The sequence below is a fragment of the Clostridium grantii DSM 8605 genome (assembly GCF_900129965.1).
Classification (GTDB): domain Bacteria; phylum Bacillota; class Clostridia; order Clostridiales; family Clostridiaceae; genus Clostridium_AF; species Clostridium_AF grantii.
In genome coordinates, this window is sequence record NZ_FQXM01000025.1 from 1 (window position 1) to 53895 (window position 53895).

The 53895-nt window shown below is 29.5% G+C and carries 48 protein-coding genes and 2 tRNA genes; 42 read left to right on the forward strand and 8 right to left on the reverse strand.

The genetic code is table 11. The features are described from left to right. From BUB83_RS16815 to BUB83_RS16850, 8 genes are all read left to right on the forward strand, one after another. Window positions 1-879 (forward strand): beta-barrel domain-containing protein (locus BUB83_RS16815; protein ID WP_143160582.1); only part of this gene is annotated, 879 nt, incomplete at its 5' end. Between the two features lie 135 nt (window positions 880-1014). Next, window positions 1015-4446 (forward strand): S8 family peptidase, encoded by a 3432-nt coding sequence (locus BUB83_RS16820; RefSeq protein WP_159434110.1) that lies wholly within the window; start codon window positions 1015-1017, stop codon window positions 4444-4446. A gap of 124 nt (window positions 4447-4570) precedes the next feature. Further along, window positions 4571-5236, forward strand: coding sequence for a TVP38/TMEM64 family protein (locus BUB83_RS16825; RefSeq protein ID WP_073339904.1), 666 nt, complete (start codon window positions 4571-4573; stop codon window positions 5234-5236). 91 nt (window positions 5237-5327) lie between these two features. Next, on the forward strand, window positions 5328-6695 hold the full coding sequence (locus BUB83_RS16830) for a peptidoglycan-binding protein (protein WP_073339906.1): 1368 nt from the start codon (window positions 5328-5330) through the stop codon (window positions 6693-6695). A gap of 195 nt (window positions 6696-6890) precedes the next feature. Then, window positions 6891-8210, forward strand: a complete 1320-nt coding sequence (gene xylA / locus BUB83_RS16835; protein ID WP_073339909.1) for a xylose isomerase — start codon at window positions 6891-6893, stop codon at window positions 8208-8210. An 85-nt stretch (window positions 8211-8295) separates the two neighbouring features. Continuing rightward, on the forward strand, window positions 8296-9501 hold the full coding sequence (locus tag BUB83_RS16840; RefSeq protein ID WP_073339911.1) for an ROK family transcriptional regulator: 1206 nt from the start codon (window positions 8296-8298) through the stop codon (window positions 9499-9501). 18 nt (window positions 9502-9519) lie between these two features. Next, window positions 9520-11034 (forward strand): xylulokinase, encoded by a 1515-nt coding sequence (gene xylB / locus BUB83_RS16845; RefSeq protein ID WP_073339914.1) that lies wholly within the window; start codon window positions 9520-9522, stop codon window positions 11032-11034. Window positions 11035-11389: 355 nt separating this feature from the next. Next, on the forward strand, window positions 11390-12406 hold the full coding sequence (locus tag BUB83_RS16850; protein WP_073339916.1) for an EamA family transporter: 1017 nt from the start codon (window positions 11390-11392) through the stop codon (window positions 12404-12406). 70 nt (window positions 12407-12476) lie between these two features. On the opposite strand, the gene BUB83_RS16855 is transcribed toward BUB83_RS16850, so the two are convergent. Then, entirely contained in the window at window positions 12477-14267 is a 1791-nt protein-coding gene (locus BUB83_RS16855) for a SpoIID/LytB domain-containing protein (RefSeq protein WP_073339919.1), read from the reverse strand. 145 nt (window positions 14268-14412) lie between these two features. Here BUB83_RS16855 and BUB83_RS16860 point away from each other — a divergent pair, with 145 nt between their 5' ends. Genes BUB83_RS16860 through BUB83_RS16875 form a run of 4 tightly spaced genes read left to right on the forward strand, consistent with a single transcriptional unit; the run spans window position 14413 to window position 18903 of the window. Next, window positions 14413-14916: a GNAT family N-acetyltransferase gene (locus tag BUB83_RS16860; RefSeq protein WP_073339921.1), complete on the forward strand. Its 504-nt coding sequence runs from the start codon at window positions 14413-14415 to the stop codon at window positions 14914-14916. 34 nt (window positions 14917-14950) lie between these two features. Continuing rightward, complete coding sequence (locus BUB83_RS16865) at window positions 14951-15814, forward strand: aldose 1-epimerase family protein (RefSeq protein ID WP_073339923.1); 864 nt, start codon at window positions 14951-14953, stop codon at window positions 15812-15814. A 52-nt stretch (window positions 15815-15866) separates the two neighbouring features. Then, window positions 15867-16862: an NADH:flavin oxidoreductase gene (locus BUB83_RS16870; RefSeq protein WP_073339926.1), complete on the forward strand. Its 996-nt coding sequence runs from the start codon at window positions 15867-15869 to the stop codon at window positions 16860-16862. 13 nt (window positions 16863-16875) lie between these two features. Then, window positions 16876-18903 carry a penicillin-binding transpeptidase domain-containing protein gene (locus BUB83_RS16875; RefSeq protein WP_073339929.1) on the forward strand — a complete coding sequence of 676 codons (2028 nt, stop codon included), beginning with the start codon at window positions 16876-16878 and terminating at the stop codon, window positions 18901-18903. An 84-nt stretch (window positions 18904-18987) separates the two neighbouring features. Here the strand turns inward: BUB83_RS16875 and BUB83_RS16880 are convergent, their stop codons facing one another. Together BUB83_RS16880 and BUB83_RS16885 are read right to left on the reverse strand one after the other, a co-directional pair. Next, window positions 18988-19878, reverse strand: coding sequence for a radical SAM protein (locus BUB83_RS16880; protein ID WP_073340012.1), 891 nt, complete (start codon window positions 19876-19878; stop codon window positions 18988-18990). Between the two features lie 51 nt (window positions 19879-19929). Further along, entirely contained in the window at window positions 19930-21000 is a 1071-nt protein-coding gene (locus BUB83_RS16885) for a YkvI family membrane protein (protein ID WP_073339932.1), read from the reverse strand. Between the two features lie 135 nt (window positions 21001-21135). Here BUB83_RS16885 and BUB83_RS16890 point away from each other — a divergent pair, with 135 nt between their 5' ends. From BUB83_RS16890 to BUB83_RS16910, 5 genes are all read left to right on the forward strand, one after another. After that, complete coding sequence (locus BUB83_RS16890; protein ID WP_073339934.1) at window positions 21136-22197, forward strand: hypothetical protein; 1062 nt, start codon at window positions 21136-21138, stop codon at window positions 22195-22197. Between the two features lie 109 nt (window positions 22198-22306). After that, window positions 22307-23248 (forward strand): tRNA modification radical SAM protein MnmL/YtqA, encoded by a 942-nt coding sequence (gene mnmL, locus BUB83_RS16895; protein ID WP_073339937.1) that lies wholly within the window; start codon window positions 22307-22309, stop codon window positions 23246-23248. An 86-nt stretch (window positions 23249-23334) separates the two neighbouring features. Further along, the gene (locus BUB83_RS16900; RefSeq protein WP_073339939.1) at window positions 23335-24444 is read left to right on the forward strand and encodes an ABC transporter ATP-binding protein; all 1110 of its coding nucleotides are present in this window, start codon (window positions 23335-23337) and stop codon (window positions 24442-24444) included. Between the two features lie 11 nt (window positions 24445-24455). Continuing rightward, the gene (locus BUB83_RS16905; RefSeq protein ID WP_073339942.1) at window positions 24456-25397 is read left to right on the forward strand and encodes a PucR family transcriptional regulator; all 942 of its coding nucleotides are present in this window, start codon (window positions 24456-24458) and stop codon (window positions 25395-25397) included. A 137-nt stretch (window positions 25398-25534) separates the two neighbouring features. Beyond that, the gene (locus BUB83_RS16910) at window positions 25535-26548 is read left to right on the forward strand and encodes a LacI family DNA-binding transcriptional regulator (RefSeq protein WP_073339944.1); all 1014 of its coding nucleotides are present in this window, start codon (window positions 25535-25537) and stop codon (window positions 26546-26548) included. A 14-nt stretch (window positions 26549-26562) separates the two neighbouring features. Here the strand turns inward: BUB83_RS16910 and BUB83_RS16915 are convergent, their stop codons facing one another. From BUB83_RS16915 to BUB83_RS16930, 4 genes are all read right to left on the reverse strand, one after another. Continuing rightward, the gene (locus BUB83_RS16915) at window positions 26563-27219 is read right to left on the reverse strand and encodes an HAD family hydrolase (protein ID WP_073339946.1); all 657 of its coding nucleotides are present in this window, start codon (window positions 27217-27219) and stop codon (window positions 26563-26565) included. Window positions 27220-27299: 80 nt separating this feature from the next. Beyond that, window positions 27300-27824, reverse strand: coding sequence for a phosphatase PAP2 family protein (locus BUB83_RS16920; protein ID WP_073339948.1), 525 nt, complete (start codon window positions 27822-27824; stop codon window positions 27300-27302). A gap of 184 nt (window positions 27825-28008) precedes the next feature. After that, window positions 28009-28084: transfer RNA gene (locus BUB83_RS16925), tRNA-Pro, on the reverse strand. 66 nt (window positions 28085-28150) lie between these two features. Further along, window positions 28151-28462: a hypothetical protein gene (locus BUB83_RS16930; protein WP_073339951.1), complete on the reverse strand. Its 312-nt coding sequence runs from the start codon at window positions 28460-28462 to the stop codon at window positions 28151-28153. 192 nt (window positions 28463-28654) lie between these two features. Between BUB83_RS16930 and BUB83_RS16935 the strand changes: the two genes are divergently transcribed. The 4 genes from BUB83_RS16935 to BUB83_RS16950 all read left to right on the forward strand — a co-directional run bounded on the left by BUB83_RS16935 (window position 28655) and on the right by BUB83_RS16950 (window position 31961). Beyond that, the gene (locus BUB83_RS16935; protein WP_073339953.1) at window positions 28655-29536 is read left to right on the forward strand and encodes a metal ABC transporter solute-binding protein, Zn/Mn family; all 882 of its coding nucleotides are present in this window, start codon (window positions 28655-28657) and stop codon (window positions 29534-29536) included. Window positions 29537-29571: 35 nt separating this feature from the next. Continuing rightward, a complete protein-coding gene (locus BUB83_RS16940; RefSeq protein WP_073339956.1) occupies window positions 29572-30339 on the forward strand; it encodes a metal ABC transporter ATP-binding protein in 768 nt (255 codons plus the stop codon). Beyond that, entirely contained in the window at window positions 30336-31193 is an 858-nt protein-coding gene (locus tag BUB83_RS16945) for a metal ABC transporter permease (RefSeq protein ID WP_073339958.1), read from the forward strand. The genes BUB83_RS16940 and BUB83_RS16945 overlap by 4 nt, the downstream gene beginning before the upstream one ends. A 105-nt stretch (window positions 31194-31298) precedes the next feature. Beyond that, entirely contained in the window at window positions 31299-31961 is a 663-nt protein-coding gene (locus BUB83_RS16950) for a rhomboid family intramembrane serine protease (RefSeq protein ID WP_073339960.1), read from the forward strand. A gap of 67 nt (window positions 31962-32028) precedes the next feature. On the opposite strand, the gene murC is transcribed toward BUB83_RS16950, so the two are convergent. Next, the gene (gene murC / locus BUB83_RS16955; RefSeq protein ID WP_073339962.1) at window positions 32029-33411 is read right to left on the reverse strand and encodes a UDP-N-acetylmuramate--L-alanine ligase; all 1383 of its coding nucleotides are present in this window, start codon (window positions 33409-33411) and stop codon (window positions 32029-32031) included. A gap of 247 nt (window positions 33412-33658) precedes the next feature. Here murC and purR point away from each other — a divergent pair, with 247 nt between their 5' ends. The 21 genes from purR to BUB83_RS17060 all read left to right on the forward strand — a co-directional run bounded on the left by purR (window position 33659) and on the right by BUB83_RS17060 (window position 53890). Continuing rightward, entirely contained in the window at window positions 33659-34474 is an 816-nt protein-coding gene (gene purR / locus BUB83_RS16960; RefSeq protein ID WP_073339965.1) for a pur operon repressor, read from the forward strand. 84 nt (window positions 34475-34558) lie between these two features. Beyond that, complete coding sequence (spoVG, locus tag BUB83_RS22870; RefSeq protein ID WP_073339967.1) at window positions 34559-35629, forward strand: septation regulator SpoVG; 1071 nt, start codon at window positions 34559-34561, stop codon at window positions 35627-35629. Between the two features lie 144 nt (window positions 35630-35773). Beyond that, complete coding sequence (spoVG, locus tag BUB83_RS16970) at window positions 35774-36079, forward strand: septation regulator SpoVG (RefSeq protein WP_073339970.1); 306 nt, start codon at window positions 35774-35776, stop codon at window positions 36077-36079. 212 nt (window positions 36080-36291) lie between these two features. Next, window positions 36292-37662 (forward strand): bifunctional UDP-N-acetylglucosamine diphosphorylase/glucosamine-1-phosphate N-acetyltransferase GlmU, encoded by a 1371-nt coding sequence (glmU, locus tag BUB83_RS16975; protein ID WP_073339971.1) that lies wholly within the window; start codon window positions 36292-36294, stop codon window positions 37660-37662. A 24-nt stretch (window positions 37663-37686) separates the two neighbouring features. After that, window positions 37687-38643: a ribose-phosphate diphosphokinase gene (locus BUB83_RS16980; protein WP_073339974.1), complete on the forward strand. Its 957-nt coding sequence runs from the start codon at window positions 37687-37689 to the stop codon at window positions 38641-38643. 160 nt (window positions 38644-38803) lie between these two features. Beyond that, a complete protein-coding gene (locus BUB83_RS16985) occupies window positions 38804-39490 on the forward strand; it encodes a response regulator transcription factor (protein WP_084133646.1) in 687 nt (228 codons plus the stop codon). Further along, complete coding sequence (locus BUB83_RS16990; protein ID WP_073339977.1) at window positions 39490-40899, forward strand: sensor histidine kinase; 1410 nt, start codon at window positions 39490-39492, stop codon at window positions 40897-40899. Before BUB83_RS16985 ends, BUB83_RS16990 begins: the two co-directional genes overlap by 1 nt. Window positions 40900-40934: 35 nt before the next feature. Next, a complete protein-coding gene (locus BUB83_RS16995; RefSeq protein ID WP_242950702.1) occupies window positions 40935-42113 on the forward strand; it encodes a S1C family serine protease in 1179 nt (392 codons plus the stop codon). Between the two features lie 94 nt (window positions 42114-42207). Beyond that, window positions 42208-42780: an aminoacyl-tRNA hydrolase gene (pth, locus tag BUB83_RS17000; RefSeq protein WP_073339979.1), complete on the forward strand. Its 573-nt coding sequence runs from the start codon at window positions 42208-42210 to the stop codon at window positions 42778-42780. Window positions 42781-42798: 18 nt separating this feature from the next. Continuing rightward, window positions 42799-46305, forward strand: a complete 3507-nt coding sequence (gene mfd, locus BUB83_RS17005; RefSeq protein WP_073339982.1) for a transcription-repair coupling factor — start codon at window positions 42799-42801, stop codon at window positions 46303-46305. Window positions 46306-46367: 62 nt separating this feature from the next. Beyond that, on the forward strand, window positions 46368-47381 hold the full coding sequence (locus BUB83_RS17010; RefSeq protein ID WP_073339984.1) for a peptidylprolyl isomerase: 1014 nt from the start codon (window positions 46368-46370) through the stop codon (window positions 47379-47381). 234 nt (window positions 47382-47615) lie between these two features. After that, window positions 47616-48170, forward strand: a complete 555-nt coding sequence (spoVT, locus tag BUB83_RS17015) for a stage V sporulation protein T (RefSeq protein WP_073339987.1) — start codon at window positions 47616-47618, stop codon at window positions 48168-48170. A 90-nt stretch (window positions 48171-48260) separates the two neighbouring features. Continuing rightward, on the forward strand, window positions 48261-49802 hold the full coding sequence (locus BUB83_RS17020) for a putative polysaccharide biosynthesis protein (RefSeq protein WP_073339989.1): 1542 nt from the start codon (window positions 48261-48263) through the stop codon (window positions 49800-49802). Between the two features lie 15 nt (window positions 49803-49817). After that, window positions 49818-51269 (forward strand): bifunctional methyltransferase/pyrophosphohydrolase YabN, encoded by a 1452-nt coding sequence (gene yabN, locus BUB83_RS17025; RefSeq protein ID WP_073339992.1) that lies wholly within the window; start codon window positions 49818-49820, stop codon window positions 51267-51269. Between the two features lie 97 nt (window positions 51270-51366). Beyond that, window positions 51367-51642 carry an HU family DNA-binding protein gene (locus BUB83_RS17030; RefSeq protein WP_073339995.1) on the forward strand — a complete coding sequence of 92 codons (276 nt, stop codon included), beginning with the start codon at window positions 51367-51369 and terminating at the stop codon, window positions 51640-51642. A gap of 58 nt (window positions 51643-51700) precedes the next feature. Further along, window positions 51701-51961 carry an RNA-binding S4 domain-containing protein gene (locus tag BUB83_RS17035; RefSeq protein WP_073339998.1) on the forward strand — a complete coding sequence of 87 codons (261 nt, stop codon included), beginning with the start codon at window positions 51701-51703 and terminating at the stop codon, window positions 51959-51961. An 87-nt stretch (window positions 51962-52048) separates the two neighbouring features. Next, window positions 52049-52339 carry a sporulation protein YabP gene (yabP, locus tag BUB83_RS17040; RefSeq protein ID WP_073340000.1) on the forward strand — a complete coding sequence of 97 codons (291 nt, stop codon included), beginning with the start codon at window positions 52049-52051 and terminating at the stop codon, window positions 52337-52339. A gap of 7 nt (window positions 52340-52346) precedes the next feature. Beyond that, entirely contained in the window at window positions 52347-52751 is a 405-nt protein-coding gene (gene yabQ, locus BUB83_RS17045) for a spore cortex biosynthesis protein YabQ (RefSeq protein ID WP_073340002.1), read from the forward strand. 55 nt (window positions 52752-52806) lie between these two features. After that, a complete protein-coding gene (locus BUB83_RS17050) occupies window positions 52807-53079 on the forward strand; it encodes an FtsB family cell division protein (RefSeq protein ID WP_073340005.1) in 273 nt (90 codons plus the stop codon). 57 nt (window positions 53080-53136) lie between these two features. Then, on the forward strand, window positions 53137-53541 hold the full coding sequence (locus BUB83_RS17055) for a S1 domain-containing RNA-binding protein (protein ID WP_073340007.1): 405 nt from the start codon (window positions 53137-53139) through the stop codon (window positions 53539-53541). A gap of 260 nt (window positions 53542-53801) precedes the next feature. Beyond that, window positions 53802-53890: transfer RNA gene (locus BUB83_RS17060), tRNA-Leu, on the forward strand. Window positions 53891-53895 lie beyond the last annotated feature (5 nt).

Below are 53895 nucleotides of genomic sequence, written 5' to 3' on the forward strand. Positions count from 1 at the left end.
AATAATTTAATAGTACAAGCACAAGATAATTATGATACTCTGAAAAAAACTTACGATGAATACCAAAGTTCATTAAAGGTAGAAGCAGAAGAAAATGCTGAAAGTTCAGCTACCACCACTAGTACAAGTGCCACATCTGAAGCTCCAACTGAGAAACAGTTAGAAACAGCCTTAAAAGCTATAGATTCAGCAAAATCAGATTTAGCTAATTATAAAAATGGCTTTATTCTAAGCATAAAAACCTCTTTAGCTGAAAGTAAAACTGCTTTAAATTCTGTAAATAATAATATAAATACATTAGATAATACAAATTCATTATCTGAGGATAAAACAAAGATTGGTTATATGGTTCAAATAAATGATCAAATAAATAGCTGTGAAGATAGTTTGAAACAACTAAAGGATAATTTGGATAGTACAAATCAAAAAATAGAAAGTTGTACTATAAAAGCAGAATGTACTGGAACTATAAATACTTTATCAGAAGTAAATAAAGGAGATATATTGCAAGCAGCAACACAGGTAGCAACAATTCTACCTAATGAATCAAACCATAAAGTTATGTTATATATTTCAAATAAAGATATTGCTAATATAAAATTAAATCAAGAAATAAAATATAATTTCTTAGCTTTACCTTATAAAGAATACGGATATGTAACAGGAAAGATTGTAAAAATCAGTGCTGATACCACTATGGATAACGAATCAGGAAATAGCTACTATATAGCAGAAGGTTTAGTGGATAAAAATATTCTAGAAAACCATAAAAATGAAAAATCCGAATTAAAAACTGGAATGTTATGTAATGCTGAGGTGATAACTAGAGATGAAAAGCTATTGTATTATTTGCTTGAAAAAATAAATCTTAAAGACTGATAAATAATTATAAAAAAAACTCCTTTTGATAATAACTTGTACAACAAGATATTACAAAAGGAGTTTTTCTATTAAAACATAGTTACTTGAAACCAATCATATTATGTAATAATAATAAGCTTTAGGAGTAGTGTTTTGAAAAAGTTAGATGGATTATTAGATTTGCTACAAAATGTCCCAGGTGAAATTCTTAATAAGATTGCAGAGTTCTCCAATAATGATGAAATAATTAAAGGCAACATAGAGCTGATTTCTTTGAGTGGTAGCGATGCTGATATTGTAAAAATTAAAATTGAAGCATTAGGTGGAAATTTTGAGGATTTAGGGTATGGATTTGGAATAATTACTTTAGATTTTAAAGACTTAGATAAAGTTTCTTCTATTGAAGAAATACAATATCTTGAGCTACCTAAAACATTATATACTTCAAATTTTGAAAGTAATAGAGAAATTTGCGCAGTGGCAGTTTGGGACTTGTATCAGGTAACGGGAAAGGGAGTTTTAGTAGGCTTTATAGATTCTGGAATAGATTATACTCATCCAGCTTTTATGAACAAAGAGGGTGGAACTAGGATTGATTATATTTATGATCTTTCTCAAGGAAAGAAAGTTTGGGATAAAGTTGATATAGATAAAGCTTTATTATCCAAAGATCCTTATTCAATTGTTCCTGAAATAGATGCAAATGGGCACGGAACTCATATTGCAGGTATAGCTTGTGCAGGTGGGAATATAGAAAAAACTTATTATGGCGCTGCTTATGAGGCTAGTATTGCCATGGTTAAAATGACTGGAGTGGGGAAAGCTGATTTTGGTAAAAGTACTCAACTTATGAGAGGAATAAAGTTTCTAATAGATAAAAGTAAGCTTTTAAATAAACCACTGGTAATAAGTTTAAGTTTTAGTACCAATGACGGAGCTCATAATAGAAGCAGCTTACTAGAAAAATATATTAGTACGGTGTGTAGTTTAGAAAGAATAAATTTTGTGGTGGCTGCAGGAAATGAAGGGGACAGGGCTCATCATGTAGGAGGAACTTTAAGAGAAAGTCAAAATATTTCCTTTGTAATGGCACAGGATGAAAGAACTCTTATCTTACAATTTTATAAGAATTTTTTAGATGATATAAGTATTGAGATTAAATCTCCAATGGGACTTTTAACTGGAAAAATACAAATTAACAGAACTTATATTGAAGGAAATTTAGGTCAGGATAATTATTTTATTTATAATAGTGGGCCTAAACCTTTTGATATTAATGGAGAAATTTTAATAAGTTTTGTTTCTGGAGAGGGTTATCTAACACCTGGTAATTGGGAAATAAATATTTATAATGAAGGCACTACTTCAGGCACTTTTGATATCTGGATGCCAGTGGCAGAGGGGTTAAATATAAATACAAAGTTTTTAAAACCTGATGCTTATAATACCTTAGGAATACCAGCTACTGTGGTGAATGTGATTTCAGTAGGAAGTTATAATTATAATTCAGATTCTTTGTCTAGCTTTTCAGGTAGAGGAAAATTACTAGGAGAAAAACCAGATATTATGGCTCCAGGAGAAAATATTATAGCCCCTATTCCAGGTGGGTTTTATGATGCTTTATCAGGAACATCTATGGCAGCACCTCATGTAGCAGGTGGGGTAGCATTACTTGTGGAATGGGGAATTGTTAAAGGTAATGATGCTTTTATGTACGGGGATAGATTGAAATACTATTTATTAAAAGGGGCAGCTCGGAATAGAAAAGATGTAAAATATCCAGGTCCATTATGGGGATATGGAGAATTATGCGTAAAAGGGGGTTTAGATTTGGCTAACTTAAATCGAAATAATAGAGAAAGCTTACCACCAAGTAGTAAGGATTTTAATAAATACTTTTTTGATGAAAAGTATGGAAATTTTATTATTGAATATGAGGGAGATATAGCTAAAGTATTTGAAGGAATAGATTTTGGCGCTGTATTTGAACTAGATGAAAGATATGCAGTAGCTTTTGTAGACAATAGTAAAAGTTATGATTTTTTTATTAGTACCACAGAAATAGTTTATATAGAAGAACCATCTATTTTTACACTTTCACAACTGTCTCCTATAGATGTTGCCAATATTTCTAGTTTTCATAATAATCCAAATTTTACGTTGAGAGGACAAGGAGTAATAGTTGGAATAATTGATACTGGTATTGATTATTTAAATGATGAATTTATTTATGAAGATGATACTACAAGAATTATAAATATTTGGGACCAAAGTATAGAAGGAGAGGGGTCAGCTAGTGTATTTGGTGTAGGAAAAGAATATACTAGGGAAGAAATTAATGAAGCAATAAAAGTTAAACAAAATGGTGGAGATCCATACACGGTGGTTAGAAGCAGAGATACTAATGGCCATGGTACTGCTATGGCAGGAATTGTAGGTGCTAGAGGTAAAAATCCAGAGGTGGTAGGAGCAGCTCCAGATAGTGAATTTCTTATAGTTAAAATGAGAGGAGCAAAAAAATCAATTTTAAAAGAAGAAGGGGTAGGAGAATTAGAAATACCTACTTATTGTAGTGCGGAATTGGTATTAGGTATAAAATACTTATATAACAAAGCTAGAGAATTAAGAAAACCTTTAGTTATATTATTGCCAGTTGAGACTAATAAAGGGGCTCATGATGGAAGTTCTATCATTGAAAGATATATAGATGAAATATCTAAAGTTAGGGGCTTGGCAGTAGTAACTGGAGCAGGTAATGAAGGAGCAGGAGATATACATGCTTCAGGTAGAATTGCAAGAACAGGAGAACAACAAGTCATAGAACTTAAAGTTGATCCATTTCAAAATAACTTGAAATTTCAAATATGGTGCAAACAACCAGATAAAGTTTCTCTTGGAATTGTATCACCTTCAGGAGAAGTTATAGATAGAATACCCGCTAAGCTTAATGAAAAAGAAATAATTAAATTAGTATATGAAGGAAGCGTAATTACTGTGGATTATTCATTACCTGAAGAAATAACAGGGGATGAAAAAATAACCATAAGAATACAAAATATAAGAGCGGGTATATGGAATTTTAAATTGTATGGAGATTATATTGTAAATGGAAGATATGATGCCTGGTTGCCTCAACGGGTTCTATTAAAAGAAGGAACTAGGTTTATCAATCCATCTCAAAATGTAACACTAACTGTGCCTTCTACCAGTGAAAAAGTTATTACGGCCGCTTATTATAATCAAAACGCCAATACGCAGGTGTCAGATTCGGGAAGAGGATTTACAAGAGAGGGATTAGTAAAACCGGATATTGCAGCCGGTGGGGTAAATGTTAAAACAATATCTAATGATGGAGGAACCACCACAATAACAGGAAGCAGTGCAGCGGCAGCAGTAACAGCAGGTGCTTGTGCTCAACTATTAGAATGGGGAATAGTGAAAGGAAATGATCCAACTATGTATTCCACAAAGATAAAAACCTATCTTATAAGAGGAGCGCAGCAAAGACCGGGGGATGTTTATCCTAATAGAACTTGGGGATATGGGATGCTCGATATGAAAGGGGTATTTCAGGAGATAAGATAGCGTGATATTAATTATTAAACAATAATAATTTGACATAAAAAATCAAATAACATACAATTATCTTGTAAGACTTTACTATAAGCTTACAAGATTTTTTTATAAACTAATCTAAGGAAGTGATTAAATGAAAAACAAATATACGAAAAGTATAATGATATTAATTATAATAATAATTGTTATTTTGTTATTAAAATTTTTAGGAGTCTTTAATTATTTAAATTTAGAAAATGTAAATGAAATAAACAAATGGATAAATAGTTTTGGATTCTTTGGTCCTTTAGTATATATATTAATTTATATAGCAGTTTGCTTATTTTTCTTGCCAGGAGTGCCTATTACTATTATTGGAGCCTTAGCTTTTGGACCTATTTGGGGAACGGTTTGGGTATCTATTGGGTCTACTTTAGGAGCGGCATTATCATTTTTGGTAGGGAGATTTGTTGCTAGGGATATGGTGAGTAAGTGGGTAAATTCAAATCCACAATTAAAGAAAATAGATGAAGGTGTTGATAAACAAGGGTGGAGAATGCTTATGATTACTAGATTAGTACCTATTTTCCCTTTTAATCTTCAAAATTATGTTTATGGTCTTACTAAAATAAATTTTTTCACTTATGTATTGGTTTCATGGATATGTATGATACCGGGGACAATTGCTTATACCTTCGCAGCAGGAGCGATTATTAATGGGGGCAATATAAAAAACACTTTTATTTATCTAGGAATAGCAGCTGTAGCTTTTGTAGGATTATCTTTTTTACCTAAAGTATTTAAAAACAATAGAATATAGAATTGAACCAACAACTTATAGGATTTTCTTTCACCTTTAAAATAAACACTTCATATTATAAAGAGTGAAATAATATTCTAAGGAGTTTTATATGGCAAAGGGAAGACTTCAGATAAAGGCTTTAAAAGGTGAATCTTATGTTCCTATAGAAGGAGCAAAAATCACAATAATTCAGGACAAAGTGGATAGTGGTAAAATCGAAAAAACTACTATCAGTAACTCATCAGGCGCAACAGAAGAATTAGAATTAAACACTCCCCCTTTAGAGAATTCTCAGAATCCTAGCGATTTATTGCCTTACGGATTTTGTGATATTAGGGTAGAAGCAAGTAATTTTGTTCCATTAATTATAAAGGGATGTCAGTTATATCCTGATACTTTAGCAGTACAAGAATGTAAATTAATAGCATCAACTGCAAGAAATAATGGCACTAGAGAAGTAAAAGAAACGGAAATAGTAAATATTCAACCAAATACATTGGTAGGTAAGTATCCTCCTAAGATTCCGGAAGATCCAAACAAAATACTTCCACCACCAACTGGCGGAGTTGTGTTACCAGAACCAGTGGTTCCGGGGCTTATAGTTGTACATGCTGGAAGTCCAGAAGATCCATCAGCACCAAATTATACAATTCCATTCAAAGATTATATAAAAAATGTAGCATCATGCGAAATATTTGCTACTTGGCCTGAAACAACAATTAGAGCAAATGTTTATTGTATTTTATCTTTTACATTAAATAGAATTTATACAGAATGGTATAGGGGAAAAGGAAAAGTTTATGATATTACCAGTTCCACTGCCTATGACCATGCTTTTTCTTATGGAAGAAATATTTATTCAAACATTAGTCGAATTGTGGATGATATATTCTCAACTTATTTACAAAGACCAGGAAGAAAACAACCGTTACTTACTCAGTATTGTGATGGGCAAAAGGTTCAATGCCCTGGTTGGCTAACACAATGGGGTAGCAAATATTTGGGAGATGAAGGAAAAGTTCCATACGAAATACTAACTAATTTTTACGGACCAAATCTTGAATTTAAGACAGCTAAAAAAGTGGAAGGAATTCCAATGTCTTACCCGGGATATATTTTAAAGCTTGGCTCAAGTGGAGAACCTGTTAGAACAATACAGAAATATTTAAACAGAATAGCTGTAGATTATCCAGCCATCCCAAAACAAATAGTAGATGGGGTGTATGGACAAAAAACAAAAGATGCAGTAAATACATTTCAAGGGATATTTTATTTGCCAACCACTGGGGTGGTAAACTATCCAACCTGGTATTCTATATCTGATATTTATGTGGCAGTTACTAAAATTGCTGAATTGCAAAGTAGAAGTTCTAGGCAAATTGTACAAACTAGAAAAGTTATTAGTAAGGGTGTTTTTGTTCCTCCAACACCTTATATAGATTTTTTTACACCATCAATATACTATCCCAAAAACTAGAAAACTAGCAAGAAATTCTTGCTAGTTTTTTCTTTAAAAACTTTTTAAAATAATTTTAAAAACTACTTGAATAAGAAAAAACTTTGTGATAATATTAAATCAAGAAAACAATTACATATTACTTGGAAAAATTGCACACCAACTTTTTTCTTTAAGGTAATGTAGTTTATTATGATAATAAAGGAGTGTTAAATAATGAGAGAATATTTTCCTAATGTAGCTAAAGTTAAATTTGAAGGTAGAGATTCAAAAAATTTATTTGCTTTTAAGTATTATAATCCAGATGAAGTAGTTGGCGACAAAACTATGAAAGAACATTTGAGATATACATTATCATATTGGCATACATTAACAGGTGGAGGATCAGATCCTTTTGGTTCAGCTACAATGTTGAGACCTTGGGATGATGCTGAAACATCTATAGAAATGGCAAAACAAAGATTAGAAGCTTCTTTTGAATTGATGGATAAATTAGATATTGAATACTTTGCATTCCATGATAGAGATATTGCACCAGAAGGTAAAACTTTAGCAGAATCTAATGCTATCTTAGATGAGATTATTGATTATTGTGAAGAATTAATGAAAAAATATGATAAAAAACTTTTATGGGGAACAGCTAATTTATTCTCTAACCCAAGATTTGTACATGGAGCATCTACATCATGTAACGCAGATATTTTTGCTTTCTCAGCAGCTCAAATTAAGAAAGCTATGGAAATAACTAAAAGATTAGGTGGAAAAAACTATGTATTCTGGGGTGGTAGAGAAGGTTATGAAACTCTATTAAATACAGATATGAAATTAGAGCAAGATAATTTAGCAAGACTTTTAAAAATGTCTGTGGATTATGCAAAAGAAATTGGTTTTGAAGGACAATTTTTAATTGAGCCAAAACCAAAAGAGCCTACAAAGCATCAATATGATTTTGATGTTGCAACAGTTATGGGATTCTTGAAAAATTATGGTTTAGATAAAGACTTTAAAGTAAATATAGAAGCAAACCATGCTACTTTAGCACAACATACTTTCCAACATGAAGTGCACTTAGCAAGAATTAATGGTATTTTAGGTAGCCTTGACGTAAATCAAGGAGATCCAATGTTGGGATGGGATACTGACCAATTCCCTACAAATATTTACGATGCAGTTCTTGTTATGTATGAAGTATTAAAGAATGGTGGTATTCAGCCAGGTGGATTGAACTTTGATGCCAAAGTTAGAAGAGCTTCTTTTGAACCAGAAGATTTATTCTTAGCTTACATCGCTGGAATGGATACATTTGCAAAAGGATTACAAATTGCTCAAAAACTTCTTGATGGTGAGGAACTTGAAACTTTTGTTAAAGAAAGATATTCAAGCTACACTGAAGGAATTGGAGCTCAAATAGTTGAAGGTAGTGTTGGTTTTAAAGAATTAGAAGCTTATGCTTTAGGAAATACTGAAATAGTTAATAAATCTGGAAGACAAGAAATGTTAGAAGGACTAGTTAATCAATATATTTACAATAGCTAAAGTGTTTCTAGCATAGAAAAGCAATCTATAATATAATGTAGGGATGGGATACTTCCCTACATTATATTAGATTAGTGGTGATAAGATGGAAATTTTAGATCAAAGTAAAATAAAAACTAATAATAAAAAAAGAGTAATAAAGCTACTTTCCGAAGAAAGAAGTTTAACTAAAAATAAAGTTGCTAAAATTCTAGATATAAGTATTCCAACAGTAACAACAATTGTGAACGAATTGATGTTGGAGGGAATATGTCAAGAGGGTGGAACAGCTACCTCTACTGGAGGTAGAAAGCCAGTTATAATCGAGTTTCTACCAGATTCTAGATATTCAATCGGTGTAGAACTTAGAAAGAAATATATAAAAGTCATTCTTACTAACTTAGATAGTAAGATTATTTCGTACATAAAAAGTGATTTAAATGTAATTGATGGGGATATTGTGATAAACAGTATTCAAGAAAATATTGATAAAATACTTTGCGAATCGGGCATCGACAAAGAAAAAGTGTTGGGTATGGGAATATCTCTTCCGGGAACAATAAATGAAAAAGATTTAAAACTTGAAGTTGCTGCAAATTTTCGTTTGAAGAACCTTGAATTTAAACAACTACAAGAGTATTTTAATATACCGGTATATTTAGAAAATGAGGCAAATGCAGGAGCACTAGGAGAATTTATATTAGGAGCTGCAAGAGATTTGAAAAATTTCATATATATATCTGTAACAGAAGGTATTGGTGGTGGACTTATAATTGATAAAAAGATTTATAAGGGTAAAGACCATCGTGCCGGAGAGATAGGACATATGACTATAAATAAACATGGAAGACAGTGTAATTGTGGTAAAAAAGGTTGCTGGGAAACATATGCATCAACTAGGGCATTATTAAACACGTTTAATGATGCTTTAAGTGAAATTAATAAAGATGAAATAATTGAATATAAAATTAGCTTAAAAGAAATTATAAATAAATATAATGATAAAGATGATATAGCAATAAAAATTATTCATGAATATATTGAAGATTTAGCATTAGGAATGCAAAATCTCATGTATATATTCAATCCAGATAATATTGTCATTGGTGGAGATATAAGTGTGTACGAAGAAAGTTTGTTAAAAAGAATTAAGAAAAAGGTTTATGAGAATAATGAATTTTATTCAGAAGAAGATGTGAGAATTCAATTTTCTAAATTAAAAGATGACTCTAATGTTGTAGGAGCGTCAATACTACCAATTAATGAAAGTTTTGGGTTTGGAAAAATATCTTCAGAAATAAATCTTAATTAAAATTGTGAGGTGTATTATATGAATTTTTTAGGAGTTGATTTAGGAACTTCTTCAGTTAAAATCGTAATTATGGACAAACAGGGAAACATTGTAGATAGCATTTCAAAAGAATATCCTGTATATTTTCCCAAAAACGGATGGGCTGAGCAAGAACCAACTGATTGGTGGAATGCAACTTTAAATGGAATAAAAGAATTAGTAGCTAAATCAGAAGTAGATGGAGAATCTATTAAAGGGATAGGATTTAGTGGTCAAATGCATGGATTAGTAATGTTAGATGAAGAAGGTAACTCTTTAAGACCAGCATTATTATGGTGTGACCAAAGAACTCAAGAAGAGTGTGATTATTTAAATAATGAAATAGGAAGAGAAAAAATCTCAAAGTATACAGGAAATATGGCTTTAACAGGATTTACAGCTCCAAAGGTTTTATGGGTTAAGAAGCATGAGAGAGAATTGTTTGATAAAGCAGCTCATATGTTATTACCAAAAGACTACATAAGCTATAAATTGACTGGTGAATTTGCTACAGATGTTTCTGATGCATCAGGTACTTTAATGTTCGATGTTGAGAACAGAACTTGGTCAAAAGAAATGATTGAGATACTTGGTATTGATGAAAAAGTTTTGCCTAAAATTTATGAATCTTGGGAAGTGACAGGCAAATTAACTAAAGAAGTAGCTGACTACACTGGGCTATCTGTGGATACCGTAGTAGTAGGCGGAGCAGGAGATCAAGCAGCAGGAGCAGTAGGTACTGGAACTGTTGATACTGGAATTGTATCAGTTGCTTTAGGAACTTCAGGGGTTGTATTTGCAAGTAGTGATAATTATTCTGTAGATGATAATAATAGATTGCATTCCTTCTGTCATGCCAATGGTAAATTTCATCAAATGGGAGTTATGTTATCAGCAGCTGCAAGTTTAAAGTGGTGGGTTGATAATGTAAATAAAGATGTTGATTTTGAAGGTTATGATGATTTATTCTTAAAATTAATTGATGAAGCTGATAAAGCTGAAATTGGTGGAAAAGGATTATTGTTCTTACCATATTTAATGGGAGAAAGAACTCCTCATAGTGATCCAGATGCTAGAGGAACTTTTATAGGAATGGGAATGACTCATGAAAGAGGACATATGACTAGAGCAATACTTGAAGGAGTGTGCTATGGTTTGAGAGATTCTCTTGAAATTCTAAGAGACTTAAATGTTCCAATAGAAGCTGTAAGAGTAAGTGGTGGTGGAGCTAAAAGCAAGCTTTGGAAACAAATTCTTGCAGATGTGTTTAATGTTAAGGTTCAAACTATTAATTCAAAAGAAGGCCCAGCATACGGTGGAGCAATACTTGCTGCAGTAGGATGTGGATTATATAATTCTGTTGATGAAGCTTGCGAAGCTTTAATAAAAGTTACTGAAACAGTGGAGCCTATTCAAGAAAATGTTGAGAAGTATAATGAATACTATAATGTTTATAAAGATATGTATGGTATTTTAAAAGATAGCTTTAAGAAAATTAGTATGTTGGATAAATAATTGTTATTTAAAGATATAGGATTCCCCCCAGGAAATCTAGAATCTATTTATAAATATTAATAATAAGCCATATCATAATGAAATTCATTGTGATATGGCTTGTTTTGTTATTTTTAGCTTTATTATAACGGTGTAAAATGTGATTTGAATTGTAGTAATAGGGATATTTTGTTACAAAATTATATTAGAATATATTGACAATGAAAACAAGTTATGTTATCTTATAATAGTGTTCAAATAATGAACGAAGTTGTTATAGGTTAATAGAGTTTACTAATATGGATTTAATAGAATTAACTAATAACTAAAAAGTAACTTTGAAATTATTATGTAAGAAAATGAGGAGAGTGTAGGAATGTTTAGTAAAAAGGGTAATTTTATAGGGTTAATGTCGGGGTTGACTTGGGCAGTATATACGGTAATATTATACACAGTATTAAATTTATATGTAAATGCAAAAGGAGATTTGTTAAGTTTAAAAGGGATTATGTTAATTTTAATTACAACTGTTTTGATTTCTTTAGTAGATTTGTTTTTTAATGTTGTATTTGAAATATTTGTGCTAAGTAAGAAAAATCTTATACATGAGTTTAAAAGTGTATTTTTTTCTAAGAATGGATTTAGAATAATTCCAGCAGCTATATTAGCAGGTCCATTTGGACTAATACCTTATGCAATCGTTAGTACTATTTCAGCACCGGTAGCAGGAGCATTTTCAGCATTATATCCTGTGGTAGGAGCTGTGGCATCCTATTTAGTTTTTAAAGAAAGATTGTCAAAACCAAAGATTATTGGAGGTATAATTGCTATTTTAGGTGTTATGGTAACATATCAATTACAAACAGTTAGTTTAGTTGTATATATAATAGCATTGATACCAGCTTTTGGGTGGGGATTAGAAGCTATTTTTGGTTATAAGTTAATAAAGGATGAGATAAATCCAATTGTAACAATTACCTTAAGACATATTTATTCATTTTTTATCTTAGGTATATGTTTAATAGTATTTTTGGTTTTCAGTGGAGAGTACTCATATATAATTAAATTTTATAGCGGAATTCAATTTTCGGAAGTGGCGTCAATTATGAATGTTGCATTCATATGGCCAGTTTTTGTATTAGGATCTTTCATAGGTGGAGCATCATATATTTTATGGTATGTTTCAATGAAGTATATAAGCGTAGCGCCTGCAATGATTTTAAATATTACTTACGTATTATGGATACCACTAATATTACTATTGCCACCTTTTTCACAACAAATTTCAACTAATGTTTTATTAGGGTGTATTATAGTTTTTCTTGGTACAAGTTTGGTTATAGTTGGAGATAATATAAAAGTTAGAACCAGTAAGGAAGTTATGGAAGGATAGATATATTTAGAAGACCTGATAGAGTTTGTGAACAGATATCTATCGGGTCTTCTATTTGCCTTAGATAAAATCAATATAGCTTTTCAAGTTCAGTATCTTTATAATAAATGCTCAAAATATGGTTATACTTATAACCGTTTTGGCTAAGATACATAGCACCATATTGGCTCATACCCACACCATGCCCAAATCCTCCACCGTAAACGGTGAAATTATTCTCTTTTTTTTCAACTGAAAAGAAAGAAGAGGGTAGAGTACTCCAAAGTTCTAGTTGTGAGCTATCTCTTCTTTCTATATTTATTGTAGAAGAAATTATATCAGCTCCATTGTTAAAGCACCTACGAATATTATTATCTTTTCTTATGTTTATAGTAACTTCTTTAAATATAAAAGAAATCTCTATAACATTACCGCCTTCACTTCTTTCTAAAACTATAATATCTTTTAACTCGCTTAATTCTGTAGGAAAATCATTTTTTTCTTTTCCGTTAGCAAAGATTTTCATATATTCTCTTGAATTTTCAAAATTATAAACAAGGCTTTTCTTAAAGATTTCTACCAATTCGCTTTGAGAAAAATTTATTTTCCATCTGAAGTAGGGGGAAAGACTATCATAGGATTGCAATTCTTCATTTTTATAGAAGTTCAACCAATCTTCTTCACTCATAGGTTTTAGTATTTTTGATTCCATAAAATTATTAGTAGTTAAATATGGGATGTTAGTAGGGTCGCTATCTAGTCTAAACCAAATATTATTAAAGTCTGCACCATAACCAGAAGAGGTGGAATAATATTTTGCATCAATAGGTTTGTTATTAAAAAGTAAAACTTGGCCCTCTGTTTCATTAACAGCTTGGGTTGTTAAATCTTTTAAGGGGGTATTATTATACACTTGGCACTTGGTGCTATCATCTACGTGAAAACCTAAATATGCATATCTGTTATTTAACATATCTGAAATTGCATAAGTTCGTGCAGCTACTGCTTGACATTTTAAGGAATCTAAACCTCCAGTAGTAGGCATCTCAGAAGGAACAACTCTTTTAAGATATTCTTCTGTTGCTAGTTCATTGATTAAGATAATACCCTTTGGTGTTGGATAAAGTTCTAGCGTATCAGTATAGTCTGCATTGAATTTTGGCCAACCTCTAGTTATTTCGTTAATGGTAAATTTAGTACCTATTAAATACGTTCTTTTATCAAATTGGTAGGGTTCTTTATCTGTGGTTATGAGGATGGATTCGGTATTGTATGTTACGGTCAACAAGGAATCTTTGGGCAAGTCTAGTTCTTTATTTTCTAGATAATTTATTAATTTTGTATCTTCAAGGCATTTGATAGTTAGATTTTCATGATAGATGGACTTAAAAGAATTATCAGAAATAGCCACTCTCATTTTTGAATAATTCATAGGATAAATCAAAAAGGTTTGAAGAAATCCATTTTTATTATAAAAGGTTTCAATATTTTCTTTACCTACAATCAAGTCTTTTGATGTGCATAAAGAAATTTCATTATTTTCATCTATTTTATAAAAATATGAAGATGTGTCTAAGGCTACAGAGCCTTCGTGTTCCAACTCGTAGGAATTTTCTTTTTTTACCATTATTCTTTCTTTGATTGGAATTTGTATTTCTAAGTTGTAGGTTTTAAAAAAGTTATAAGTACAATTTATAACTTGGTATTTTTCTAGAGAATTGCTAGTACTTCTTATATGTATAGACTTTCCGGTGTTTAAAATTTCATATTTGCCATTTGTAGTTTTTACATAAATGCCATTTTCTATGGTTTTTGGGTAAAATAAATACAATAAGATAAAAAATAAAATAATAAAAATACTTGGGTAGATAAATTTTTTCATAGAATTTCTCCTTCCATACTAATATAATTATAGTATATTGAATATTTTATACCATTAGAATTTTAAATTTTTTAAAATTTAAAATTGACGTTAGAGAATATGGTATATTATATTAGTATAAATTAGATTAGTAAAAGGAGTACAGATGGAAGAAGATAATGAAATATGGAAAATTTATAAAGAAAGTTTTCCGGAAAATCAACGTAGAAATGTACAAAACCAAAAAAGAATACAGAAAAATCCTTTATATAAGTTGCAACCGATATATCTTAAAGATAAAATAATTGCGTTTATTGCCCTTTGGGAATTTCAAAATTTTATTTTTGTGGAGCATTTTGCTGTAAAAAAAGAGTTTAGAGGAAAAGGATATGGAACAAAAATACTTAAAGAAACTATACAAAAATATTCTAAAAAAATAATTTTGGAAACAGAAAAACCAGATACTTTTTTAGCAGAAAAAAGAATTAAATTTTATGAAAATTTAAAATTCAATATTAATAAGTATGAATACTATCAACCAGCATATAATGAGAATACTGAAAGTGTGGAATTATACATAATGTCATATCCCAGTGAAATAAATCAGGTGGAATTTGAAGAAATTAGGGAAAAATTGTACAATGCAGTGTATGAGTATAAAACTCAGTAAACTATAAATAATGATAATAAGGAGTGTTACAATCATGATAGAAACAATAAAGAATGAATTTTTAAGTGTATCAGTTAAAAACCATGGAGCTGAACTTTGCAGTCTAAAATCCTTAAAAAATAATAAAGAATATTTATGGCAAGCAGATCCACAATATTGGGGAAAACACTCACCTATATTATTTCCTATAATAGGATTTTTAAAAGATAATGAATATATTTACCAAGGTAATAAGTATGAAATCTCAAAACATGGATTTGCAAGGGATTATGAATTTCAATTGGTAGAAAAACATGATAATATGCTTAAATATATTTTTAATAGTGATGAAAATACATTGAAAAAATATCCATTTAATTTTGAATTATACATAATTTATACCTTAAATGATGAGAAATTAGATATTTCTTATGAGGTGAAAAATAAAGATAACAAACAAATGTATTTTTCAATAGGCGCACATCCCGCTTTTAATTGCAATATTTATGAAGGAGATAAATATTTAGAATTCGAAGAAAAAGAAACTTTAGATAGTTATATTACAAATTTAAAAAATGGACTTATGGAAAAAGGCAAAAATCCAATTTTAGAAAATGAAAAAGAACTATTATTAACTTATGATTTATTTAAAGAAGATGCCCTTATTTTTGATAATATAAAATCAAATTCAATTTCTATAAGAGATGATAAAACAGGTGAAAAAGTAAAAGTTTCAATAAAAGGTTTTCCATATTTGGGAATTTGGACACCAGAAGCACCTTTTATTTGCATAGAACCCTGGTATGGATTACCTGATACTGTAGATTCAAATAAACAATTGAAGGATAAAATAGGAATAGAAAAATTAGAGGGTAACAAAACATTTAAAGCTAATTATCAAGTAGAAATTATTTGTTAAATGAGATTAATAAAATTACATTATTAAGTTTAAATAAAAGGAGTGCTTTCCAATGACGTATTTATTACAACCATTAACGACAGGAAATTTAACTTTGAAGAATCGTTTGATTATGCCGCCTATGGCTACTTCAAAAGCAGAAGTGGATGGAAAGGTAAGTAAAGAAATATTAGATTATTATGAAGAAAAATCAAAAGGTGGATATATATCTTTAATAATAATTGAACATAGTTTTATTATTCAAAGAGGTAAAGCAAATCATAATCAGCTTTCTGTAGCAGATAAAAGCATGTTAGAAGGGTTGAAACTTATTGCTGAAGTTATTCACAAAAATGGTTCAAAGGCTGTTATGCAAATAAATCATGCAGGAAGTGCTACTAATGAAGAAATCACAGGACTATATTCAGTGGGGCCTTCTGGGGTAGTTAATCCAAGAAGAGACATTCTTCCAAAGGAACTTACAGAGGAAGAAATACATCAGATAGTGTTAGAGTTTACTGATGCGGCTTTGTTGGTAAAAGAAGCAGGTTTTGATGGAGTGGAAATTCATTCTGCTCATGGATATTTGTTGAATCAATTTTTCTCGCCTTTAACTAATAAAAGAGAAGATCAGTATGGTGGAATAATTCAAAATAGAATTAAAATACATCTAGAAGTTATAAAATCTATTCGAAAAGCTGTTGGTAAAGATTTTACGGTTTTGTTGCGTTTAGGAGCAGCAGATTATTTAGAAGGTGGAACTACAATTGAAGATAGTAAAGTAGCGGCAATAGAATTTGAAAAAGCTGGAGTTGATATTCTAGATATTTCTGGTGGGTTCAATGGGTTCATGATTCTAGAAAACAATGAACAAGGATACTTTCAAGAACTTTCAAATGAAATTAAGAAGATTGTAAATATTCCAGTTATATTAACAGGTGGTATTACTGAACCAGAAGCGGCAGAAAAGTTATTGATGGATGAAAAGGCAGATTTGATAGGTGTTGGAAGAGCTATATATAAAGATTCGACTTGGGCTGAGAAAACTATTAAAAGTTTGAATTCTTAAACGGGGGTGTAAAATGAGAAAAATAGTTTCTGTTTTTATAGTGGCAAGCATACTAATAATATCATTAACTTCATGCTCGAAGGTTAAAAGCCCTATTGACGAAGTGAATGATTTTAATGAAATGTGGGCAAGAGCTGATTACAGTGGAATGTATAGCAAATTAGCTTTAGAGGATAAAAGTAAAATTACAGAAGAGCACTTCAATAAAGCCTATAAAGATTTTTATGAAGCAATAGAAGTGAAAAATGTAGCTATAGTAAATTTGGCTAATGATGAAGAATTAGAAGAAAAAATCAAAAAACAAGATAATATTACAATACCTATTAGTATACAAATTGAAACAACTTACGGACAGAAGAATTATAATAGAGATATAGTTTTAGTTAAAGAAAAGATTGAGGATAAGGAAATTTGGAATATTAAATGGGATTATCAAATGGTTTATGAGGGAATGGAACAAGGAGATACAGTTAAGCTATCTAATATTCTTCCTAAAAGAGGAAAAATATTAGATAGAAATGATAATACATTAGCTTTAAATGGTGAAATAATTCAAGTTGGAATAGTGCCAGGAAGGCTTGGAGATATGAAAGAAGAAGTAATAAGTGATTTGGCTAAAACTTTTAATATTTCAGAAGAGTATATTAATGGAAGGCTCAATCTTTCCTGGGTAAAAGATGATTCATTTGTAGATTTAATTAAAATTTCGGTCAGTGAGCAGCATTTAATTGATGAAATATATAATAAAAATAAAGGGGCAACTTATAAAGTATTAAATGATAGAGTTTATCCTTATGGAGAATTAGTAGCACATTTAACAGGTTATTTAGGATATATTAACGAAGAAGAATTAAAAATTCTTGAGCCTTTAGGATATACAGCTAACACTAAAGTTGGAAGAAATGGTTTGGAAAAAATATATGAAGAAAAATTAAGAGGAATACCAGGAAAAGTAATATCTATAATTGATAAAGATGGTAAGGATAAAGAAATTTTATTAGAAGAAAAAGTTAAAGATGGTGAAGATATTAAAGTAAGTATTGATATAAATAAGCAAGCAGAATTATTTACTCAATTAGGAGAAGAAGAAGGTACGGCTGCTTGTATGAATTATCAAACAGGTGAAGTTGTTGCTTTGGTAAGTAAGCCTTCTTACGATCCTAATCAGTTTATTTTAGGTATGAATACTGAAGAATACAATGAGTTAACAAATGATGAGAGGGAACCTTTGTTGAATAGATTCTCTAAAGTTTATGCACCAGGATCCAGCTTTAAGCCTATTACTTTAGCTATAGCTCTTAATGAAAAGGCGATAGATGCAACTTTTGCTATTGACGTTAAAGGCAAGGAATGGCAGAAAGATTCTTCTTGGGGAAATTATTTTGTAACTAGAGTTTCAGACTTAGGTACTATTGTAGATATAGAGAAAGCGATGATATATTCAGATAATATTTATTTTGCTCAAGTTGCTTTGGAAATTGGAAGTGAAATATTTTTACAAAAATCCAAGGAGTTTGGAATTGGGGAAGATTTGAGTTTAGCATATGGAATAGCAAAATCTCAACTGGCCACAAATGATACTATTTCAAAAGAAGAATTACTTGCAGATTCAGGATATGGACAAGGTCAAGTACAAATAAGTATATTGAATCTAACTAAAGCATATTCTACTTTTGCAAATAATGGGAATATAGTTGAACCAAGGTTAATTATGGATGGAAGCGAAATTAAAACTACCAATATTATTTCTGAGGAAGTTGCAAATCAAGTATTTGATTTGATGAAAAAAGTTGTTGAAGATAGTAGAGGAACGGCTCATGATGCTATGATAAGTGGAAAAGTTATAGCAGGAAAAACAGGAACAGCTGAAATTGGAGTTGAGACAGAAGAAAGTAATAAAAAAGAATTGGGTTGGTTTGCAGCCATTGATAAAAGTGATGAAACACCTTATATAACAGCTATGATGATTGAAAATGTAGAGGGTAGAGGTGGCAGTCATTTCGTAGTTCCTAAGGTGAGAGAATTTATTAAAAAATATTAAATTCAGATTATTTTTAGGGGAAAATATGATTATAAAAAATAAGAACTAAGTAGATTTAGATAATTCTACTTAGTTTTTTTATATTTAAAAATTATTTAAATTAAAATCAGGAATAAAACTTTCAGATGAGGTGCCTTCATCTTGTATAAAAACATTGTTTATATTGTTATCTAAGCAATGTTCGATTAGTGCATCGTAATGCTTGGGATTAAGTGGTTTATTAATTTCAGGGAAGTCACTACTATTAAAAGTGGGGGTATATTGATTCATAAGGCTTATATATACATTGTTACCATAAGTTTCATGAATATAATCAATAATTTTCTTTGAGTCAAATAATAACCCTGGAAGCATTAGGTGCCGTATTATAACACCATTTTGAAGTAGTCCTTTTTCATCCAAGTACAAGGAACCTACATTGGCATACATTTCTTTTATTGAATTTTTTGCAGTATTCAAATAATCATTTGAGTTAGAATATTTTATGGAGTATTTGTTATTAAAGTATTTAAAATCGGCTAGATAAATTTGAATATAATCTTTTAAGGCTTTTATGGTTTCTATATTTTCATAGCTATTGGTATTATAGACAATAGGAATATGTAATCCGGATTTTCTTGCTAATTTTATTGCCTCAACTATCTGTGGCACATAATGAGTAGGAGTTACTAAGTTTATATTATGTGCTTTCTTGGCTTGTTGAGATAGCATTATCTCAGTAAGGTCATTAATTGAAATCTCTTTTCCGTAACCATTGGTACTTATTTTACCATTTTGGCAATAAACACATTTCATATTACAATTAGAGAAAAATATAGTTCCAGACCCATTAGTTCCCGATATACAGGGTTCTTCCCAATGATGAAGAGAAACATGAGCAATCTTAATTTTCACGCCGCTATTGCAATAACCAGTTTGATTTTCAAGTCTATTTACACCACAATTCCGGGCACATAATTTACAATTCATTAGCATTTCATTGTAAGTTGTCTTGGGCATTATCTTCACCTCTTTTGAAAATTTTATCTATATATTCTTCTTAGGTTTTTTTATTTCATTTTTATAATAGAATACACCACATTGTAACATAAAAACAATACTTACAACTCCAAAGGCAGGGTAAATATATGTGATTAAGTTTACAAAGCCAAATTGAGAAATTGGGACTGCTAAGAGTAAAACAATGATAATAGATTTTTCATATGAAATGTTTAAAACATGAGAAAGAGTTTTTCCTAAACTATAAACATCTGAAACTTCAGTGGAAAACATTTCTAACCACATTATCATTAATAATAATATTTGTATGAAGGCTCCAAATCTATTAGCTATGTACAATAAAGGAATATCATATTTAAAAATATAAGGAACATTTAAAAGCAGCATGAAATTTAACATAAAAGCTATTACAGTTAGCACGGTTGCCCCTAAAAATATACCCCATTGTAATGTGCTTTTTTCTTTTAATTCAAAACTTAGAGGGACAAGTACACCACTACAAGATAAAATATTGAAGCCGGCATATAGAAGTGCAGAGCCAATCCAATTTGTTTTGAAATTTGGAATTGATTTTATGAAGGAGGAATTAACCATGTCTTTTGAAAAAAGCATATAAAGTATAAAAATAGTGGTTATTATAATTATTAATGAAGGAACAATAAATGAGTTGATTTCTATAAGCCCTTCGGTGTTCTTCATAAGAGTATAAAGTGATATTAAAAGCATTAGAACGATACCAAACCATTTGGATATGTGAAAATATTGATTAAATAAAGCACCACTTGCGGCCAAAATTATTGAGGCCCCACTTAAAAGAAACAAACCAGTTAATTTGTCTATTAAGAAACCTAAAAAACCTGGGCTAATTAATTTTATAAATTCGTTATATGAGGTTAATTTGTATTTTATACTTACGCTAACCGTAAAAAAACCCATTAGTATGTAAATTAGAAAACAAATTGTCAGACCATAAAAACTTTTATATCCATATCTGGTGAAAAACAAGGTGATTTCTTCTCCAGAGGCTAGTCCGGCACCTACAATGGTGCCTATGAAAACAGCAGCTAATTGAAAAGTGGTTAAAAGACTTTTTTTCATAAAACCCTCCATGAAAATAATATTCTTTATAAATATATAAAATTTTTATTAGAAAATGCATTATAAAATTAATTCTTTAGCACAAAATAATAATTGAAACCATTAAATAGTAAAACTAAAGTGAGGGAATTAGGTATGAGAAGAAGGTTAAGTGTAATTTTTATTATATTTTTATTGTTTTTCATAGCAGCTTGTAATAAGGAAACTGTTGAAAATGTTAAAAAGAAAGATGAATTTAGTATAGATGCAGCTGAAACAGTTGTAGAGGATTATTTAAAAAGTCTTATGTTAGGAGATCTAGAAAAAAGCAATAAACTATTAGAAGATAGTATTAAAACAAATTCTATTTTAGAAAACAACAATTCGGTTTCAATAAATGGATTTAGAATAGAAGAAACCAACGAATCAAATGATAGTGTTTTTTTTACAGTTAAAGTATCTCAACAGGATAAGGAAAGTTGCAATGCTTTATTATGGAATTACCTTATTAAGGTTAGAAAGACCAATATGGAGTATAAAATACAGGAGATAAATAATTCTTTATTTAGAGAAGTTATTAATTTTAAAGATTCATTAAGGATTAGGTTTCAGAATAGTGTAGATACTAATTTGCTTTTAGATATGGATGGGATAGGAAATTATACTTATTCAAAAGATGATAAAGGTAAGCTTTCTATGCAATCTATACCGAATAGTGAATTTTCAATAACTGCAATCAGCTACGGAGCACAATTAATTGCAATAACCACTGAGGATAAAAATGCATTTATTGGAATTGTTAGTGTGGATGAAACAATTCAAACACAAGGAGAGAGTACAGATGCATCTGAGGATGAAACAAGTAAAGGGATTAAAATAAAAGAAAAACCCATGGGCAAAACTTTAGTTTCTTGTGATTGGTTAAAAAATAGTATAGTAACAAAAACAGCCTTTTCTTTAGATGAGAAATATTTAGTAGCACAATATTCAACTATTGAAGGAAATATTTGTTTTAGGGTTTATTCTTCTGAATCAGGGGAAATGATTAAAATAAAGATTGAAGAAGAGTTTCCTTTAAATTCAGTGGATATTGAATTTGATGATTTTGAAGAAGGCGCTATTAATTTTTCAGTTAAAGATAAGAATGGGGCAGATCCAAAATATTTAGGTCAATGGGGAATAAATCTAAGAGAAATGATGCTTGAAAAGAAAAATTAAACTATCATAAGCACTTATTGTAAAGAAATTTACTATTATCTGTTTCTCATGCTATAATTGAGGATAATAATAAAAAGATAAATTGAGATTTTATTACAGGTGGTGGAATATGACAAAATTGTGGGAAGATAAAAGATATCATACTTTAAATTACTTTTTAAGAGAAAGATTCAAAGAAAAAGTGTTTAAGATATCTTTGGATGGGGGATTTTCGTGCCCTAATAGAGATGGAACTATAAGCTCAGGGGGATGTTTATTTTGTAGTGAAAGAGGTTCAGGGGATTATGCGGGAGATAGAGAATTTTCTATAACAGAACAATTTACAACTATAAAAGAAATGATGAAAAATAAATGGAAAAATGGAAAGTACATTGCTTATTTTCAAGCTTACACAAATACATATGGAGAAGTAGAAGAGTTACGTAAGAAGTATGATGAAGCAATAAGTCAAGAGGGAGTTGTTGCTTTAGCTATAGCAACTAGGCCGGATTGTTTGAGTAAGGAAGTTTTAGATTTATTAGAAGAGTATAAAAACAAAGTTTATGTATGGATAGAATTGGGATTGCAGACTGTGGATGAAAATACTGCAAAGATTATTAATAGAGGTTATTCATTGAAGGTTTTTGAAGAAGCTTTAAATAATTTAAGAAATAGAGATATTGATGTAGTGGTTCATACTATATTTGGTTTGCCTGGAGAAGATGAAATTAAAATGATGAAAACTATTGAATATCTAGCATGTAAAGATATTCAAGGAATTAAAATTCACTTATTGCATCTTATGAAAGGAACCCCTATGGTAAAGCTTTACGAAAAAGGGCAGCTATCTATTTTGACAAAGGATAACTATATAAGATTAATATGTGAGGCTATTACTAAGTTGCCTCCTAATATAGTAATACATAGATTGACAGGGGATGCCCCAAGAAACTTACTGATAGAACCTAAATGGAGTTTGAAGAAATGGGAGGTATTAAACGCTATAGATAGTAGAATGAAAGAAAAAGGTTTACATCAAGGTTTGTACTTTCCTACAAATAAGAATAATTAGATTTGTTTGTTTTGCGAATAGAATAATTATTGTATACGTTGTACAATAATATTAAGAATAAAACATACATTTAGGAGGAATTATAAATGGCTAGTTTAGAACTTAAACATATTTACAAAGTATATTCAGGAAATGTTACAGCGGTAAAGGATTTTAACCTTGTTATAGAAGATAAAGAATTTATAGTATTCGTTGGTCCATCAGGTTGTGGTAAATCAACAACTTTAAGAATGATTGCAGGATTAGAAGAAATTTCTCAAGGAGAATTATTTATTGGAGATAAAGTTGTAAATGATGTAGCTCCTAAAGATAGAGATATCGCTATGGTATTCCAAAACTACGCTTTATATCCACACATGACAGTATATGATAACATGGCTTTTGGATTGAAATTAAGAAAAACTCCAAAAGATGAAATAGATAGAAAAGTTAGAGAAGCAGCAAGAGTTCTTGATATTGAGCAATTATTAGAAAGAAAACCAAAAGCATTATCTGGTGGTCAAAGACAAAGGGTTGCAATGGGGAGAGCTATTGTAAGAGCGCCTAAAGTATTCTTAATGGACGAACCTTTATCAAACTTAGATGCAAAATTAAGAGTTCAAATGAGAACAGAGATTGCTAAATTACACAAGAAATTACAAACAACATTTATATATGTAACACATGACCAAACAGAAGCTATGACTTTAGGATCTCAAATAGTTGTTATGAAAGACGGAATTATTCAACAAGTTGATAATCCACAACAAATATACGAGCATCCAGCAAATATTTTCGTTGCAGAATTTATAGGAAGTCCTCAAATGAACTTCTGTGATGCAAAATTAGTAGAAACTAATGGTAAATTATGCGCTAGCTTTGGTAAGGTAAGTATTGAATTACCACAAGAAGATTCAGCAATATTAAAAGAAAAAGGATTGCTTGGAAAAGAAATAATCCTAGGTATTAGACCAGAGAACATGGATAATGATGCTGAATTCTTAAGCAAACATCCAGGAACTATAGTTAATGCTAAAGTAGAAGTTACAGAATTAATGGGTGCAGAAACATTTATTTATGCTACAATAGAAGAAAAAGCATTTACTATCAGAGTAAACGGATCTTCAAGTGCAAAAGCTGGAGATACTATAAAAGTAGCATTCAATGAAGAAAAAATACACATATTTGATAAAGAAACTGAATTGACAATAATCTAGGGGGCAGTTATATGAATGATTTCAGAAATTATCTACAAGAAATAAGTTACAGTTCAAAAGTACCTTTCAATATAGTTAATACTAGTGGTACGGTATTATATAACTGTGGGTTAGATTTTGATAAATCTGAAAGCATTGACTTTCCAGTCATTATTGATAATTCAAGAGTAATTGTTACAATAAATAAAAAAAATGAGTCTTGCATAAATCTGCTTAGATATATACTTGAAAGAGAGTATGAACAAATAGGTTTAAAACGTGAGAACTTATTAAAAGATATAATAGAGGGTAAAGAGGTTGCTATGGATAAAATTCATAGCAACTTTCCTCAATTAAATGAAGGATATATATTATTTTATATTTCAGTTGAAGGTAGTAGATATGAGGCAGTAAATATAATAAATCAATTATATGATAACAATGTTTTTGTAAGTCTTTATGGGGATAGTATTATCATTGTAGGAACTTTTCAAGATGTAGAAGATCATGCTATAAGCATAAAGGATTCTATTGTTTCAGATTTGTATTGTAATTGTTATGTAAGTTATGGAGAACCATTTTATGATATTGATAGTATAAAAAAAGCCTATGAAGCGGCAAAAGAATCAAAAGTTTTATTGAAAAAGTTTGGAATGAAAGAAGAAATTCTTAATTATGATAATATTTTATTTGAAAAAATGGTTTTTAATCTCAATTCAAATCTGAAAGAGGCACTTTTTGCTACTTTCAGAGAAAATTTTGATAAATTTGATAATGAAATAATTCAAACTATAAATAAATTTTTTGATTGTGATTTGAATATTAGCAATACTGCTAAGAAGTTATATATTCATAGAAATACCCTTATATATAGACTTGATAAAATTAAAAAAGAAACAGGCTTTGATATAAGGAATTTTAAAGAGGCAACTATTTTTATAACTGCTTTTTTAATATGGAAAGAAATGAGCTGATAGGCATACTTGAGATGCCTTTTTTTATTTTAAAGAATTTTTAAATTCATATCATTTTAATGTTTATTTATATGATGTATAATGTGTATAAATGATAAACAGTTTTATTATTATAATTTAGCGAAGAAGGTACTTTTATGAAAATAACTATTAAAGAAGTAGCAGAAGTTGCTGGAGTATCACCCTCCACTGTATCTAGAGTTATATCAAATAGTAACCGTATAAGTGAAGATACAAAAGTAAGAGTTCGGAATATAATGGAGGAGCTTGGATATCATCCAAATGCTATAGCTAGAAGTTTAGTTAGTAAATCAACTAAGACTATTGGAGTAGTCATGCCTCAATCTACAGAAATAGCTATACTAAATCCTTTTTTTCCCCAGGCTTTAAGTGGAGTATCTGCAGCGGCACATAAACAGGATTATTGTATTGTGCTTTCTACAGGAAGTACGGAGGATGAACAACTTAAATCCATAAAAGATATTGTAATGAGTGGTAGGGTAGATGGTGTTATTCTCATGTACTCATCTACAGAAAATAAAATCTTGGATTTTTTAAGAGAAATAAAGATGCCTATTTTACTAATTGGTAAACCATTAGACAATAAAGGGGTACTTTTTGTAGACAATGATAATGTAGCTGCTGCTTATAAAGTTACCCAAGGATTTATTAATAGAGGACATACTAAGATAGCATATATTTCTGGTAAATTTGAATTTGTTGTTTCCTTAGATCGTTTAGATGGGTATAGAAATGCTTTGTGGGATAATAAATTAGAATTTAATAGAGATTACATTGTTAGTGTGGATTATTTGAAAGATGAAGGATATGCTGCTATGAATCAATTATTACAATTAAAAGATAGGCCTACTGCGGTTATTGTTACAGATGATGCTATAGCATTTGGTGTTATAGAAGCATTGAAAGATGCTGATGTTAAAATACCTGAAGAAATTGAAATAATAAGTTTTAATAACGTTCCGCTTAGTAAGTTTACCAATCCTAAATTAAGTTCTGTAGATGTAAATGCTTATCAATTGGGATATAAATCTGGAGAATTGTTAATAAACAATATTAATAACATAGAAGGTGTGGAAAAGTCCTTTATAGTGCAAACAAAAATAATATATAGAGAAAGCTCTAAAAGATAGAGTTTTCTCTACATTTATACAGCTTTCTCATTGATTTCGGTAAATTCAGAAATATAATAATCTGATAAATTTTTTATTTCTTTTTTTTCAAAATCAGAATAAGAATCTTCTACAGCCACAACTGTCATACCGGCAGCTTTTGCCCCTTTAACAGCTGGAAGGATGTCCTCAAATACAAGACAATGCTTTGGTGGAATATTTAATTTTTCCGCTGTTAAAAGATAAATATCAGGGAATCCTTTACCTCTAGAGACTTCTTTTGAAGTTGTGATAGCATCGAAGTATTCATAAATACCATTTGACTTAAGAGCAATTTCAAGTAATGGCTGACTATTACTTGTAGCAAGGGCGATTTTAATTCCTTGTTTTTTTAGAAAATTTAAAAAACTTTTTGCTCCAGGTTTTAGCTTTATATTGAATTTATATTCTTCAAAAGCCATTTCATCCCACTCAGAACAGATTTCTTCTATGCTTTCTTTTAAAACAAAAGTATTTTTAAAATAATGAGCAGTTTCATTTAAGGTGAAATTTTGTATTTTTGTTTTCAAATCAGATGGACAAATAATATTTCTTTTCATGAGGAAATCTTCATCTATTTTACTCCATAACCACATGGAATCTATTAAAGTTCCATCCATATCAAAAATAACAGCTTGTATATCTTTTAGCATTAAATTAGTACCCTCCTAAATTAAAAAATAAGTTTATACACATAAAGAGTATAAACTTAATAACTATAAAATTCAAATATTTAAAAAATCATATTGACTATAAATGGAGTAATTGTTCCTATAAATGCTCCAACTAAAACATCAGAAGGAAAGTGAACGCCTAAATACATTCGTGATATTCCAACCAAGGAAGCTATTATAATGCAAATTAAAGTGAGATGAGTAAATATAATTGCAATAGAAATGCCCATTGTAAAAGCAGCTGTAGTGTGACCAGAAGGGAAGGAATATTCGTCAATACCTATTTTCTTTGTATGAAGATTTTCTATCTGTAAAAATGGTCTAATCCTATTCACAGCATTTTTTATAAAATGAACAATTAATCCGCTTAGCATTAAAGAAATAACCGCTCTATATCCCATGATTTTGATAAGTTTATTAGGATAAATTAAGCTAAATAAAGTGAAAATTAAAACTGCTGCACCGGAACCTAAATAAGTAATAGGAACCATAATTAAATCCATAAATTTACATTTTATTGTGTTGTTTATTAACATTAATATAGAAACATCTTTAGCTTTTAGTGTATCAATAAAAGAACTCATATATTTGCACCCCTTCAAATATATTTTAGCACAATATCTTTAATTCTAATAGCAGGAGAATTAAAAATTAACTTAATTCTAATAAATAAATTTATAGCATATACTTATTTAGTCGAAACAAAAAAAGAACTTTCAATAAACTAAGTTCTTTATGGATTCATATCAAGTTATAATATAAGATAAATGGTCGGGGTGGCAGGGCTCGAACCCGCGGCCTCATGGTCCCAAACCACGCGCGCTACCATCTGCGCTACACCCCGACGACAAGTTTTATTATATAACTATTTAAGGGGATTGTCAATTATTATTTTTCCATATGTCTTATTTCATGATTTTTCTTTGTCTCCTATTCCACGGGTAGGGACTAATGAAATAATTAAACCTATAAAAATAGAAACTAATGCTGGAGCTATAATATTTAAATAAACTATAAATCTAGTTTTATAAAGGACTAAGGCGGTGACGGTAGTTATTAAAACTGTTCCAATAAAAATAAAAATAACAAATTTTGCAAAAGAACTAAAGTACTTTTCGTATATTCTATGACGAGTAGGACCACTTATTAAAGCTCTAAAAGAAAAATATGAAACCAAGATTAAAACTAAATCAGCAATAGCTGAAATAAGAAAATTCTGCATATAGATACCTCCTAAATCTAATTGTTATTTTAATAGTTTAACCACATTTTAAAATATTACCCATTAAACTTTATTGCATTGTAAAATCCTAAACTATGACGTATAATTATGTAAAAAAGAATACAATTATTAAATGATGTCAAAAATTAAATAACTAGTATTATTAATTAAAATTTGAGGTGAATATTATATATGAAGAAAATTAAAACTATTATTTTCATTATTATTGTAATAAGTTTAACAGCTTGCACAAACAATAACAACGAAATAATTAAGGAGTTAAATGACGCCAATATTAAAGTAGCAGTTTCTATTGTACCAGAAGCAGCTTTTGTGAGAGCGGTTGCAGGAGAAGATATTATAGTAACGACAATGATTCCACCAGGACAAAGTGAAGAAAATTTTGCTCCATCACCAAAGTTAATGAAAGAATTAAGTGATGCACAAATATATTTTTCAATAGGAGTTCCCACAGAACAAGCTAATATTTTTAATAAACTTGATGATTTCAATAGTGAACTAAAAATTGTTGAATTAAATAAGGAAGTAGCAGAAGTCTATGAGGAAATAACACTAGAAAGTGGAGGTACTGACCCACACATATGGCTTTCCCCAAAAAGAGTTATAGTGATGATTGAAACAATAAAAGATGAATTGACAATAATAGATCCTGAAAATAAAGATAAATATGAAACTAATGCTAAAGAATATATTAAAGAATTAGAAGAAGTTAACGTTGAAATAGAAAATTCATTGAAAAATTTAGAAAATAAAACTATAATAGTTTATCATCCTGCTTTTGGTTATTTTGCACAGGATTTTGGATTAAAAATGATTGCATTAGAAGAAGAGGGAAAAGAAGCTACTCCTGAAGATTTTAGAAGAGTTATAGATTATGCTAAAGAAAATAATATAAAAGTTATTTTTTATCAAGCAGAAGTTGATAGTAAACAATCAGACACCTTTGCAACTGAAATTGGAGGTAAGTCAATTCAAGTGGAACCTTTATCAGGGGATTATATCGAAAATTTAAAAAAAATGGCTGAACTATTTAGTGAAGTTAGTGATAATTAAAGAATTTAAATAAATGGAAAAAGCAAGGTGAAAAAGTGAAAAAAGTCATAGAAATGAATAATATTAATGTTTATTATAAAAACATTTGTGCATTAGAGAATATAAATTTTACTGTTGAGGAAAAAGAATTTTTGGCTATTTTAGGTCCTAATGGGGGCGGTAAAAGTACATTACTAAAATTGATTTTAGGAATTGCAGAAAAAAGTAGTGGAACCATAAAAATACATGGAGATGATCCTAAAAAAAATAAAAGCAAGGTTGGGTATGTACCACAGTTCACAAAATTTGATAAAAAATTTCCTATTAATGTAGAGGAAGTTGTTCTTATGGGAAGACTAAAATCAAAGATTTCTTTTTTTCATAAGTATACTAAAGAGGATAAAGAAAAAGTTGGAGAAATAATGAAAGAACTTAATATTTTCCATCTCAAAAATAGGCAAATCGGAGAGTTATCGGGAGGACAACTTCAAAAGGTTTTGATTGGGAGAGCTTTATTTATGGATCCTAAAATATTACTTTTAGATGAACCTACAGCAAGTTTAGATGGAGCAGCTAAAACTCAAATCTACGCTTTATTAAAAAAATTAAATGAAAAAATGACAATTATTATTGTGACACATGATTATGGAGTAGTAAATTCTTATGTAAAAAACATACTTTGTTTAAATAAAAAATTATATTATCATGGTGAAAAAGGAATGGATAGTAAATTAGTGGAAGCAGTATATGGATGTCCTGTGGATTTGATTGCTCATGGTGTTCCGCATAGAGTTTTAGGTGAACATAGGGAGGGAATATTTTGATAGAAGCTATTTTTAATTACAATTTTCTTAGAAATGCAGCTCTTGGTATAGTATTGGCTAGCATTATTTGTGGCGTGGTAGGAACAATAATTGTTGAGAAGAATTTAGTAATGATGAGTGGAGGAATATCGCATACGGCCTTTGGTGGTATTGGTATGGGTTATTTTCTTGGAATAGAACCAATAATAGGAGCTTTAATATTTGCAATTGGAGCATCTTTTTCTATTGCTAAAATTCAAAGAGATTTTAAAGGTAATGCTGATGCTTTAATTGGTATGTTCTGGGCTCTTGGCATGGCTATAGGTATATTATTTATATCCTTTACTCCAGGATATCCACCAGATATGACTTCCTATCTTTTTGGAGATATATTAACTATCTCAAATTTAGATTTAAAAATGATGGTGTTTTTAGCCTTAATTATTATAATAACAGTTGGTGCTTTGTTTAATTATTTAAAAGCATACTTATTTGATGATGAGTTTTCAGCTGTTTTGGGGATTAATGTACTAGTTATAGAATATTTTATGTATTTTTTAATTGCTTGTACAATAGTTGTTTTAATAAGAGTTGTGGGTATTATTTTAGTTATTGCTTTATTGACAGTGCCACCTGCTGTTGCAAAGCAGTTTACCTATAATCTTAAAAGTCTTATGATTTGGTCAGTGGTGCTTGGCATAATATTTGGATTCATAGGATTATTTATATCTTATGAATATAATATTGCCTCTGGAGCCTCTATAATAATAGTATCAGTACTTTCATATTTAGTTATAGCTATAATTAAGAAAGTTTACTATAATTTTCACAAAGGTAGGGAAACTCAAGGGGAATTGGAAGGTGCTAAAAATTAATTAAAATATTAATAATTTCTTAAATTTAATATATCTATTAAATTTAAGACAAAAGTTTGATATGATAGGTATAAGAGTTACTACAATATCAAAGGAGAGAAACTGATGAGTTGGTTGAATAAATTAGAGAGAAAATACGGGAAGTACGCTATTAAGAATTTGATTATGTATATAGTTGGATTAAATGCTTTTGTATTCTTGTTAGGAGCTATAAGTCCTTCAGGAGCTTATAGTGTGGAACAAAAACTTGCTTTAATACCTAGCTTAATAATGCAAGGTGAGGTATGGAGAATTATTACGTTTATATTCATACCATTTTCAAATAGTCCAATATGGATGATCTTTGCGCTATATTTCTATTATTTAATAGGGACTACGCTTGAACGACAATGGGGAAGTTTTAAGTTTAACATTTACTATTTATTGGGGATTTTAGGTACAATAATTGCTGGATTTATTACTAATGGAGCTACAAATGAATATTTGAATTTATCTTTATTTTTAGCTTTTGCTTATTTATTTCCTAATTTTGAAGTTAGATTATATTTTATTCTTCCTTTAAAAATAAAATATCTTGCTTATTTTACATGGGCTTTATTTGGATTTGATTTGTTAACTGCATCATTTTCAAATAAATTAGCTATAATAGCTGCAGTAGTTAACTTTTTCATATTCTTTGGAAAAGATATTTATAAGGATTTTAGGATTAAGGGGAAGGTTAGAGCCAACAGAAAAAGATTTAGAAATCAATCAAATAGATTTAGATAATAAATTATATAATAAAACAACCACCTTAGGGTGGTTGTTTTATTATATTTAGTTTTGTTAAGCGATTCTAACTATTCTGTTCTAAAAGCATTTCACCTATAAGATAAACATCTCCAGCACCTACGGTTAACAAAAGGTCGCCTTCTTCTAATGTTTTTTTCAAGTTTTGAAGAATTTCTTCGAAACTATGGAAATTTACACAATCAACACCATTTTGTGAAATTTCTTCAGCTAACATTAATGAGGACACACTTTCATCAAGGGGTTCTCTAGCAGCGTATATATCTGCTAAAATAACTTTATTTGCTAAGGTGAAACATTGAGAAAATTCTTTAAATAAGCTTTTGGTTCTAGAATAAGTATGAGGTTGAAAAACACATACTATTTTATTGTGTGGAAAATTTCTTGAAGCTTCTAAGGTAGCTTTGATTTCTGTGGGGTGGTGGGCATAATCATCAATTACAGTAACTCCTTGTGTACTACCTTTAATTTCGAATCTTCTATGAGTACCATAAAAGCTTTCTATTCCTTCCACAATATATTTATGTTCTATAGCAAGACATAGTGCAGCAGCAATGCTAGCAAGTGAATTAGATATATTGTGGTTGCCAGGAACATTTAATGAAATGTGGAATAATTTTTTCTCATTTTCAGTAACATCAAAAGAAGGACAGCCATTATTTGAGTAAACTATATTTTTAGCTTTTAAATCACCATTTTTAATGCCGAAAGTTTTTGTATTACAAATATATTTATTTTGGAGATTTAAGCAACGGGGATCATCAGCGTTAAGAATTACAAAACCATCATTAGGGATTAATTTTGTAAATTCTAGGAAAGTGTCCTCTATATGATGTATATCTTTATAATAATCTAAATGATCTTCTTCAATATTGAGGATTATGCCTAAGTATGGTGGGAATTTTAAAAAGGAAGCTTTGTATTCGCAAGCTTCAGTGATAAAGTATTCACTTTCACCAACTCTAACATTGCCATCAATAATATCAAGGGAACCACCTACTAGAATTGTTGGGTCCAATTGAGCTTTTAAGATTATATGAGATAGCATAGAAGTTGTAGTTGTTTTACCATGAGTACCGGCTACCCCTATATTATATTTATGACCATTCATTATTTTGCCTAAAAATTCAGCTCTGTCCATCAGTTCAATATTCAATTCTTTTGCTTTTTTAAGCTCAGGATTATCTTCAGCAATGGCGGCGGTATAAACAACTAAATCTGATTTTATAACATTAGAAGCCTCATGACCAATAAATATAGTTGCACCAAGTTTTGATAACTTTTCAGTTGATTTTGAAGAATTTCTATCTGACCCGGAAACTGTATAACCTTTGTTTATTAAAATTTCTGCAATTCCACTCATGCTAACTCCACCTATACCTATAAAGTGGATACTTTTGTGGTTGTCTTTAATAAAATTGAAAGACATTTTATCACTCCTTACTTATTACTTTCTATTTAATAATTATATACAAAAACATATAAAAACAATACATTATTATCAAAATTAAATATAATTTTAGTTAAAATTCTTTATTTATAAAGAATAACCGAAAATATAGGCATAAATTTGAACATTCATATTGATAATGTAAATAAATTAGAATAAAATATGAATAATAGGAACAAATATAAGTAGAATAGTTCGTAAAAATTTGAAGTGATAGGAGAAATACATGCCAAAATTCAGTAGAAATCAAAGAATATCCGTTATAACTAAATATTTAATAGAAAATCCAAATAAGGTGATTAATTTAAATCAATTTATGAATATGTTTAATGCTGCAAAATCAACTGTAAGTGAAGATATCGTTGTTGTAAGGGAAGTTATGCAAAAGATGAGACTAGGTAACATTGAAACAATCTCAGGCGCCTCAGGAGGAATAAAGTATACATATTCAATATCTAAAGAGGAAATTGAAGATTTTTCTGACAAGCTTTCAAATATTCTTGCAGATAAGAAAAGAATTGTACCGGGTGAATTTGTCTACATTAGCGACATATTGTTTGACCCATCTATAGTTCATCAAGCTGCAGTTATATTAGCTACTGCTTTTGTAAAAGAAGATATTGATTATGTTGTGACTGTAGAAACGAAAGGTATTCCTCTTGCATATGAAGTTGCAAAGCTGTTGGGAGTTAATTTGATTATTGTAAGAAGAGGAAATAAGGTTACAGAAGGACCAACAGTTAGTATTAATTATGTTAGTGGTTCCAGTAACAGAATACAAACAATGTCTTTATCTAAAAAATCAATTGAGAAAAATTCTAATTGCGTATTTATTGATGATTTTATGAAGGCGGGAGGAACGGCAATTGGAATAATTGATTTATTAAAAGAATTTGAGAGTCAACTTATTGGTATAGGAGTTTTAATAGATAACGTAAAAACAAATAAAAAGATTTTGCAGAATTATGTGTCTATTGTTGAATTCGAAGGAATAGGTGAAGATGGAAATCCTATAATTTCAAAAACTATAGATAAAAATTAATAAAAAATGTACTGAAATTAAAGGAACTTGAAAAAAAACGAAGAATATATATTATAAGTATGTAATTTGATGGGGTGATATATATTGGAAATAGTTGATGTGAAGATAAGAAGAATGGATGGAATTGATAAAATGAAAGCCGTGGCCTCTGTAAATTTTGAGGATGAATTTGTGGTTCATGATATAAAAGTTATTGAAGGTAAAAACGGCTTATTTGTAGTTATGCCTAGCAAGAAAATTTCCAAGGATAAATTTGTAGATGTTGCGCATCCCTTAAAATCTACAACAAGAATAAAACTTCAGCAAGCTGTAATAGAAGCTTACCACAATTGTTTAAAAGAAGAGGATGACCAATATTTAGAAGAACGTATGGATAGTGAATTTAAATTTGAAAAAGATTTTTGTAGAACAAATAAATTTAGTGAATTGCATAAAGTTATTATGGAAGAAAAAAATGATTTAGAAATAACAGTGGATGAAATGGAAATGTTACATAATAAAGAAGATGATTTTAAAGAAATTCTAGAAGAAAATTATGACGTAAAAGAAATAATTCAAGAAAATGAACAAATCAAGAAAATTGAAGATATATCAATAAATAAAAATTATAAAATATTAATTCAAGATAAATTAAGTGAAGAGAACAGAATTTTACCGGGTAATGATTTATTTATAGATGACTTAATCCTAGACAGAGAATTTAATGATTACATTTGCAACGATTTTTATGATAAGTTTAAAAATTTAACCTTAGATTTTATTTTGGCAGTAGATGATATAAATTGTATTTTAGCATACGAAGTGGCTAGAAGGTTAGGCATAAAACTTATTTTAGTTCAAAAAGGAAAAGAGCAGAACAAAGGACCTATAATTTCAGTTAAGTATTTTTCGGATAAAACTCAAACATTGGAAACCTTAAGTTTGCAAAAGAACAATTCAATAGAGAATAAATGTGGGCTTTTTCTTAATATGGATATAAAAGATAGTGGATTAATAGATGGTGTGAAAAATATTTTACAACAATTTCATTCGGAATTGAAAGAGATAGGAACCATTATAGATTATTCATTCAGCCATAAAGAAATAACTACTTCTATTTATTCTTTGTTTAAATATGGAGGTATTGACTCTAATGAATTGCCCGTAATTTACTAAAAAGTATTAAAATTGAAAAACAATCCACCAAAAATCATATAAACATCTAAAAAACCTAAATTTTCAAAAAATTTATTTAATTTGAGAAGGAAAAACGTAAATTATGTAGAATAGTATATGTAAAGCAGCTTGGAGGTGGAGTTTATGCAAATTACTGATGTTAGAATTAGAAAAATTTCTGCTGAAGGAAAAATGAAGGCCATAGTATCTGTAACTTTTGACAATGAATTCGTTATTCATGATATTAAAGTTATAGAAGGACAAAACGGACTCTTTATTGCAATGCCTAGTAGAAAAACTCCTGCAGGAGAATTTAAAGATATAGCTCATCCGATTAATACGGATACTAGACAAAAAATGCAAGAAGCTATTTTGAATGAGTATGAATCTGCTAAAAACAATGCAGATTATAGAATTGAAGAAATAGCTTATGAAGTTGAAGAACAATAAAAAGTAAGAGGGGGCTTAGGTCCTCCTCTTATTTTTTATTGTTTAGAATTTTCAAAATAATTCAAATAAAATATAATGGCTTGAAAATTATTAGTAGATAAAATATAATAAAATAGGTGTTAAAGGGTGTTTGTGTCTTATTAGTAGCATTAATTATCATTTTAGGTTGTATTATTAGATATATATGCTATATTTTTAAAGAGGTGTTTAAATTGTATAAATGCGCATTGATTTTAGCAGCAGGTAAAGGAACCCGTATGAAATCAAAGTTACCAAAGGTGGCTCATAAAGTTTGCGGGAAAGAAATGGTTAATCATGTAGTGGACAATTTAAGAAAAGCTGGGATTGAAGATGTAAATGTTGTTGTTGGCAATGAAGCGAAGATTGTAAAAGAAATTACAAAGGAAAGAAATGTTTACTATTCTTTACAAGAAGAACAATTAGGAACAGGACACGCAGTCTTATGTGCTAAAGAATTTTTAGAAAATAAAGATGGTGTAGTGGCAATTTTTACAGGAGATGCTCCATTGATAACCAATGAAACAGTCGAAAGTTTAATTGAGTATCATATTAATGGTAAGTATGATGCAACGATTTTAACATCTATTATTGATACTCCATTTGGATATGGAAGAATAGTTAGAAATTCTGAAGGAAAAGTTGAAAAAATAGTTGAGCATAAAGATTGCACTGATGAAGAGTTATCTGTTAAAGAAATTAATTCAGGTATGTATTGTTTTGATATCGCTATTTTGATGGATAAACTTCATAAAATAAAAAACAATAATTCTCAGGGAGAATATTATTTACCGGATGTAATAGAAATAATTAAAAATGAGAATGGCTCGATAGGAGCTGTTGATGTAAGTTTTGATGAAATTATAGGTGTTAATTCTCGAGTTCAATTAGCTGAAGCTGAGATGAAAATGAGAGAAAGAATAAATAAAGAACACATGGACAATGGAGTTACAATTATAGATCCTAATGGAACTTATATTAACGCTGATGTTATTATTGGCGAGGATGTTATTATATATCCAGGAAATGTGATTGAAGGTAAAACCATAATAGAACAAGATATTGTATTATATCCCAATAATAGAATATATCAAAGTGTAATTGAATCTGGTGTAACGATACAAAGTTCTGTTATTCTAGAAAGTAGAATTGGAGAAAACACTACAGTTGGTCCATTTGCTTATATAAGACCAGAATCAAATATAGGTAAAAATGCTAGAATAGGTGATTTTGTAGAAATAAAAAAATCATCTATAGGAAATGGAACAAAGGTTTCTCATTTGACTTATATTGGGGACGCAGAAGTAGGGGAAGACTGTAATTTTGGATGCGGTACAGTTGTAGTTAATTATGATGGAAAGAAAAAACATAAAACAATTATAGGGGATAATGTTTTTGTAGGATGTAACACTAATTTAGTAGCCCCAGTAGAAGTTGAAGAAAATTCATACATTGCAGCAGGATCTACTATAACTAAAAAAGTGCCAAAGGAATCACTAGCTGTTGCAAGAGCTAGGCAGGTTGTAAAAGAAGGTTGGGTTAAACAAAAAGGATTATTAAAATAGGAAGAAGACTTGAGGAGGTCCACAATGATTGTAAATGGTAAAGCATTAAAAATTTTTACTGGTAATTCTAATAGAGAGCTAGCAGATGATATTGCAGAGATTTTGGGAGCAAAATTAGGTGATTCGGAAATAGGGAAGTTTAGTGATGGTGAAATTAGTGTAAATACTAAAGAAACAGTAAGAGGCCACGATGTTTTTGTAATACAATCAACAAATTCACCTGTAAATGATAATCTTATGGAATTACTTATTATGATAGATTCATTTAGAAGAGCATCAGCAGGAAAAATAACTGCAGTTATACCTTATTATGGGTATGCTAGACAAGATAGAAAAGCTAAAGCAAGAGATCCTATTACTGCTAAATTAGTTGCTGATTTAATAACTACAGCAGGGGCAGAAAGAGTACTTACTTTAGATTTGCATGCTGCACAAATTCAAGGATATTTTGATGTTCCAGTAGATAATTTAACAGGTGCACCTATCCTAGCAAATTATTTTATTGAAAAAGGCTTTCATAATAGAGAAGATGTAATAGTAGTTTCTCCAGATTTAGGTAGTGTATCAAGATGTAGAAAATTTGCTGATAGATTAAATTGTGAAATTGCAATTATAGATAAAAGAAGGCCAAAAGCTAATGTTTCTGAAGTAATGAATATTATAGGTGATGTTAAAAATAAAACTGTAATTTTATTAGATGATATGATTGACACTGCTGGAACTATTACAAATGGAGCTAATGCTTTAATGGAACGTGGGGCTAAAGAAATATATGCATGCTGTTCTCATGGTGTTTTATCAGGACCTGCAATAGAAAGAATAGAAAGCTCAGCTATAAAAAAATTAGTAATGCTAAATACAATTGAAATACCAGAAGAAAAAATTATTGATAAATTCGAAATTCTATCAGTAGCACCTCTTTTTGCAGAGGCTATTAGAAGAATTTATGAGGATGAACCAGTTAGTACTTTATTTGTATAATATTAAAACAACGCCAATGGGCGTTGTTTTTGTTTTTTTACTATATTACAAAAATAAATTGTTACGAAAATATAAATTTATCAATTATATGCTTTAAAAAAACTGGAAGTGTGATAAATTATAAATAAGAATATTATTATATCTTTGAGGAGGAATAACTTTGGAAGGTACAATGGGTAAAGTATTAATTGTTGATGATGATAAAAATATATGTGAAGTTATAAAAATGTATTTAGAGAATTCAGGATATACCACTAGAATAAGCAACGATGGTAAAAATGCACAGGAAGTTTTTCAGGATTTTAAACCAGATTTAGTTCTTTTGGATATTATGTTACCTTATTTGGATGGCATTGATGTTTTGAAATGGATAAGAAAAGAAAATGAAACTCCGGTTATTATGCTTACGGCAAAAGGAGAAACTTTTGATAAAGTTCTGGCTTTGGAATTAGGTGCAGATGATTATATTGTGAAACCCTTTGAACCTAAAGAAATGGTAGCAAGGGTTAAAGCTGTTATTAGAAGATATAATGTAGAAAACAATGATAAAGAAGTATTGGAATTTGATGGACTAAAAATAGATATAAATTCCTACAATGTTATTTATAATTCAAAAGAAATTAAAATGCCGCCTAAAGAATTTGAATTGGTATACTTTTTAGCAGGAAATAAAAATAGAGTTTTTACCAGAGAACAATTATTATGTGAAGTTTGGGGTTATGATTATCCAGGAGATTCAAGAACAGTAGATGTTCATATAAAAAGATTAAGAGAAAAATTAGAAGGTGGACCTAACTGGAATATTGAAACAGTTTGGGGTGTGGGATATAAATTTGAGGTGAAATAATGGGTAAAAAGGGGCTATTCTCGAAGATGATGTTGGCCTATATTTTGATTATATCCATAGCGTTTGTTATTCTAGCCTCTTTTCTATCATATTGGTTTGAAGGGTATTATAATCAACAAAGGAAAGCACAATTGGATTCGCAAGCAGAATTTATAGCTAATGCTTCTATTAGTTATATGTATAATCAAATAACAACACAACAAATAACTGATATATTAAAATCTATATCAACCTATTCGCAATCTGATATACTTTTATCTGATACTTACGGATATATGTATGCATCATCAAGTGAAGAATTTCAAGAGTTAATAGGAACGCAGATAGTAACTGATGAATTACCGGAATTGAGATTAGGAAAAAGTTTTGAAAAAAAACAGCAATTTGGGAGTACTAATTCCGAAGAATTACATATTTATGGTGTTCCCATTTTTTTTAAGGATGTATTCAAAGGAACAATAATTATGACTACCCCTTTATCATTTATACAAGAACCATTAACAAGGGTATATGAAATAATTTGGATTTCAGCAATGATAGCTATTATTATATCTATTATAGTTCTTTATTACTTTTCTCAAAGAATTATAATAAAACCTTTATCTAAAATCAACTATGTTGCCGGGAAGATTTCTAATGGTGAAGTTGATAAAAGGGTGGATATAAATTCTAATGATGAAATAGGCGAATTAGCAGATGCTTTTAATACTATGGCAGACTCTTTAGAACGAGTTGAATTAAATAGGCGATCATTTATAGCAAACGTATCCCATGAACTTAGATCACCTATCACATCGGTGAAGGGCTTTATTAGCGGAATATTAGATGGCATAATTCCAAAGTCTAAAGAAAGGTACTATCTGGCAATAGTTTATGAAGAAATAGAAAGATTGACTAGATTAATAAATGATTTATTGGATTTATCAACTATAGAAGAAGGTAAATTTAAATTACACCTTATGGAAAATGATTTAGCAGAAATTATAAAGGCTTCTGTTATAAAATTTGAAACTACCATTAAAGCACGAAAGTTAAAAATGGATGTATGGTTAGAAGGTGATGTAAAAGTTATGGTGGATAGAGATAGGATTTATCAAGTTTTTACAAACCTAATAGATAATGCTATTAAATATTCTAATGATGAAGGATATATTGAAATAAAAACAAAATCTAAAGGGCAAAAGGTATTTGTTTATATTTATAATGATGGAGCTTTAATTCCAGAAGAAGAAATAAAAAACATATGGGAAAGATTTTATAAGTCTGACAAATCAAGGACTGTAAAAGTTAGTACGGGACTTGGATTATCGATTGTGAGGAAAATTATAATAGAGCATGATGAATCTATATGGGTTGAAAATGGTAAAGAAAAAGGAGTTACTTTTTCTTTCACGTTGAAAAAAGTATGATTTTTGCCACATCAATTAAGATGAGAGGTGAGATTTTGGATAATAAGCAAGAAAATGAGTATAAACAAGAAGTAAAAGAGGTATCTTGGAGAGAAGTTGAAGAGGAAAGTATAAGTGGTATTAGTTTTAAAAAAAGAAAAAGTAGAAGGGAAAGGTTTGTAAAAGCTACAATAAAATATATAATTTTTATTGTAGTAGCGGCAATATCTGGATCTATAACTGCCACTTATATAGTTAATAAAAAAATAGTTTCTATGGATAAAGAACCGAATGAATTTGTTTTAAATGAACCATCTTTTACAGAAAAAGATGAAAATTCAATAAACTCTGTCGCGGAGACAGTAGGACCAGCTGTGGTTGCTATTACAAACGGACCAACGGAAAATTCTATTGAATCAAATAGTATAGGGTCTGGAATTGTTTTTAAACAAGAGGGGTATATTGTAACGAATTATCATGTTATTGATGGCTTACAGAATGTTTATGTGAAATTATCTAATGGAATTGATCCTATTTTAGCACAGATAATTGGAAAAGACTCAGTATCTGACTTAGCTGTTTTGAAAATAAATGTAAAGAACTTGCCGGTAGCAGAATTTGGAGACTCAGATAAAGTGAGAGTGGGAGATGTAGCAATAGCTATTGGAAATCCTTTGGGAGAAAAATTTTCAGGGACTGTTACAGCAGGTATTATAAGTGCTATAAATAGAGAGATAAGGTATGAAGATACAATATATAATGTTATGCAAACGGATGCAGCAATAAATCCAGGAAATAGTGGTGGAGCTTTATGCAATATAGAAGGAAAAATAATTGGAATAAACTCATTGAAAGTTAGTTCTAGCTTAAATGCGGAAGGAATGGGTTTTGCAATTGAAATAAATGAAGCAAAGGAAATAATAGAACAATTAATTGAAAATGGAAGAGTTTCAAGAGCTAGAGTTGGCATTAGAGGAAGAACTTCTCAAAGAAATGATTCTTCAGATGTTCAAGGGGTGTATATAGCAGAAATAATTCAAGATAGTGGAGCAAAACAAGCTGGATTACAAATAGGAGATATTATTGTTAAATTCGATAATAATGTTATTACAAAGTTTGAAGAATTGACAAATTTAGTAGAAAATCATAAAGTGGGTGATTCTGTTGTTTGTGAGGTTTGGAGAAATAATAAAAGTATTAAAGTAACAATTCAATTAAAAGATTTTAATGAATAATAAAGTCCATAAAAATGGACTTTATATTTTTGTGGTTTTACGGTATCATTTATATTTAGAGAATAGTTAGAATGGAGATAATGGAGGTAATATTATGTATTTAATAGTTGGATTAGGTAATCCTGGTAAAAAATATGAGCATACTAGACATAATGTAGGATTTGATATGATTGATATATTAGGGAACAAGTATAATATTGATATAAATAGGAGAAAATTTAAAGGAATCTTTGGTAGTGGAACAATAGATAATAAAAAAGTTTATCTATTAAAACCTGAAACTTATATGAATTTAAGTGGTGAAAGTGTAAGGGAAATAATGGGATACTATCAAATACCTATAGAAAATGTTATCATAGTATATGATGATATAAGTTTGGACGTAGGAAAAATAAGAATTAGAAAAAAAGGAAGTGCTGGAGGACATAATGGTATTAAAAGTATCATTTCACAATTATCCACAGAAAATTTTCTGCGCATAAAAATTGGTGTAGGTTCTCCTGATAAAGAAGAGTTAGTTAATCATGTATTAGGTACTTTTTGCAAAGAAGATAGAGAAGAAATAGAGGAAATATTTAAAGTATCTGTACTGGCAATTGAAACAATAATTAAAGAAAATAGTGATGAAGCAATGAATAAATATAATGGGTTTAATATACATAAATAGCTTGGTGAGGTGTGGATTATGAGATTGCAGGGATTGATAGATCCTTTAATAAATAACCCTAAATTTAGTAGCATTATAAAAGATATAGATGAAAAGAGATTCCCCTTTCAGGTTAATGGATTATCAGATTCGGGGAAAGCTTATTTTATATATTCTGTTTTTAATAAAAGCGATAAATCCATATTTATTATAACTAGTTCAGATGTGGAGGCTAAGAATCTATACGAGGATTTATCATTTTACTATCCGTCGGTATATTTTTTGCCTGCTAAACCTGTGGTTTTTTATAATGTATATGCAGTATCGGGTGATTTAAGATGGGAAAGATTAAAAGTAATTAAGGAAATTTTAACAAATGAACGAAAAATAATTATTACTAGCATAGAATCTGCTTTATCTTCATGTATATCTCCAGAGTTATATAAGAAGAATATTGTTAATTTAGCTGTTGGTAAATCTATTAATATAGATAATTTGGTTAAAACACTTATTTCTAGTGGTTATGAACGGGTTAGTATGATTGATTCAAAAGGACAATTTTCCTTAAGAGGAGGAATAATAGACGTTTTTTCACCAGTTGAGACTAATCCTTATCGAATTGAGTTGTTCGACGATGAAATAGATTCTATTAGAAATTTTAACGTTGAATCTCAAAGAAGTATAGATAAAATAAAAAAAATTAATATTTTTCCGGCAAAAGAACTTATTCTTAGTGAAGAACAACTTTTAGAAGGTGAAAAGAAAATTAAGGAAGATTTGAATGATGTTTTATCTAGATTAAAGGATGAAGAGGCATCAGAAAGAATTAATAAATCAATAAATAGAAATCTAGAACTTTTAAAAGAAAATAACACTTTTGATACAATTGATAGCTTTATCCCTTATTTTTATGAGAAAACTTATTCATTGTTTGATTATATGAAACAATCCTTGATAGTTTTAGATGATGAGGTAAGGACTTTAGGTAAAGCGGAGAGCTCTTATTATGAATTTGAAGATGATTATAAAAATCTATTACAAAGAGGTAGTATCCTACCTAAACAAGTAGAATTAATCTTAAATAAAGATGAATTCTATCGAAACTTAAAAAGTGCAGACTTAATAACATTAAACCTTATTTTTAAGGACAATAAAAAACTCGATAAGATGAAAGAGTACAGCTTTAAACAATCTACCTTAAATGGGTATCAAGGTAAAATGAATTTGTTAATAGAAGATATAAAACATATGCAAGAAAAAAAGCAAAAAATTATGATTTTAGCAGGAACAAGGCCTAGAGGAGAGCGGTTAGCAGCAAATCTTAGAGAAGAAAATTTGAATTGTGTATACAAGGATAAATTAGATGATATAGTTGCTGGAGAGATAGTAGTTACCTTTGGAAGTTTAAATAAAGGTTTTGAATACTCAGATGTAAGTATTACTGTAATTTCTGATAAAGAGGTTTTTGGTAAAGCAAGAAAGAGTACTAAAAAAGCTAAAGGAAAAGGTGTATCTAAAATAAGTAGTTACACTGAATTGAAGCCTGGAGATTATGTTGTTCATGTAAATCATGGAATCGGTGTGTATAAAGGTATAAAACAATTAGACGTTCAAGATTGTAAAAAAGATTATTTAGAACTAACTTATAATTCAGGGGACAAACTATTTGTTCCGGTTGATCAATTAGATTTAGTTCAGAAATATATTGGGGGAGAAGGGTCTCATCCAAAAGTAACTAAATTAGGTGGAAATGAATGGAGTAAATCTAAAGCTAAAGTTAGAAAAGCTATTAATGAAATTGCACAGGATTTAGTGAAATTATATGCAGTTAGAGCTACGTTGAAAGGACATAAATTTAATAAAGACACCATTTGGCAAAAACAATTTGAAGAGGAATTTCCTTATCAAGAGACACCGGATCAACTCAGAGCAATTGAAGAGATAAAACAAGATATGGAATCTACAAAAGTAATGGATAGACTTGTATGCGGTGATGTAGGGTATGGAAAAACAGAAGTGGCATTAAGAGCTGCATTTAAATCAGTTATGGAAGGTAAACAAGTGGCGATTTTAGTACCAACTACAATATTAGCTGAACAGCACTATAACAATATGGTTAAAAGGTTTTCAGATTTTCCAATAAAAATAGATATGATAAGTAGATTTAGAACCCCGGCGCAACAAAAGGAAACGCTTAAAGAAGCTAAAGTTGGTAATGTAGATGTATTAGTAGGAACGCATAGAATATTACAAAAGGATGTACAATTTAAAGACTTAGGCCTTTTAATTGTTGATGAAGAACAAAGATTTGGAGTTGCACACAAAGAAAAAATAAAAAATTTGAAAAAAAATATTGAAGTTTTAACTTTGACAGCTACACCTATACCAAGAACTTTACATATGTCTTTAACAGGTATTAGAGACATAAGTGTAATAGAAACGCCTCCTGAAGAAAGATATCCTGTACAGACATATGTTGTAGAATTTAATGATCAATTAATAGGGGATGCAATAGAAAGAGAGTTAGGAAGAGGTGGGCAAGTTTATTTTGTTTACAATAGAGTTGAAACCATAAAAGAAATGGCTTCTTATTTGAATAAGCTGATTCCTAATGCAAGAATAGCTATAGCGCATGGACAAATGAAGGAAAGAGAATTAGAAAAAGTCATGTTAGATTTTATGAAATATGAGTATGATATACTTTTATGCACAACAATAATTGAAACAGGATTAGATATACAAAATGCAAACACTATGATAATTTATGATGCAGATAGATTCGGGTTATCACAACTATATCAATTAAGAGGAAGAGTTGGTAGAACTAATAGAATTGCTTATGCATACTTAACTTATAAACCAGATAAGATTTTATCGGAAGTAGCAGAAAAAAGATTAAAGGCAATTAAAGACTTTACAGAGCTTGGATCAGGGTTTAAGATTGCTATGAGAGATCTAGAAATTAGAGGATCAGGTAATGTGGTGGGAAAGGCACAAAGTGGTCAGATGGCAGCAGTAGGGTATGACTTGTATTGCAGAATGTTAGAGAATACTATAAAAATTATAAAAGGTGACATTGAGAAAGAGCCTATTGAAACTACGGTAGATTTAAAAGTAGATGCTTATATACCTAGAGAATATATTATAGACGAAATTCAAAAGATTGAAGTATATAAAAGAATCGCATCTATTGATTCAAAGGAAAATTTGATGGATATCCAAGAAGAATTAGAAGATAGATTTTCTAATATTCCTGAATCTGTAGAAAATTTAATGAATATTGCTTTGATTAAAAGTATGGCTAGTTCTATTGGTGTTGAGGAAATAAAAGAGAAGAATAAACAGGTATCTATACGATTTGAAAATAATAAAAATTTCTCACAAGGATTTATCAAAGCTATTTTAGATAATTACAGTAAATATATAGTTTTCGATTTAGGAGATAAACCCGTTATTAACTTTATGCTAAAGGACATTAAAAAAGAATTTTTGGTTAACATTTTAAGAGAATTTTTTGAACATTTAAAAACTCTTATTGAAACATAATTAATTTATGGTAGAATAAATTTATGCATAAAAAATAATATTAGTAAATGGAGGAAGAAAAATTGAAAAATATAAAGAAAATAGTTGCGGCTAGTTTATTCGCGATTGTATTAATTTCTGCAACAGGCTGTAATCAAATAAAAAAAACACAGGCAGCAATTGATAAAACTATTGTTGCAGAAGTGGACGGGGATGCAATTACAAGAAAAGAACTAGATAATGATGATGAAACTTTATATGTAATTGAAAGCATTAAAACTCAGTATGGTGAAACTTACGAAGAAAATGCTGAAGCTATGGAATCTTTGAAAACTGAAAAATCTAGAATTCTTGATACTATGGTTTTAGATAAACTTTTAATGGCAGAGGTTGATAAAAGAGGAATTATGCCTACGGATGAAGAAATGACAGCTGGCATAAGCGAACAATATGATTCTATAAAAGCTCAATTTGAAACTGAAGAAGCTTTTACTGAAGCTTTAAAAGCTCAAGGAGCAACAGAAGAAAGTTTGAAAGAATACATAAAAAAATCAGTTATATATCAAAAATTACAAGAAGACATATTAAAAGATGTTAAAGTTACAGAAGAAGAAATTCAAGAATATTATAATAAATACAGTGCAAAATATCCAGCTAATGCAGAGGAACCAACAACTTTAACACTTGCACATATTTTAGTTGCAACTGAAGAAGAAGCAAATGAAGTTAAGAAAAAGATTGATGATGGTGCGGATTTTGCTGAGATGGCAGCACAGTATGGTACAGATGGAACAAAAGAAACTGGTGGAGAATTAGGAGAAATTCCAGCTAATACTCAAGATTATGATGCAGACTTTATGCAAGGTGCTATGGCTTTAAAAGCTGATGAAGTTTCAGTACCTGTAAAAAGCCAATTTGGTTTTCATATAATAAAATGTATAGCTAGAAATGATAAAGATTCTCTTCCATTTGAAGATGTAAAAACATCTATAGAAGCAGAATTAACATACTATAAACAAAATGATTCTATTACTGAAACTGTTGATAAATTAAAAGAAGCTGCTGAAATAAAAAAATATGAAGATAGATTGATATAAAAAAAGGTGATGCGTTAGCATCACCTTTTTTTTATTGTTTAATAGAATAAAATATGAATAAAGTGTTAATTATTTAGAGCGATTTTAAATTCGTTTAAGGTTGAAAAAATGTTGCCATGAACTGTTTTATTTAGTATAAAAATTAATGCTATACAAATGTGTATAAAATTTCATGTTTGTACGGATAATAATGTTGAAATAGATTATTAATACAATTAAGGAGGTCAAGTCTATATGAAAGCTACAGGAATTGTAAGAAGAATAGACGATCTAGGAAGAGTAGTTATACCTAAAGAAATCAGAAGAACCCTTAGAATCAGAGAAGGAGATCCATTAGAAATTTTCACTGATAGAGAGGGCGGTGTAATACTTAAAAAATATTCACCAATAGGCGAATTGAGTGATTTTTCTAAAGAATATGCTGAATCTTTGCATTCAACAATAGGAAATATAATTTTAATTGCAGATAAAGATACCATTGTATCTGTTAGCGGAGCTCCTAAAAAAGAATATGGAGATAAAAAAGTTAGTATGGAGCTTGAAAAGATTATGGAAGAAAGGCATACAGTAAGAACAGGAGAGGGTGAAAGCAAAGTAATCCCAATAATGGATGATGAAGATGTTGAAAACAAATACTCAAGTCAAGTAGTGGCACCAATTATAGCTGAAGGTGATGCTATTGGAGCAGTTATGATTTTATCAACAGAGCCAAAAAGTAAATTTGGAGAGTTAGAAGAAAAAATTGCAGAAACAGCGGCATCTTTTTTAGGTAAACAGATGGAACAATAAATGGCAGAATTCTGCCATTTATTTTTGTAATAAAAAGTAAAAACCAAGAGTATAAATACTTATACTAAGTGAGAAAAGTGGAGGTATATTTTGAAAAGACAATCTTTGTTGAGAGGAACATTGATTTTAGGGGTTTCGGGCATATTTGCTCGGTTTATTGGTATATTTTTTAGGATACCATTAACGATTCTTGTAGGAGATGAGGGAATCGGATATTACCAAATGGCTTATCCCATGTATATGTTTTATATTGCATTAGCAGCTGGTATTCCTTTAGCTATGTCAAAGATGATTTCTGAAAGAAGAGCTTTAAATGATAATAAAGGAATCGTGCTGGTATTTAAAGAATCTTTATTGCTTATGCTTTTGCTAGGAGTTGGTACAAGTCTTATTATGCTTTTATTTTCTAAACAAATAACAATACTATTTAAATGGGATAATAAAGCATATTATTCGTTGATGGCATTAGGGGTGGCGCCTATTTTTATTTCGATAATGGGAGCTTTTAGGGGTTTTTTTCAAGGCTTACAGAATATGACACCAACTGGAATATCGCAAATATTGGAGCAAATAGGACGAGTTATCATTGGCATAGGGTTGGCGGTTATATTACTACCGAAAGGGGTTGAATATGCGGCTGGTGGAGCTACGCTGGGTGCTGCGGCAGGTGGAGCATTAGGATCGCTATATTTATTTGATATGTACATAAAAGCAAGGAAAGATTTAAATGTAGGAAAGGTTAACTATGACCCGGAGGTTATGAGTAGTTTATTAAGAATTGCAATACCAATTTCTTTGGGTGGGGCGGTAGGAACAATTATGAATTTGATTGATTCAATATTAGTTCCTCAAAAACTACTACAAGCGGGGTATTCTTTAAAATCTTCTACTGTTTTATATGGTCAATTAACTGGAAAAGCAGCAGTTTTGGCAAATGTTCCACTTACAATATCAGCTGCTTTATGCGCATCATTAGTGCCTATAATTTCTGCAGCCTATTTATTCAAAAGAAAAAATGAATTAGAATATAATATAGCAAATGTTTTTAAACTTTCTTTTGTCATTGCGTTACCATCAACTATGGGTTTATATTTACTGGCGGAGCCCATTATGATTTTGATTTTCAGAAGTCAAGCAGGTGGGTATGATATTTTGAAATATAGTGCATTAACTATTCCCTTTATAGTACTTACTCAAACCACAACCATAATATTACAAGCAACAACATCTAAGCTTATGCCTATAATAAATTTAATTATAGGATGTGTTGTGAAGGTTGTAGTTGCCTCAATATTAATCCCCATTCCAGAGATAAATATATATGGAGCAGTTATAAGTACTATTTTAGCCTATTTAATATGTTTCTCTTTAAATCTATCATTGATGATTAAAAAGTTTGATTTTAAAGTAAATATTTATGAAGTTTTGATTAAACCAGCAATAGCCACAATAGCTATGTCATTTATAGTTGTTTTTGTTTATTTAAAGATGTATAATCAAACAATGAGTAATTCATTAGCCTGTGCAATATCTATTTTTGCTGGTATATTAACATATAGTATACTAATCTTGGTGCTTGGTGTTTTGGACTATAACACTTTTAAATTGAAATTGGCTAATAAATTTAGGTGATTGAGAGGGTAAAATATGATTAAAATAGTAGGTCTAGGGCCGGGAAATATAGATGCACTGACCATTGGTACATTAAATGTATTAAAAGAAAGTAGTAATGTTTTTTTTAGAACAGAGATTCATCCTAATGTAAAAGATTTAAAAGAATTTGGAATAAATTTTTGCAGTTATGATTATTTATATGAGACATTGGATAAGTTTGATGATGTGTATTCATCTATGGCAAAGGATTTAGTAGAAAAGCACAAAGAGTATAAAGATATAGTTTATGCAGTGCCAGGTCATCCTTTGGTAGCAGAAAAATCTGTTGCTTTACTATTGGAACTGTGTAAAATAGAGAATGTGGCAGTGGAGATATTACCAGCTGTGAGTTTTATTGATGCTATTGTAGAAAGTTTGAAGCTAGATCCTATAAATGGACTTAAGATAGTTGATTCTTTTGACTTGAATAATCAAATTTTTGATAAAAGAGTTGACACGATAATAACACAGGTATATGATAAATTTATTGCATCTGAGGTAAAGATAAGCTTAAGCCAATATTATAGGGATGATACAGAAATTTATTTTGTCCGCGCGGCTGGGGTTAAAGGATTAGAAAGCATAAGAATGATATCTTTATATGAGTTGGATAGGCAAGAAGATATTGATTATTTAACTTCTGTATACATACCTAAAAATGTAAATTCATCAAAAGATTTCAATGATTTGCTAAATATTATGGGAAAGCTCAGAAGTGAAGATGGCTGTCCGTGGGACATTGAACAGACTCATGCTTCTTTGAAAAGATGTTTAATAGAAGAATGTTATGAAGTATTGGAAGCTATTGATGATCAAGATGTAGATGGAATAATAGAAGAATTAGGTGATGTACTCCTTCAGGTGGTATTTCATTCACAAATAGGAAAAGAAGATGGATATTTTAATGTGAATGATGTTATAGAAGGTATCTGCAACAAACTAATACAAAGACACCCACATGTTTTTAATGAAGGACATGTTGAAAATTCAGAACAAGTTTTAATTAATTGGGAAAATATAAAAAAAGAAGAAAAAGGTTTTAATTCATATACAGAAGAGTTGAAACATGTTGCGAAAAACTTGCCTTCGTTGATAAGGGCTGATAAAATTCAGAGAAAAGCAGCTAAAGCTGGTTTTGATTGGGATGATATATCTTTTGTATTTGATAAAATAATTGAAGAATTTGAAGAAGTTAAGGAAGTATACAAATCTCAAAATAAGTTAAGAATAAAAGAAGAAATAGGTGATTTAATATTTAGTTTGGTTAATTTATCAAGATTTCTTGACATTGACCCAGAGTTTGCATTAAATTATACTATAGACAAATTTATTTCTAGATTTGAATATATTGAAAAGTCTACAATAAATAAAGGGTTGTGCTTAGAACAAATGACTTTGAAAGAAATGGATAAACTATGGGAAGAAGCAAAAACAAATAAATTGTAAAATAAGCGAAAAAAATTCTTCAAAAAAGAAGGATTTTTATATAAAAAAAAGAATAAAACATATATCTTAGTGATATCATTTTAAGGAGGAAACAAAAGTGAATAAATCAGATTTAGTAGCAAAAATGGCGGAAAGAAGTGGATTAACAAAAAAGGATGCTGAAATGGCTTTAAAATCATTTATTGAAACAGTAGAAGAAGCGTTAGAAGGCGGAGATAAAGTTCAATTAGTTGGATTTGGTACTTTCGAAACTCGTGCAAGAGCAGAAAGACAAGGAAGAAATCCAAGAACTAAAGAAGAAATAACAATTCCAGCTTCTGTAGCTCCAGTATTTAAAGCAGGAAAAGAATTCAAAGAAAGAGTTAATAAGTAATTAGATAATAACTAAAGCCCAGGTTACTGGGTTTTTTGTTTTATAAAGGGAGGCAATTATGAGACTTGATAAATATCTAAAAATATCAAGAATGATAAAAAGAAGGACTATTGCAAAAGAAGCTTGCATAAGTGGTAGAGTACTAATTAATGGTAAAATAGCAAAAGCTAGTACAGAAGTGAAAGAAAATGATATAATAGAAATTAGTTTTGCTAAAAGTTCATTAAAAGCTAAGGTGCTAAATATAGCAACTCATGTATCAAAAGAGGATGCAAGAAATTTATATGAAATAATTTTAGATTCTGAAGAAAATATTTAAACTTTCTTCTATGCGTAATAGTTTATATGTGAAGTAATATTAAAACAATTTTTAGCATATAAATATTTACAAGTGGGAGGGATGAGGATGGAAGGCAAAAAAGAAATTGTTGATATAAATAAAAGTAGTCTGTCTTTAGAAAATAGGAATAAGTTAATTCTTTCAGGGGTTTCAGAAGTTATAACTTTTGATGAAGCAGTGATCCAACTTGATACCAAGTTGGGAAAGTTGACAATTAAGGGTGAAGAACTTAAAATGAATAAATTGGATGTACAATATGGAGATGTTGTTATATTAGGGCAAGTAAATAGTATGATTTATTCTTCAACTCAAAGTAAAAGCGATAAGGAAAGTATTATCGCAAGGTTATTTAGGTGATGAAGATATGATTATGTCTATTGATATTCAAATAAAAATGATGATTTATAGTCTATTTACAGGGATTATTACTGGAATATTGTTTGATGTGTATAGAACAATAAGAGGATTTGAAAATCCCAATAAAGTACTTACCGTTCTTGAAGATATTTTATTTTGGATTCTTGTAGGGTTGCTAGATTTCATATTCTTATTGTATAATAATTATGCATATATAGGTATTTACGTTTATGGTTTTTTATTTCTAGGAATATTTTTATATATAAAATTTAGTAGTAAAGTTTTTATAAAAACTATAAATAGAATATTATTATTTATAGTTAAGATTATACGAGTTGTTTTAAACATAATAATGTATCCATTTAATCTTTTTTATTATAATATAATCAAGAAAAATAGAAATAATTCTTGAATATAAATTGAAACACAACTAAAATATAGATATACTATATTTTAGGAGTAAATATATGAAAAATAAGAAAAAATCAACTAAATTTATTTTTGGTGCAATAATTATCTATTTAGGGTATACATTTATAAATCAACAAATAGCCATAAACAATAAAAAAGCAATTTTAAGTCAGTGTGAGAATCAATTGAAAGAAGTTAGTGAAGAAAATAAAGATTTACTAGATGAAGTAAAGATGTCAAATACCTACAAATATGTTGAAAAATTAGCTAGAGAAAGACTAGGTTTTATTAAACAAGGTGAAACAGTGGTCATCAGTGAAGAAAAGTAAACACAATAAACAGTTAATCATAATTTTTTATATACAATGAGGAGGAATTTTATTAACATGGCCTTAAAATTAGGAAGCATTTTAGAAGGTACGATAGTTAACATTACGAAATTTGGAGCATTTGTTGAGGTTGACGGAAAAACTGGACTTGTTCACATATCCGAAGTATCTGATACATATGTGAAAGACATTAAAGAGCATTTAAAAGAACAAGACAAGGTTAAAGTAAAAGTAATTTCTGTTGATGATGGAGGTAGGATAAGTTTATCTATAAAACAAGCAACTCCTAAAAGAAAATCTGTAAAACCAGAAGAAGTTGATTGGAATAAAAACAAAGAAAAAAAACCAAAAGAGAATTTTGAAGATGTTCTTACTAAATTTTTAAAAGAAAGTGAAGAAAGAGCTCAAGATCTGAAAAAACACCAAAATGCAAAAGGCGGCAAATATTCCAAAAAAAGTTAATGAAAAATAATAAATCAAGGAACTAAGGTTCCTTTTTTTATATTTTAAAAAAGTATTTCTGATAATACTGGATACAAAAAACACTTAAAAAAATTAATTTATATAGGAAAAAACATTAGAATAATGGCTTGGTTACTGATTTTACATAAAGGTAAAAACAAAAATAAATAAAGAAAACAAAAAAACAAAATAAAAAGTGTTGACAATAAAAATTTATTAATATATAATAGTTTATGTCGCCAAAACATGACGACGTAATTGCCGAAGTGGCGGAACTGGCAGACGCACAGGACTTAAAATCCTGCGGTGCTAACACACCGTACCGGTTCGATTCCGGTCTTCGGCACCAATAAT

Coding starts and splice junctions, on each gene's coding strand:
- BUB83_RS16825 (WP_073339904.1), top strand. CDS start 4,571: ATGAAAAACAAATATACGAAAAGTATAATGATATTAATTATAATAATA.
- BUB83_RS16830 (WP_073339906.1), top strand. CDS start 5,328: ATGGCAAAGGGAAGACTTCAGATAAAGGCTTTAAAAGGTGAATCTTAT.
- xylA (WP_073339909.1), top strand. CDS start 6,891: ATGAGAGAATATTTTCCTAATGTAGCTAAAGTTAAATTTGAAGGTAGA.
- BUB83_RS16840 (WP_073339911.1), top strand. CDS start 8,296: ATGGAAATTTTAGATCAAAGTAAAATAAAAACTAATAATAAAAAAAGA.
- xylB (WP_073339914.1), top strand. CDS start 9,520: ATGAATTTTTTAGGAGTTGATTTAGGAACTTCTTCAGTTAAAATCGTA.
- BUB83_RS16850 (WP_073339916.1), top strand. CDS start 11,390: ATGTTTAGTAAAAAGGGTAATTTTATAGGGTTAATGTCGGGGTTGACT.
- BUB83_RS16855 (WP_073339919.1), bottom strand. CDS start 14,267: ATGAAAAAATTTATCTACCCAAGTATTTTTATTATTTTATTTTTTATC.
- BUB83_RS16860 (WP_073339921.1), top strand. CDS start 14,413: ATGGAAGAAGATAATGAAATATGGAAAATTTATAAAGAAAGTTTTCCG.
- BUB83_RS16865 (WP_073339923.1), top strand. CDS start 14,951: ATGATAGAAACAATAAAGAATGAATTTTTAAGTGTATCAGTTAAAAAC.
- BUB83_RS16870 (WP_073339926.1), top strand. CDS start 15,867: ATGACGTATTTATTACAACCATTAACGACAGGAAATTTAACTTTGAAG.
- BUB83_RS16875 (WP_073339929.1), top strand. CDS start 16,876: ATGAGAAAAATAGTTTCTGTTTTTATAGTGGCAAGCATACTAATAATA.
- BUB83_RS16880 (WP_073340012.1), bottom strand. CDS start 19,878: ATGCTAATGAATTGTAAATTATGTGCCCGGAATTGTGGTGTAAATAGA.
- BUB83_RS16885 (WP_073339932.1), bottom strand. CDS start 21,000: ATGAAAAAAAGTCTTTTAACCACTTTTCAATTAGCTGCTGTTTTCATA.
- BUB83_RS16890 (WP_073339934.1), top strand. CDS start 21,136: ATGAGAAGAAGGTTAAGTGTAATTTTTATTATATTTTTATTGTTTTTC.
- mnmL (WP_073339937.1), top strand. CDS start 22,307: ATGACAAAATTGTGGGAAGATAAAAGATATCATACTTTAAATTACTTT.
- BUB83_RS16900 (WP_073339939.1), top strand. CDS start 23,335: ATGGCTAGTTTAGAACTTAAACATATTTACAAAGTATATTCAGGAAAT.
- BUB83_RS16905 (WP_073339942.1), top strand. CDS start 24,456: ATGAATGATTTCAGAAATTATCTACAAGAAATAAGTTACAGTTCAAAA.
- BUB83_RS16910 (WP_073339944.1), top strand. CDS start 25,535: ATGAAAATAACTATTAAAGAAGTAGCAGAAGTTGCTGGAGTATCACCC.
- BUB83_RS16915 (WP_073339946.1), bottom strand. CDS start 27,219: ATGCTAAAAGATATACAAGCTGTTATTTTTGATATGGATGGAACTTTA.
- BUB83_RS16920 (WP_073339948.1), bottom strand. CDS start 27,824: ATGAGTTCTTTTATTGATACACTAAAAGCTAAAGATGTTTCTATATTA.
- BUB83_RS16930 (WP_073339951.1), bottom strand. CDS start 28,462: ATGCAGAATTTTCTTATTTCAGCTATTGCTGATTTAGTTTTAATCTTG.
- BUB83_RS16935 (WP_073339953.1), top strand. CDS start 28,655: ATGAAGAAAATTAAAACTATTATTTTCATTATTATTGTAATAAGTTTA.
- BUB83_RS16950 (WP_073339960.1), top strand. CDS start 31,299: ATGAGTTGGTTGAATAAATTAGAGAGAAAATACGGGAAGTACGCTATT.
- murC (WP_073339962.1), bottom strand. CDS start 33,411: ATGTCTTTCAATTTTATTAAAGACAACCACAAAAGTATCCACTTTATA.
- purR (WP_073339965.1), top strand. CDS start 33,659: ATGCCAAAATTCAGTAGAAATCAAAGAATATCCGTTATAACTAAATAT.
- spoVG (WP_073339970.1), top strand. CDS start 35,774: ATGCAAATTACTGATGTTAGAATTAGAAAAATTTCTGCTGAAGGAAAA.
- BUB83_RS16980 (WP_073339974.1), top strand. CDS start 37,687: ATGATTGTAAATGGTAAAGCATTAAAAATTTTTACTGGTAATTCTAAT.
- BUB83_RS16990 (WP_073339977.1), top strand. CDS start 39,490: ATGGGTAAAAAGGGGCTATTCTCGAAGATGATGTTGGCCTATATTTTG.
- pth (WP_073339979.1), top strand. CDS start 42,208: ATGTATTTAATAGTTGGATTAGGTAATCCTGGTAAAAAATATGAGCAT.
- mfd (WP_073339982.1), top strand. CDS start 42,799: ATGAGATTGCAGGGATTGATAGATCCTTTAATAAATAACCCTAAATTT.
- spoVT (WP_073339987.1), top strand. CDS start 47,616: ATGAAAGCTACAGGAATTGTAAGAAGAATAGACGATCTAGGAAGAGTA.
- yabN (WP_073339992.1), top strand. CDS start 49,818: ATGATTAAAATAGTAGGTCTAGGGCCGGGAAATATAGATGCACTGACC.
- BUB83_RS17035 (WP_073339998.1), top strand. CDS start 51,701: ATGAGACTTGATAAATATCTAAAAATATCAAGAATGATAAAAAGAAGG.
- yabP (WP_073340000.1), top strand. CDS start 52,049: ATGGAAGGCAAAAAAGAAATTGTTGATATAAATAAAAGTAGTCTGTCT.
- yabQ (WP_073340002.1), top strand. CDS start 52,347: ATGATTATGTCTATTGATATTCAAATAAAAATGATGATTTATAGTCTA.
- BUB83_RS17050 (WP_073340005.1), top strand. CDS start 52,807: ATGAAAAATAAGAAAAAATCAACTAAATTTATTTTTGGTGCAATAATT.
- BUB83_RS17055 (WP_073340007.1), top strand. CDS start 53,137: ATGGCCTTAAAATTAGGAAGCATTTTAGAAGGTACGATAGTTAACATT.